We start from the raw sequence: 54,989 nt of genomic DNA on the forward strand, positions 1-54,989 counted from the left end.
TCGGATAGTCCTCCCGGTGCTCGCGCACCAGACGGACCGCCTTCGCTCGGGTCTCCGGGTCGTACTTGCTCGGCATGACATGCACCTTCCCAAGGAAGGAGGTGCGCATCAAACGCGGGATGGTTCAGTGGGGGTTCACCGGTGTGCGGTCGATGGAGGGGTTGATCGCGTGGAAGTTGGGTACTTCGTTTCGTAACGCCGAGACGATCGTGGCGGTGGCGCGCCGGCTTGGGGAGTTTCCGCGCTGTAGCCGGGATTTGCGGGAGGGCCGGCTGTCGTTGGATCAGGTCGGGGTGATCGCCGAGGGCGCGGGGGCGGGTTCTGACGATCATTACGCCGAGTTGGCCGCCCATTCGACGGTGGCCCAGTTGCGTATCGCGGTCAAGCAGGAACCCCGCCCCGAACCCGAACCCGGCTGTGACCCCGAATCCGGCTGTGACCCTGAGTCGGACCCTGAATCCGACTCTGAGGCCGAGGCCGAGTCCCGGTCTGAACCCGCGGTCAGGCCGGATCCCGCGCCGCGGGCGTCGATCACCAAGACCAGTGATGAGCAGTACACCTATTGGCGGATCGCGTTGCCCCATGATGAGGCGGCGACGTTCGACACGGCGCTGCGGTCTCATCACGAGGCGTTGGTGGCGCAGTGGAAACGCGACCACAACATCACCGACCACGCCGACGGCCACGACACCGACCACGACATCACCGACCGCGGCTACGACACCGGCGATCGCGGTGAGGGTGTGGGGCGGGCGCCGTTGCCGGACACGGTGGCGGCGTTCTGGGCGCTGGTGAAGGCGGGCTGGGATGTTGAGGTGGCGCGGCGCCCGCATGGGCAGCACACCACGGTGGTGATGCATGTCGATGTCAAAGACCGCATCGCCTCCCTGCATTTGGGGCCGGCGCTCTCGGCTGCCGATCGTCGGTATCTGTCTTGTGATGCCACGTGTGAGGTGTGGTTCGAACGCCATGGGCAGGTCATCGGTTCCGGGCGCACGACCCGCACGATCAGCCGGCGGTTGCGGCGGGCGTTGGAGCATCGTGATCGCACGTGTGTGGTGCCTGGGTGTGGGGCCACGCGGGGGTTGCACGCCCATCACATCCGGCATTGGGAAGACGGCGGGCTGACCGAGTTGGACAACCTGGTGCTGGTCTGTCCCCACCACCACCGGTTGCATCACCGCGGCGTCCTCACCATCACCGGACCCGCCGAGCGGCTCACAGTCACCGACAGCACCGGCCGACACCTCGAACCCGGGTCACTGGCCCGTCCCCCGACCCAACCCCCACCCGAAGTCGCGCCCTATCGTGGGCCGTCCGGCGAACGGGCTCAGTGGAAGTGGTACACACCCTTCCAACCCCCACCACCCACCACCAACTGATCCTTGGGAGCGCCCCAGGTCAGCGCCGACGCCTGCAGATCGACCGCGGGGACCCGGCAAAGTCAGCGGCGGCGAGCGAAATTCCTGAGGCCTGAGCTGGGACGCTAGGGTGAGCCCATGCGAGTGGGAGTGCTGGGCGCCAAGGGCAAGGTGGGCGCGACGATGGTGGCGGGCGTCGAGGCCGCCGACGACCTGACCTTCACCACGGGTGTCGATGCCGGCGACTCGCTGTCCGCGCTCGTGGACAGCGACACCGAGGTCGTCATCGACTTCACCCATCCCAGTGTCGTCATGGACAATCTGAAGTTCTTGATCGACAACGGGATTCATGCGGTCGTCGGCACCACCGGCTTCACCGACGAGCGCCTCGATCAGGTCAGGGAATGGCTTGCGGCCACACCGGGCGCCTCGGTGCTCATCGCGCCGAACTTCGCGATCGGCGCCGTGCTGTCGATGCACTTCGCGCAGCAGGCCGCCAAGTACTTCGAGTCGGTCGAGGTCATCGAACTGCACCATCCGCACAAGGCTGACGCGCCGTCGGGAACCGCCATGCGGACCGCCCGCCTCATCGCCGAGGCACGAAAAGGCATGCCGCCCAACCCGGATGCCACCAGTACCGGTCTCGACGGCGCCAGGGGAGCGGACGTCGACGGCGTCCCCGTGCACTCCGTGCGGCTCGCCGGCCTGGTCGCACACCAGGAAGTTCTGTTCGGCACGCTCGGAGAGACGCTGACCATCCGTCACGACAGCATCGACCGCACCTCCTTCGTACCCGGTGTGCTGTTGGCCGTGCGCAAGATCCGGGAACATCCGGGTCTGACGATCGGCATCGAATCCCTGCTCGACCTGACATGAGTGACGGGGCGCGCGCCCTGCGCACACAGCTGATGATCGGCTTCATGTGCGTCGCGCTCGTCGTGTATTTCGTCCTGCTCGGGCGGGCGGCGTGGATCTTGATCTCCTCGGGGGAGCCGGCGCCGATCGGGCTCGGGGCGGCCATCCTGATCCTGCCCGTCATCGGAATCTGGGCGATGGTGGCGACACTGAAAGCCGGTCTGGCACATCAGAGACTGGCGCGGCTTGCCCGCGAACAGGGAATGGAGCTCGACATCAGCGACCTGCCGCGAAGGCCGTCTGGCCGTATCGAACGCGATGCGGCCGACGCGTTGTTCGGCGCGGTGCGCGACGAACTGGAGGCCGACCCCGAGAACTGGCTCCGCTGGTACCGGCTGGCACGCGCGTACGACTACGCCGGTGACCGCGGCCGCGCTCGGGAGACGATGAAGAAGGCGGTACTGCTCGAGGAGTCGGCCCGATGAGCAAGACGCTGCTGATCGTGCACCACACCCCGTCGCCCCACTGCCACGAGATGTTCGAGGCGGTGCTCGCCGGCGCGACGGATCCCGAGATCGAGGGTGTCGAGGTGCTGCGCCGTGCAGCGCTGACGGTCTCACCGGCCGAGATGCTGGCCGCCGACGGCTACTTGCTGGGCACTCCGGCCAACCTCGGTTACATGAGCGGCGCGCTCAAGCACGCGTTCGACCAGTCGTATTACCCCCTGCTGGATTCGGCGCAGGGCCGGCCGTTCGGGATGTATCTGCACGGCAACGAAGGCACCGAGGGCGCTGAGCGGGCACTCGCAGCGATCACCGGTGCGCTCAAGTGGGAGAAAGCCGCCGAAACTGTGATCGTCTCCGGCAAGCCGACCAGAAGCGACTTGGAAGCGTGCTGGAATCTGGGTGCGACAGTGGCCGCGACACTGATGGTCTGACGAAGGAGTCTCATGCCCGGCATCGCCGAAATCGCCCTGGCCGGCGCACCGATCGCAGGTGGTGCGCTGCTCGGTCTGGCCGCGGGGAACCTGCGTCCGCCTGACGTGCGCGCGGCGATCGCCAAGGACCTGGATCTTTTGGACCGACTCCCGGCTGACCAGGCGCAGCGTCGCGCCGAACTTCAGCGCATCATCGACATGCGCATCGACGGCCTGATCGCCGCCGCCGACAAGAGCCGCGAGCTCCGTGAACTGGCGGCCTCCTACCAGGGGAACTGGCGCGACATCGTAGTGTTCATCTGCGCAATTTTGTTCACCATCGTCTGGTGGAACGTCGAGCACTCCCGCACGAACTGGCTTGTCGTTCGTCGTGCTGATCATCCTGACGGTGCTTGCCGGGATCTACGCCGCGCGCGGCGCGTTGCGGGCCGTCACGACCTACTTGGCGCGCAGGCGGCGCCCCTAGCCTCCAGTGATGGACCCCAGCCTCAGTAGTGGTAGGTGTCCGACGGGGCCGGGATGTGAGTGGGCTCGTCGACGTCGTTGAACTCTGACGGTTCGATGTCGTATGCGCGCGCGAGCTCCAGGATCTTGTTGGCGCGGGCGATGCGCGGAAGATCGGAGCCATTGCGGATCTCGCCGCCGTCACGCTCGTACTCGATGAGAAACTCCTTCGCCCAGGTGATCTCCTCCGCCGACGGGGAGAGCCCCTCGTTGACGGTCAGGCACTGTTCGGGGGTCAGGCAGATCTTGCCGGTCATGCCGAACTCCGCTGACACGGCAGTGGCCTCGCTGAGCTTCAGTGCGCTGGAGCCGACGGTGGGACCGTCGATCGCGCTCGGCAGATGAGCGGCTTTCGCAGCGATCGTGAAGCGCGACCGCGCGTAGGCCAGCGTCATCGGGTTGTCACCGAAGCCGGTGTCGCGCCGGAAATCGCCGATACCGAACGCCAAGCGGAAGGTGCCCTTAGCAGAGGCGATCTCGTTGATTCGCTCCAGGCCGCGCGCGGTCTCGACGAGCGCGACGATCGGCACGCCGGGCAGGCGCTTGGCGGTCTCGGTGACATGGTCGACCGACTCCACCATCGCCAGCATGACCCCGCCCACCGGGCTGCCCGCCAGCATCTCCAGATCACCGGCCCACCACTCGGTGCCGAACCCGTTCACCCGAACCCAGTCGGTGTGGCCCTCACCGAGCCAGCGCATCACGTTGGCCCGGGCCGCGGCCTTGTCCTTCGGCGCGACGGCGTCCTCGATGTCGAGGACCACGATGTCGGCCCTCGAGTGGGCGGCCGCGTCGAAGCGCTCGTACTGCGCGCCGTTGACCAGCAACCAACTGCGGGCCAGCACGGGGTCTATCCGCCGGCCCTGCTCACCGAACGCCGATTCACCGAAACTCTGGTCGTACACGCAGCTCAGACTAGGTGACTGTTGAAGAAGGAACGCATCGCGTCCCAGTGCCGGCGCGCGGCGGGCTCGTCATAGGGCCCGTTGTCGGGCACCGCGAACCCGTGAAACGCCGAGTACCACTCGATGGTGTGCTCGACGCCGGCATCGGTCAGCGCCTTCTCCAGTCGTTCACCGTCGGCGGTGGTGAACGACCGGTCGCTGCGGGCCGCACCGATGTAGACCGCGGCGCGGATCTTGTCGGCGAGCAGATGCGGGCTGCTGGTGTCGTCGGTGGCCAGGCCGCCCCCGTGGAAGGACATCGCCGCCGCGACCCGATCGGGGACCCGCCCGGCCACCACCAGCGACGTGCGGCCGCCCATGCAGTACCCGGTCGTGCCGAACGACGCGCCCCGGACCTCGGGCCGGGCCGCCAGGTAGTCGAAGAACGCGATCGCGTCGGACGCCATGATCTCGGGGGTGATCTTGGAGATCATGCCGAACAGTCGACGACGCTCGGCCTCGTCCTCGAACACCGTCGCCATCGTGAACGGCGCCCAGTCACCGTCGCGGTAATACACGTCGGGCACGAGCACGGCGTAGCCGTAGCCGGCCAACCTGTCTGCCATCGCGCGGAAGGTCGGTCGGGCGCCTCCGGCGTCGGGATACATGACAATGCCGGGCCACGGCCCGTCGGAGTCGGGCGTGTGCAGGCTGACGGGGCAGGCGCCGTCTGCGGTGGTGATCGTATCGGTGATCCTCGGCATGGGTTCCGTTCTACCTCAGCCGGGTCGACGCACGCTGTGCGCGCCCCGACCACCATAGGGAAACACCCGATTTATCGCGGACTTACCCGATATAGCGTCCCGTCCCGGAGGGCAGACCACGCTGTCGGCACTTCAGCAACCGGCGAGATATTTGAGGCAGCGGAGCGTGAGCATGGTGGGGACACTGCGGACCGAGACCCTCACGATCGTGTGCGCAGTGGTTGTCGCATCCTCTGGCTGCGGCGGTCAATCGCAGAGCGGACCCGCCGTGAGTCCGGCCTTGCGGCCGGCGTCATACGACGGCCTGTTCAGCGGTCCGCAACCGTGGACCACCGACGTCTCCGGAGCATAAATATCCGACCGCAGCGACGCGATCGTGCAGGCGCTGAGCAGCATGGGCGGCTGGGGCGGCGACAACGCTCTCCAGATCGATTTCTCCATCCCTGTCTTTTTCGCCGACGGCGACACGCCGCGCCGCCAGGTGGTCGGCACCGACGACTACTGCTGGGGCGGAACGGCATGCGACAGCGTTCCCGCCGAGATGCCGGTTCCGCTGGACGCCAACATCGAAGGGTCACCGGATCTCACGTGTGACGCGTCAGGCGACAGCGCGGGGCAGGGTGACTGTCATCTGCTCGTCGCCGACCGCGACGGCCGGAGACTCTACGAGACCTATCAAGCCACTGCAAAAGGTGAAACCATCACGGCGCAAAGCTTTTTCGTATGGGATCTCGACAAGAAGTACCCGCCGACCCTACGCGGCGACCAGTGCACGAGCGCTGACGCCGCCGGCTTCCCGATCGCCGCTCTCACCCCGACCGCCGACGAAGTTGCCTCTGGCGCAGTCGATCATGCACTTCGATTCATACTCCCGAACAACAGAATCAAGGAATCCGTCTACGTCCGACCAGCCACCCATGCCGGTGGTCCGACAAGTGCCGATCCAGACGCACCTCCCTACGGCGTGCGGTTTCGGTTGAAGTCCGGCTTCGACGAATCGGACTACTCGGAAGGGGAGAAGGTGATCCTGCGGGCACTCAAGACGTACGGCATGCTGCTCTCCGACGGGGGAGAGATCCCGCTGACCTTCGCCGACGATCGAACCAGCGCCGCGAAGTGGGCCGACCTCGGGATCGACGCGCACTCGTTCGACGCGATCGGCGTCGACCAGTTCGACGTCGTCGGATTGGGCGACGAAATCCCGCTCACCTACGACTGCGTGCGCAATTCGTGACAACTGCTGATCAAGGGGGTTCGGATGAAAGATCTCACGACGACTTCTCGCCTCGTGTCGGCTGTCCTGTGTTTGACCATGGCGGGGTGCGGTTCGCAGAGCGGCCCCAGCGGCGGTGACGCCAATGCCGGCGACACGTCGAGAACCGTCGCCGCCGACGCTGGACACGCATCTGCGATCGACGCGTGTTCGCTGATTGCGGCAGAGGATATCTCGGCGTTGCTCGGCGTGACCGTGGAAGGTAGGTCGACCTCGAACAACCCCGAGGTACCTGCATGCGTGTGGGAGAACCCGGAGAATTACGAGTCGATTTCGCTGGAGATCGGCAACCCCGGTACGGCGATCAACGGCACATTACCCCCACCAGAGCCCGGAATGCCCGACGTCGGCCGGCCGGGTCCGGACGGGATGCGGTTCCTGGGCTACGGCCAGGTGGAGTTTCCTGCGGCCGGGCGGAACAACAGTGTGCAGGTCGCGGTGCTCAGCATGTCGGCTGACCAGGCCGACAACGCGGCCGTCGAACTCGCGCGCAAGGTCGGACCGCAGCTTCCTGAATAGCGCGTGACACCGCGCGGGCCGGGGTCACTGTGACAGATCCAGGTCGGTGGCGGTGGTGACGCGCTGGGCCGGTATGCCGGCCCGGTCGCATGTCTGTGCGACGGCGCTCGCCGATCCTGCCGTGAAGACACCGAACAGAACTTCGTCGCCGGGCACGGCAACCATGGACAGTAGATGCACGGGCGGTCCCAACGCGGATACCGACGCCGCGCACTCGTTGAGTCGGGCCGCTGTCTCCTCGAGCGACTCGGCGGTGGCTGACGATCGGTACCACTCGACGAGATATCACGGGACGGAGATGTTCATCAAATCGAAGCTATCGCGTTGGCGGACAGGGTAAATCGGGTGTTTCCCTACGACTCGGAAACGACTCATCAGAGCGGGCGTCCGCTTCGCGGCAGCGGGGGAGAGCCCCGAGGTCTACTGGGGGCGTGCGTCTTGGTTGCACGGCTCAGGCGCAACCCAGCTGATGAAACACTGCGGCTTGCGCTTGCCCGACGAGAGTGCCTTCCTGCCTGGAGGCTCGGGGGCTTGCGCAGGCCCCGGGTCGCCCAGGCAGGGCAGGCACTTCCGTTGTTGCAGTGAGCGGTCGAGACTATCCGCTCACGTTCTGGGTGGACTCGCCGATGGTGACCTGTTTCCCGTCATAGTCGGCCGTGCATCGCACAGTCGCGCGGTAACTGACAAGAGGTGGCGGCCACAACAGGTCGGTGATGTTTCCGGTGCTGTTCGCGCCGACGCTGACGTTCCTGTTCACTGTTTCCGGCCCGAGCAATCCGCTCGTTCTTGTTGCGGTGTAGGCGCATTCGGCGGGCAGTGCCGATTTGTTGGTGACCGCGACATTGGCGTTGAGCCCGGCCCGAGTCACGTTCATCGACACTGCATTCGTCGGAGCTGCGCACTGCTGGTCACCCGGAACGGTCGCCGACAACGATCCCGGCGGGCAGTTCTTCTGTGCCAAGGCACACGTCTGGCCCGCTGGAACGGTCGGGGACTTCGAGCCAGGCGGGCACTGCACGTCGGCCAACTGGCACTGTTGCCCGACTGGAACGGTGGCGCTCTTCGACCCAGGCGGGCACTGAACAACTTGAGGTGCGGGCGGCGCGGGAGGCGTGTACCTGTAGTCCGACCAGGCACCACAATCATCGCTGCCGAACGTACTCTTGCGACAGCCTTGGATCGCCAGATTAAAACCTGAGGACGTGTTGACGACCTGGGTTGTGACGTTGCCGCACGCCTTGTCCAGCTCGGCTTGTGGCCCGCCATTGATCTTGGTGTGCACGACGTCCCCGGCGAGATCCTCGTGTACTCGCGGGCAGCCCGCAATGGTGCACACCACCTGGCCGTCGTTGGATTTCGTACAGTTCACGTCATAGCCATTGGGCAGCACGTCGGCATTCGCCACGGGCGTCATGCTCGGGGCCAGAGTGGGCACCGCCGCCGGCGCCACCCACACAAGCCCGAAGACGACGGCCGCGGCGGCCAACATGGCCCATAGCTTGGGTATCTGTTTGCTCATGACTTCTCCATCAGTGGTCGACATCGCCGGCGTTTGTTGAACCGGCCAGGGATCAGTTCGGCGAGACACCCGAGCCGGCTACGCGGAGCGTAGGCCCGAACAGGGGGCGGATTAATCGGGTGTTTCCCTATGCTTTTCCGATGTGGAGGGCGATTGTCCCTATACGCCGGGTCGGCTCATGTGCCGCCCGAGTTCGGCCCGCGAGTGGATGCCGAGCTTGGCGTAGATGCGGGACAAGTTGGCTTCCACGGTTTTTGGGCTGATGAACATGGCGGCCGCAATGCCGCGGTTCGTCAACCCCGACGCGGCGAGTTCGGCCACCCGTCGTTCGGATGGCGTGAGCACGGCGTCGCGGTGTGGGCCGACATTCGCGCGGCCCAACTCAGCGCGTGCCCGGTTGGCCCACAACGGGGTACCGAGTTGCTCGAAAGTCTTCAGCGCGTCCTGCAGTGTTGCCGCCGCGTCCTCTTTGTGGCGCTGTCGACGTTGAAGCTGGCCGAGGAGGAGCTGCGTGCGTGCTCGCTCGAACGGCATCGGCAGATGCTCGTGTCGCGACATCGCGTGGTGGGCGGCCACCACCGCCGCGTCGACGTCGCCGCAGGCGGCCGACAGCATCGCCCGGCCCCGCGCCCCCACAGCAAGCATCCAGGCGCGGCCGAGACGGCGGCCGTTGAGTTCGAGCGCTTCCACGAGGGGAAGCGCCGAAGAACAACGATCCAGGGCGACCATCGCCTCGACGGCATCAGCGACGAACGACGCCGTGATGATCTCGGTCGCGTTCGGTGCAGCGCGAAGCTTCGGCAGCAGAGGATCGAGGGTGTCGAGGGCGGCTTGATGGTCGCCGAGTGACACCTCAAGGAACCCCAGCGCTGTCCTCGGCCACTCGCCGAGCAGTGCCGACCCACAGCGTTGGCTTGCTGCCAGCGCCGAAGTGACATCCTTGCGCGCGTCGTCGGCCCGGCCCGTGTAAGCCCCGAGTAGCGCCCGGGCGGTGAGTGTCACCGACATCGGCAGGTCCCCCCCGAGCTGCTGGGCGAGCAAAACGGTGTCTTCGACGATCAATGTGGCGTCGGCGAAGTTCCCTCGCCATATCTCGGTCATCGCGCTGTGGAACGCGACGAACATCAGCTCGCCGTCCTCACCGCGTTCGATGCACTGCCTTCGCAGTGAGCGCATATCGGCGTGAGCCTCATCGAGCTCGCCCACCCACGCGCGGATGACAGCCTGGTGCGCTCTGGGCCGGAACGCGCTCGGGATGTTGGCCTGAGGGTCCTCCATTTCCACCGCTCGTCGCAGACCCGCTTCATCGGCGCCGTCGCCCCGCAAGAAGGCCATCATGGCCCGCATGCTCAGTGCTTGACTCAGCAAGTCGGGGCGCCCCAGATTTTCGGCACTGGTCACCGACTCCTCGGCGCGCCGTATCGCATCGTCCAGGCGGCCCGTGTTGAACAGTGCGAAAGACAGGGCGACCAGCACCGGCACCACGACCGGGGGATGGCCGGCGGCGTCGGGTATCGCCCCCTCAAGGAGTTCGACGGCCTCCGGGAAACTGTCGTCGAGCAATCGGATGTAGCCGAGCAGACTTGTCGCCTCGGCGCGCAGCACTCCAGGCGGCAGCTGAGCGATCGTCGCTTCCAGCTCGGCACGCGCACGCGCGGGCTCGCCGGCATGGAAATGGTGTTGAGCCGACAGGATTCGTCGCTGCGGTGTGTCTCCGCCCAGTCCGATGGCCAGATCGGTGAGTTCGGCTGCCGCCACCGGTGCTCCGCGGCTTCGTGCTGACTCGGCTGCCGCGTCCAGCGACCGAAGGGTGCGGGGGTCACCATGGGTGGAGCCGAGAGCCAGGTGCCGGGCCCGCAACTCTGGTTCCTCGATGGCGTCGGCGAGTCGCCGGTGGGTCTCCCGGCGCTTCGCCGGGGCGGCCGAGGTGTAGATCCCCCAGGCCAGCAGGGGGTGGGTGAAACGCACACCGTTGCCCTCGATCCCGATGACTCCTTTGTTCTCGGCCACTTCCAGTAGTTCCACGGTCCTGTCGATGCCTCTGCGGGACGTACGAGCGACGAGTTCGACGGTCGGGCTTGCGGCGCAGGCGGCGGCCAGCAGCACGTCCTGCAGCTCGGCGTCCAAGGCGCCGAGGCGGGTTCGCACCACGTCCGCCAGGGTGGGAGGCAGCGGCTGATCGGCGAGCGTGGCCGCATCCCCGATCGAGCGGGCCAACTCGAGGGCATAGAGCGGGTTACCGGCGGAGACCTCGTGTATCCGCACCATTGTCCGTCGCGAGTACGTCCGCCCCAGCCGTTCGTGCAGAACCGCATGGAGCGCACCGACCGACAAGGGCTGCACTCGTATTCGCCGGGTGCGGTCCGGCCGTGGCATCTGGGGCAGCGGCGGGGCGCGGTCGCCGTCTGTGGGGGTGCGTACCGTGCCGAGCAATCCCACCTGACCGGTGAGGCGGGCGCAGGCGAATGCGAGGGCGCTTGCGCTCGAGGTGTCCAGCCACTGGAGATCATCGATCGCGATGAGCACGGGCGACTCCGCTGTCAGGATGTCGATGACCGACAAGAAACCTGCCGCCACGGCGAGTGGGTCGGTGGCGACGTCCTCGACGCCCGCCCGCAGCATCACCCGGTCCAGCGCTCGTCGCTGGGGCTCCGGCAGATTCGCCAACACCGGGGGGTCGACGCCCCGGATCAGGTCGGCCAGCGCCGCATAGGCCAGTACCGATTCAGCGGCGGCCGAACGTGCACGGAGTACGCGCATTCCGCACGAGTGGGCCCGCTCGAGCGCGGACAGCCAGACGGTGCTCTTGCCGATGCCGGCTTCACCCTCGATCAGAAGTGCGGCGGGTTGCTCGGCCACAGCCTGGAAGAAGTCGGCGACGGCGGCCAATTCGGTTGGTCGTGGGATATCCCCGGTATCCCGCGGAAACGTCACGATTCGATGATTACAGCAATCCGCACTACTCGCCCCGGAAACAGTGGATCGGATGAGGAACGCGCTGGGCCGCGTCGAACTGCTCGACTCTGTTCGGGCGACGTAAGCTTGGCGCGTGCCGATCCCCACGCCCTACGAGGACTTGTTGCGTCTGGTGCTCGATACCGGCATCACCAAATCCGACCGCACCGGAACCGGCACCCGCAGCCTGTTCGGTCATCAGATGCGGTACGACCTGAACGCCGGGTTCCCGCTGATCACCACCAAGAAGGTGCACACCAAGTCCATCGTCTATGAACTGCTGTGGTTTCTGCGCGGCGACTCGAACGTCCGGTGGCTGCAGGACCACGGTGTCACAATCTGGGATGAATGGGCTTCTCCGACAGGCGATTTGGGTCCGGTCTACGGGGTGCAGTGGCGGTCCTGGCCGACTCCGTCCGGTGAGCACATCGACCAGATCAGCGCGGCGCTGGACCTGCTCAAGCGCGATCCCGACTCGCGCCGCAACATCGTCTCGGCCTGGAACGTCGGCGAGATCCCACAGATGGCACTGCCGCCGTGTCATGCGTTCTTCCAGTTCTACGTCGCCGACGGCAAGCTGAGTTGCCAGTTGTACCAGCGCAGCGCCGACCTGTTCCTCGGCGTGCCGTTCAATATCGCCAGCTATGCGCTGCTGACCCACATGATGGCCGCGCAGGCGGGCCTGGGCGTGGGGGAGTTCATCTGGACCGGCGGTGACTGCCACATCTACGACAACCACGTCGACCAGGTCATCGAGCAACTCTCCCGTGATCCGCGGCCTTACCCGGAACTCGTTCTCGCGCCGCGGGATTCGATCTTCGACTACACCTATGAGGACGTCGTCATCAGAAACTATGACCCGCACCCGGCGATCAAGGCCCCGGTGGCTGTGTGAGGCTGAACCTGATCTGGGCGCAGTCCAGTTCCGGAGTCATCGGACGCGGCAACGGGATCCCGTGGCATGTGCCGGAGGACATGGCCCGGTTCAAGGAGCTCACCATGGGCCGCACCGTGATCATGGGCCGGTTGACGTGGGAGTCGCTGCCGCAGAGGTTTCGGCCGCTGCCCGGCCGCCGGAATGTCGTGGTCACCCGGCAGGCTGACTACCCGGCCGACGGAGCAGAGGTGGTGACCTCCCTGGAGGACGCCCCGCTTGACGACGCATGGGTGATCGGTGGCTCGCAGATCTACGGGCTGGCGTTGCCGTCGGCGACGCGGTGCGAGGTCACCGAGGTGGACATCGATCTGCGCAGAGAGGACGACGACGCGCTGGCGCCGGTGCTCGACGAGGCGTGGGTCGGTACCGAGCAGGACTGGCGCGAGAGCTCGTCAGGGCTGCGCTACCGGTTCTACACCTACGTACGGCGCTGAACGCTCGCGCGGCGCGAGGTCTGCCGTCGGCCCTCACTACGGGCCGCAACTGCGCCAGACGCCGCGGACTGAGTTGTCGGTGCGGTAGGCCACGATAACCCGATGGCGTCCTCTCTTCGTAGCGCGACGTTGACAGCCCTACAGGCCCGCCGGATCGCCGTCGCGGCCCAGGGGTTTCACGAGCCGAAGCCGACGGGGCCGGTCACACGCGCGCATCTGAAGCGGCTGATCTCCCGGCTGCAGGTGCTGCAGCTGGACTCGGTGTCGGTAGCGGTGCGGGCGCACTACGCGCCGGTGTTCAGCCGTCTCGGTCCTTACGACCGCGATCTGCTGGACCGTGCCGCATGGAGCCATTCGGCGCGCTCACCGCGGTTGCTGGTCGAATACTGGGCGCACGAAGCCGCGTTGATGGCCGTCGATGACTGGCCGTTGATGCGGTGGCGGATGCGGGAGTACCGGCACGGCCGGTGGGGCGTCGAGATCGTGAAGAAGAACGCCGCACTCGCCGACGACATCGTTGAAGCGGTCGCCACGCTCGGTCCGTCGACCGCAGGTCAGATCGAGGCTTACCTGGAATCTGAGCCCCGTGGCCGCAAAGGGCCCTGGTGGGATCGCAGCGATACGAAGTGGGTCGCCGAGGCGCTGTGGTCGGCCGGCGTGCTGACCACGGCCACCCGGCTCGGGTTCGCGCGGCACTACGACCTGACCGAGCGCGTGCTGCCCGCCGAGGTGGTCGGGCGTGAGGTCGACGAGGCCGAGGCGGTGCGCGAGTTGGTCCTGCGCGCGGCCACCTCGCTCGGCGTCGCGAGCGAAGCCGATCTGCGCGACTACTTCCGGCTCAATGCCCGGCAGGTCAAGCCCGCCATAGCCGAACTGGTCGCCGCCGGCGAGATCGAGAAGGTCGACGTCGAGGGATGGTCGGCCCCGGCCTATCTGCGCACCGGGCAGAGCGTCCCGCGCCGGGACCGCGGCACTGCGCTGTTGTGCCCGTTCGACCCGCTGATCTTCTTCCGGCCGCGGGTGGAGCGTCTCTTCGATTTCCATTACCGCATCGAGATCTACACCCCGGCCCATAAGCGGCAGTTCGGCTACTACGTGTGGCCTTTTCTGCTCGACGGTGATCTCGCGGGACGCGTCGACCTCAAGGCCGACCGGGGGAACGGCGCGCTCGCCGTACTCGGCGCGTTCACCGAGGACGGTCGGGACGGCGCGCACGTCGCGCGCGGGTTGGCCGCCGAATTGCAGACCATGGCAGAGTGGCTCGGCCTGGGCGACGTGGTCGTAGGGGAGCGCGGCGATTTGGCGACCGAATTGCGCGCGGCCTTGGCAAGCTGAGCCAATGGATGTTCTCCGCACCCCCGATGAGCGCTTCGCCGACCTGCCCGACTTCCCGTTCGCCCCGCACTACGTCGACGTCGGCGGGCTACGGGTGCACTACCTCGACGAAGGTCCGGCCGACGGCCCGGTGGTGCTGCTGCTGCACGGGGAGCCGTCGTGGAGCTATCTGTACCGGCGGATGATCCCCGTCCTGGTCGAAGCCGGGCTGCGGGCGGTCGCGATCGACCTGGTCGGGTTCGGTCGCAGCGACAAGCCGGCCCGCCGCGAGGATTACACCTACCAGGCGCACGTGGACTGGACGTGGGGCGCGATCGACGCGATCGGCCTGGCCGGGATCACGCTCGTATGCCAGGACTGGGGCGGGCTGATCGGGCTGCGCCTGGTCGGTGAGCATCCGGACCGGTTCGCCCGGGTGGTCGCGGCCAACACCACGCTGCCCACCGGTGATCAGCACCCCGGTGAGGCCTTCCTGGCGTGGCAGCGGTTCAGTCAGGAGACCCCCCATTTCCCGGTCGGCAAGATCGTCGACGGCGGGTGCGTCTCGACGCTTTCCCCAGAGGTCATCGCCGCCTACGACGCACCGTTCCCGGACGATTCGTACAAGGCCGGCGCGCGGCAGTTCCCGACGCTGGTGCCCACCAGCCCCGACGACCCCGCCGCGCCGGCCAACCGAGCGGCATGGGAGGTGCTCCGCACGTTCGACAAGCCGTTCCTGTGTGCGTTCTCGGATTCTGATCCGATCACTCGCGGGGCCGATGAACCGCTGCGCACATTGATCCCGGGCGCCCAGGGGCAGCCGGAGGTGACCATTGCCGGCGGTGGGCATTTCCTGCAGGAGGACAAGGGCCGCGAACTGGCGACCGTCGTCGTCGACTTCATCGCCGCCAATCCGCTGTAGCCGCGGTCCCAGCCCCCCGCCGCGCCCGGTGAGGTGGGCACACGTCAATCCGAGTGACGCGGTGTGCGTGGCCGCCGGTCTCGTCAGCGGCGGGTCGGCGAATCGGTGCACGTTAGGCTCACCCGATGGCCGAGATCGCGCCGCTGCGCGTGCAACTGATCGCCAAGACGGAGTTCACCGCGCCCGCCGACGTGCCGTGGAGCACCGACGCCGACGGCGGTGCCGCACTGGTCGAATTCGCCGGCCGCGCGTGCTACCAGAGCTGGAACAAGCCCAACCCGCGCACCGCGACCAACGCCGCCTACGTTCGCCACATCATCGACGTCGGCCACTTCTCGGTACTCGAGCACGCATCGGTGTCGTTCTACATCACCGGCCTCTCCCGGTCGTGCACGCACGAATTGATCCGGCACCGGCACTTCTCCTACTCGCAGCTGTCGCAGCGGTATGTGCCCGAGCACGACTCGCAGGTGGTTGCGCCGCCGGACATCGAGGATGATCCCGAGCTGCTGCAGATCTTCACCGAGGCCGCGGACGCGAGCCGTGCCGCCTATACCGAACTGCTCGCTCGACTGCAGGCCAGTTTCACCGAGCAGGGCGCGTCGACGCTGCGCGCCAAGCAGGCCCGCCAAGCTGCCCGTTCGGTGCTGCCCAACGCGACCGAGACCCGGATCGTCGTGACGGGCAACTACCGGGCGTGGCGGCATTTCGTCGCCATGCGGGCCAGCGAACATGCTGACCGGGAGATTCGGCGGCTGGCCGTCGAATGCCTGCGTCAACTCACCGACGCCGCACCGCAGGTGTTCTCGGACTTCGAGATCAGCGTGCTCGCCGACGGCACGGAGGTGGCCACCAGCCCGTTGGCAACCGAAATCTGACTGCAAAGGCATTCGTGGCAAGCGAGGGTGACCGGGTAATCTTGGTGCCCGTGAGTACCAGCGGATTCGACGCCCCGGCCCGGTTGGGCACCCTGTTGACCGCGATGGTTACTCCGTTCAAGCCCGACGGGTCGCTGGACACCGACGCCGCGGCCCGGTTGGCGAACCGGCTGGTCGACGCCGGGTGCGACGGTCTGGTGGTGTCCGGTACCACCGGTGAGTCCCCGACCACGACCGACGACGAGAAGCTCGTGCTGCTGCGCACGGTGCTCGAAGCCGTCGGCGATCGCGCGCGAATCATCGCCGGTGCGGGCTCTTACGACACCGCGCACAGCGTGCACCTGGCGAAGGCCAGCGCCGCCGAGGGTGCGCACGGACTGCTGATCGTCACCCCGTACTACTCACGTCCGCCGCAGGCCGGACTGGTGGCGCACTTCACCGCTGTCGCCGACGCGACCGAGCTGCCGGTGATCCTGTACGACATCCCGCCGCGCTCGGTGGTGCCGATCGAGTGGGACACCATCCGAGCGCTGGCCGGCCACCCGAACATCGTCGCGATCAAGGACGCCAAGGGGGACCTGCACGGCGGCGGGCAGATCATCGCCGAGACCGGCCTGAGTTACTACTCCGGCGACGACGCCCTGAACCTGCCGTGGCTGGCGATGGGTGCGGTCGGCTTCATCAGCGTGTGGGGTCATCTGGCCGCCGCGCAGCTGCGGCACATGATGGGGGCCTTCGCATCCGGAGACGTCGCGACGGCGCGCAAGATCAGCGTCTCGCTCGGCCCGCTTGCACGCGCCCAGGCGCGCCTCGGCGGGGTCACCCTGTCCAAGGCGGGGCTGCGGCTGCAAGGGTTCGAGGCGGGTGAGCCGCGGCTGCCGCAGATCCCGGCCACCGACGAACAGCTTGAGGCCCTGGCCGGCGACATGCGCGCCGCAGGCGTGCTGAGGTAGCGGGCCGGTAGTGAACTCCGAGCTCAAGGCACCGGGACCACTGGCCCCCGGCGGACTGCGGGTCACCGCACTCGGCGGGATCAACGAAATCGGCCGCAACATGACCGTTTTCGAGCATCTGGGACGTCTGCTCATCGTGGATTGCGGGGTGCTGTTCCCCACGCACGACGAACCCGGCGTCGACCTGATCCTGCCCGACCTGCGGCACCTCGCCGACCGTCTCGACGACATCGAGGCGCTCGTCGTCACCCATGCCCATGAGGACCACATCGGCGCGATCCCGTTCCTGCTCAAGCAGCGTGCCGACATCCCGATCGTGGGTTCGAAGTTCACGCTGGCGCTGGTGGCCGAGAAGTGCCGGGAACATCGTCTTTCGCCGAAGTTCGTCGAGGTCGCCGAGGGGCAGAAGAGCACCCACGGTGTCTTCGAGTGCCAGTACTTCGCGGTCAACCACTCGATTCCCGGCTGCCTGGCCATCGGCATCCACACCGGGGCCGGGACCGTGCTGCACACCGGTGACATCAAGCTCGACCAGTTGCCGCCCGACGGCAGGCCCACCGACCTGCCGGGGATGTCCCGGCTCGGCGATGCGGGGGTCGACCTGTTCCTGTGCGACTCCACCAACTCCGAGATCCCCGGTGTCGGACCCTCCGAGAGTGAGGTGGGCCCGGCCCTTCACCGGCTCATGCGTGGCGCCGAGGGCCGGGTGATCGTCGCCTGTTTCGCATCCAACGTCGACCGTGTGCAGTCGATCATCGACGCTGCGGTCGCTCTGAACCGCAAGGTCTCCTTCGTCGGTCGCTCGATGGTGCGCAACATGACCATCGCGCGCGAACTCGGCTACCTCAAGGTCGCCGATGAGGACGTGGTCGACATCGCCGCGGCCGAGATGATGCCCGCCGACCGGGTGGTGCTGATCACCACCGGCACCCAGGGCGAGCCGATGGCCGCGCTGTCTCGGATGTCGCGCGGTGAGCACCGCAGCATCACGCTGACTGCCGGAGACCTGATCATCCTGTCGTCGTCGCTGATCCCGGGCAACGAGGAGGCGGTCTACGGGGTGATGGACGCGCTGGCCAAGATCGGCGCCCGGGTCGTCACCAATCAGCAAGCGCGCGTTCATGTCTCGGGCCACGCGTACGCGGGCGAACTGTTGTTCCTCTACAACGGGGTGCGGCCGCGCAACGTGATGCCGGTGCACGGGACGTGGCGGATGCTCCGTGCCAATGCGGAGCTGGCCGCCCGGACCGGGGTGCCCGAGGAGAACATCCTGCTCGCCGAGAACGGCGTCAGTGTCGACCTGGTGGCCGGGCGGGCGAGCATCGCCGGCGCCGTGCCGGTCGGGAAGATGTTCGTCGACGGGCTGATCACCGGCGATGTCGGCGACGCCACCCTCGGGGAACGGCTCATCCTGTCGTCGGGCTTCGTGGCCGTCACGGTCGTCGTGCGCCGCGGCACCGGCCGGGCGGCTGCTCCGGCGCACCTGCACTCGCGGGGATTCTCCGAGGATCCCAAGGCGCTGGAACCGGTGGCCAGGAAGATCGAAGCGGAGTTGGAGCAACTCGCCTCGCAGAACATCACCGATCCCTCGCGCATCGCGCAGGCGGTACGGCGGACGGTGGGCAAGTGGGTCGGGGAGACCTACCGGAGGCAGCCGATGATCGTCCCGACGGTCATCGAGATCTGAGAGCGGAAACGCCGCCGACGTGTCACGGCTACCCCTCACAAGCCGTGGCCCGCGCGGCTGGTCGATTCGCTGCGGTATCGCTGACCATTAGAGTATGCACGGCGACACGGGCGTGCGATGCGGCATCGACAAAATCGGGCCCCTCCACCGAATATCGGGTTTCGTCAATTCCTCAGTGACAATTTCAGCTAATGCGTCATGCGCGACCTCGGTGCGGCTTTGGCTGTTCAGGAGGCTGGGTGGTGCCGACGGGCACAACATCCCCGGGGTGGACTCGGCTCCGCCTTCCGGCTCGGGGCATGGCATCCCGCAATGCAGCCGAAGTCGCCGGCGGACCGGGCGAGGCCGGCCAAGAGGCGTTTGCTGACGAAGGATCAGATCGGTTCGAGCCGGTAGCCGCGCCCCCGCAGCGTGACGAACCGGCTCGCGCCGAGCTTGCGCCGCAGGTACCGGACATAGACGTCGACGACGTTGGACCCCGGCTCGTAGTCCTGGCCCCACACCTGTTGCAGCAGCTGCTCGCGGGTGAGCACCTGACCCGGATGGCGCAGGAAGGTCTCGGCCAGCTTGCACTCGCGCGCCGACAGGTCCACGGAGTAGTCGCCGACGTGGGCGCGGCGGGTCCGCAGGTCCAGCGACAGGGTGCCGTATTTGAGCGTCGTGGGCCCGGCGACGCGTCCGGCAGCGAGCCGAAGACGCACCCGGGCAAGGAGTTCCTCGAACCGGAACGGCTTGGCGATGGAGTCCTCGGCGCCCGCCTCGAGCATCCGGGCCGACTCCGCGGCTCTGGCCCGCGAGGTCAGCATCAGCACAGGCAGCGAACTTCCCTCGGCGCGAAGCCGCCGCAGCACCGTGAAGCCGTCCATTCCCGGGAGTCCGGTGTCGAGAAGCATGAGGTCGAAACTGCCGCTACGCGCCTGCATGAGCGCGGAGATCCCGTCGGCAACCACACTCACTGAAAATCCGTTGGCCGACAATCCTTTTCGGACGAAGGCGGAGATCCGGGGCTCGTCCTCGGCGATCAGGATGGCGGCCACGGCCCCGTTGTCTCCGAGTCGAGCATCACGTCCCCCTCGTGCCCCGCGACCGATGGCCGACGGGCCCTGCAAGGATCTGGCAACGGCCTGGCTCGATGAGCCCCCCGACGAATCCGATGCTACGCCGACCTGGCGTGACGGAGTCGCGAACTCAGCGTTCGGCCAGAATGGTCCATTCGATGGGGGAGGCCGCCAGCGTCCGGCCGGTGGGCCGGATATAGGTGTCGCGAAAGTAGCTCGGGCCGGCTTGCTCGACGAGGCGCCAGCCGTGTTCGGCGAGCTGTTCGCCGACGAGTTCGGGCACCATGCCCGACTGCCACACCTGGCGGCGGCCGCGGAACCGGCGATAGACCGCATCGGCTCCGTGCCGGTCGGTGCCGTCGATGAAGTCCTGCCGGATGTAGGTGAAGATGAGCCTGCTGCCGGGCGCGGCGGACGCCAGCTGGGACAGGGTCGCGTGCACCGCGCCCTGGCTGAGGTACTGCGTGACACCCTCCCAGATGAAGAAGGTGCGGTGTTCCGGGCGGTATCCGTGCGATTCCAGCGCGGGGATCAGCGCGTCGTTCTCGAAATCGACCGGAACCAGATGCACGGACGCCGGCGTCCCGCCCAGCACGCGCTGCAGCACCCCGGCTTTGCGGTCGACGTTGACCTGCTGGTCGACCTCGAAGACGGGCAGGTCGCCGTGGCGGGCGATTCGGCAGGCGCGGGTGTCCAGCCCCGAGCCGAGCACCACGACCGCGTCGGCGACGTTGAGCGGATCGGACAGCCGCTCATCGATGTAGCGCTTACGGCAGGCGATGCTCGCCCACAGCCCCGGCCCCGACCGCTCGGTGGCGGCGTGCACCGCGCGGCGCAGTGCGGCCGCGCGGGTCGACCCGACCAGCAGCCTGAGGTGCCTGGGCAGGAACGACTCGGCCAGATCGTCGTCGACCAGGCGCCGGTGCGGCGGTTCGTTGTGTTCGATCGCCGCCAGCACCATCGGCCCGAAGGCGGTCTGCGCGGCGGCGTTCGGGGCACTCATCGTTTATTGATATACCCCGCGTCGACCGGGAGCGTGACGCCGGTGACATAGCGGGCGGCGTCGGACACCAGCCAGAACACCGCGTTGGCGATGTCCTCCGGTTCCAGCGCCGACACCGGCAGCGCGTTGCCCATGTCGGGACCGCCGTCGTTCTCCTGGGCCATGCCCTCAAGCCAGGAGCGGGTGAACTCGTTGTCGATCATCGGGGTGTTCACCGCCGACGGGTGCACCGAGTTGACCCGGATGCTGTACTGCGCAAGGAAATTCGCGTACACCCGCATGATGCCGACGATGCCGTGCTTGGCGGCGGCGTAGCCGACCGAACCCGCCATCGGTGCACCGAGGCCGATCAGGCCGGCCACCGAACTGGTCAGCACGATCGACCCGCCGTTGCCGAACTTGATCATCGGCTTCATCGCGACGTCGATGGTGTTGTAGACGCCGGTGAGGTTGACGTCGATCACGTCCTGCCACGCATCGGCCGCGGCCATCGGCGCGATGCCGGCGTTGGCCACCACAATGTCGAGACGGTCGCCGAGTTGCTCGGTGCCGCCCCGCACCGCGGCCTTGACCGCGTCGCGATCCCGCACGTCGGCCTCGTAGCTGACGATCCGCGCGCCGGTGTCCTCCACGAGCTTGACCGTCGCGGCCAGATCCTCCGGAGTGGCCATGGGGTAGGGCACCGAGTCGATCTGCGCGCACACGTCCAGCGCGATGATGTCGGCTCCCTCGGAGGCGAGTTTCACCGCATGGGCGCGGCCCTGGCCCCGGGCGGCGCCGCTGATGAAGGCGACTTTGCCGTTGAGTTCACCCATGTCGACCCGCTACGGACGCAGCCGGCCCTTGGTCGGATCGCCGGCCACCACGGGCTGCAGCACCTTGATATCGGGGGCGCCGTCGAGTAGTTCGCCGATCGTGCCGAACAGCGTCCCTACCGCGGGTGCCGCGCTGTGCTTCTGCAGCGCGTCGCCGTCGGCCCACTGCTCGACGAAGACGAACGTGCCGTCCGCTTCGTGCAATGCGTAGAGATCGCATCCGGGCTCACCGTGTACCGCCTCGATGGCCGTCTGGCATGCGGAACGGACCGCGTCGACGGACTCGGGCTTGGCCTTCATGGTGGCGACGACGACGACGGGCATGGCAACTCCTCGCTGCGGTGTTTTGGACAGTTGTCCACCCTACTCAGCGCACGTGCCGCGCCTCACACCGCATCCGATGCAGGTCAGGGGCCGTCACCAATCTGTGACCACTGTGGCAGATGGTGCATATGAGACCTTTGGGACTAGGCTTACCGGCATGGCGAGTAAGACCGCGTCCCGATCTGCAGCCCGTCCGAGCAGGTCAAAGGCGCCTGCGCGGGGCGGGTCCCGGCCGGCGCGGCCGACGGCCTCGCGCCGTAAGCCCGCCCGGCGGCACCCGTCGCCGGTGGCCGCGGCGGGAACCGCGGTCGGTCGCGGGGTGCGGGCCGGTTGGCTGATGCTGGCCAAGGGGGCGGGCAGCACGGCGCGGTCGGTGGGCCGGGCCCGCGATCTGGAGCCCGGACATCGGCGCGACGGCATCGCGCTGGCGCTGCTCGGCCTGGCAGTCGTGGTGGCCGCGAGCTCATGGTTCGAGGCGGCCCGCCCGGTCGGCGCCTGGATCGACACGGTGGTGCGGGTGATGATCGGTGCGGCGGTGGTGCTGGTGCCGATCGTGCTGGCGGCCATCGGCGTCATCTTGATGCGGTCGGAACCCGACCCCGAGTCCCGGCCGAGGCTGATCCTGGGTTTCACGATGATCGCGCTGCCCGCACTGGGCCTCTGGCACCTGTGGTCGGGTGCGCCGCAGGGTCCGATCGAACGTCAGCACGCGGGCGGGTTCCTGGGCTTCGCGATCGGCGGCCCGCTGTCGGACGGGCTGACCGCCTGGATCGCCGCGCCGCTGCTGTTCATCGGTGTGCTGTTCGGGCTGCTGCTTGTCACCGGCACGACCATCCGCGAGGTGCCCTCGGTCGTCCGGGACATGTTCACCACCCGCTGGCAGCGTGACTACGCCGACTACGACGACAACTACGACGACGACCAGTACGACGACTACGACGACGACGAGCCCGGCGCTGCGGGTGCCGAAGACTTCTCCGACGGCTACTACGACGAGGCCGACTTCGGGAAGGACGAGGCTCGGTCGTGGCCGACGGCCAATCAGCCCACCGAGCCGCTCGCAAAGCCGGCGGGCCCGGTCGGCACGCCGATGGACAACTATCCGCTCGACGATGAGGAGCCGCCTGCCCCGGCGCCCATCCGCGAGAAGAAGAAGCCCCGCAGGGAGCCCAAGCTCACGCTGGACCGGGTGGTGGAGGGCCCCTACACGCTGCCGTCGCTGGACCTGCTCATCGCCGGGGATCCGCCGAAGCGGCTGACGTCGGCGAATCAGGCGATGACCGACGCCATCACCTCGGTACTGCAACAGTTCAAGGTCGACGCCGCGGTGACCGGCTGCACCCGCGGGCCGACCGTCACGCGCTACGAGGTCGAACTCGGCCCGGGCGTCAAGGTCGAGAAGATCACTGCGCTGCACCGCAACATCGCCTACGCGGTGGCCACCGAGAGTGTGCGCATGCTCGCGCCGATCCCGGGCAAATCGGCCGTCGGCATCGAGGTGCCCAACACCGACCGCGAGATGGTGCGCCTGGCCGACGTGCTCACCGATCCGGTGACCCGTTCAGACCACCATCCGCTGGTCATCGGGCTGGGCAAGGACATCGAGGGTGAGATGATCTCGGCCAACCTGGCCAAGATGCCGCACCTGCTGGTGGCCGGCTCCACCGGCTCCGGCAAGTCCAGCTTCGTGAACTCGATGCTGGTCTCGCTGCTGGCGCGCGCCACTCCTGACGAGGTCAGGATGATCCTGATCGACCCCAAGATGGTGGAACTGACCCCGTATGAGGGCATTCCGCATCTGATCACGCCGATCATCACCGAACCGAAGAAGGCGGCCGCCGCGCTGGCTTGGCTGGTCGAGGAGATGGAGCAGCGCTACCAGGACATGCAGGCCTCGCGGGTGCGGCACATCGACGTGTTCAACGAGAAGGTGCGCTCTGGCGAGATCACTGCGCCGCTGGGCAGTAAGCGCGAGTACAAGCCCTACCCCTACATCCTGGCGATCGTCGACGAGCTGGCCGACCTGATGATGACCGCGCCCCGCGACGTCGAAGAGGCGATCGTGCGGATCACCCAGAAAGCACGCGCGGCGGGGATCCACCTGGTGCTGGCGACGCAGCGGCCGTCCGTCGACGTCGTCACCGGTCTGATCAAGACCAACGTGCCGTCACGACTGGCATTCGCGACGTCGTCGCTGACCGACAGCCGCGTCATCCTCGACCAGCCCGGCGCCGAGAAGCTGATCGGCATGGGCGACGGGCTGTTCCTGCCGATGGGCGCGAACAAACCGCTGCGCCTGCAGGGAGCGTTCATCACCGACGAGGAGATCCACGCAGTCGTCTCGGCCACCAAGGAACAGGCCGAGCCCGAGTTCGTCGAAGGCGTCACCGCGGTCAAGGCCGGCGAGCGCAAGGACGTGGACGCCGACATCGGCGACGACATGGACGTGTTCCTGCAGGCCGTCGAGTTGGTGGTGTCCTCGCAGTTCGGCTCCACCTCGATGCTGCAGCGCAAGCTGCGGGTCGGGTTCGCCAAGGCCGGCCGGCTGATGGACCTCATGGAGACGAGGGGGATCGTCGGACCCTCGGAGGGGTCGAAAGCGCGCGAGGTGCTGGTCAAACCCGACGAGCTGGCGGGCACGCTGGCGCTGATCCGCGGCGGATCGGACGCCAACGGCGCCGCCGATGATGCCGACGCGGACGACCCCGGCTTCTAAACCGCCGAAATCGCATTCCACGCGCGTCAAGTCGCGTTTCGACCGCGTGGAATGCGGTTTCGGCGACAGAGGGCTCAGAGAGTGAGCAGCATCCGGGTGTTGCCCAGGATGTTGGGCTTGACGTAGGAGAGGTCCAGAAACTCGGCGACGCCGGTGTCGTAGGACCGGCACATCTCCTCGTACACCTCGGCGGTGACGGGGGTGCCGTCGATCTCCTGGAACCCGTGCCGTCCGAAGAACTCGGTCTCGAAGGTGAGCACGAAGATCCGCCGCAGGTGCAGTTCGGCGGCCACCGCCAGCAGACGATCGACGATCGCGTGCCCGACGCCGCGGCCGCGCACCCTGGGATGCACCGCCACGGTGCGCACCTCGCCGAGATCGGACCAGAGCACGTGCAGTGCCCCGCACCCGATGAGCTCGCCGTCGATCTCGCCGACCCAGAACTCCTGCACGGACTCGTACAGGGTCACCAGATTCTTCTCTAGCAGGATCTTGCCGGCATAGATGTCGACGAGTGCCTTGATCCCCGGCACGTCGGAGGTGGTGGCGCGGCGCACCAGCAGTTCACCGGCGGATGCGTCCGGATCTGCGCTCATGCACCGAAGAGTATCGGCAAGGGCAACCAGTATTCTGTGTCGGTGCCGGGCCAACCACATACCGATCCTGTGGTTCCCCGTGCCCGGGTCGCAAACCTCGCCAACATGCTCACCGGCGTGCGGATGGTTCTGGTGCCCGTGTTCCTGGTCGCGCTGTTCGTCGGCGATGGCCACGAAACCACCTGGCGGGTAACCGCATTCACCATCTTCGCGGTGGCGGTGATCACCGACCACTTCGACGGCGCCCTGGCCCGCAGCTATGGCATGGTCACCGAGTTCGGCACCCTGGCCGACCCGATCGCCGACAAGGCGCTGATCGGTTCGGCGCTGATCGGGCTGTCGGTGCTCGGGGACCTGCCCTGGTGGGTGACCGTGCTGATCCTGGTCCGCGAACTGAGCGTGACGGTGCTGCGACTGGTGGTGCTGCGCCGCGGCGTGATCCCGGCCAGCCGCGGCGGCAAGCTCAAGACCCTGGTGCAGGCCGTGGCGATCGGGCTGTTCATCCTGCCGCTGTCCGACGGCTGGCTGACCGCCGCGTGGGTGATCATGCTCACCGCGGTGGTGCTGACCGTGACCACGGGAGTGGACTACTTCGTCTCGGCCGTCAGGGACTGGCGTGGACGACCCGCTGGTCGATGACGACGCGCGGGCGCTGGTCGCCGATCTGACCGTGCGCGGGCAGACCGTGGCCACCGCGGAGTCACTGACGGCGGGTCTGCTCGCCGCCACCCTGGGCGGGGTGCCGGGTGCGAGCGCGGTGCTCCGGGGCGGGCTGATCACCTACACCGTCGACACCAAGGCCGGCCTGGCCGGGGTGGCACCCGAACTGCTCGCCGACGTCGGTCCGGTCGCCGCACCGACGGCCCGCGCGCTGGCGGTCGGCGCGATGCAGCGCTGCGGGGCGACCTGGGGCGTCGGCCTCACCGGTGTCGCCGGTCCGGAGCCGCACGCCGGTCATCCGGTGGGAACGGTGTTCCTCGGTCTGGCCGGTCCGCTCGACACCGACGTGGTGCCGCTGCAGCTCACCGGAGGTCGCTGGGACATCCGGATGGCCGCGGTCAGGGCCGCGGTGCGCCATCTGCGCCGGCTGGTCGAACAGCAGTGAACATCGCCGTCGTCGTCCGGGAACCATCCGGGCGGTATCGGGCGTTGCACTACTGAGCAAACCGACATCAATCGGAAGGGACGCGCGATGACGACATTGCTGCGCGAGGTCATCGGCGACGTGCTGCGTCGCGCCCGGGTCGAGCAGGGGCGCACCCTGCGGCAGGTCTCGGACTCGGCGCGAGTGAGCCTCGGCTATCTGTCCGAGGTCGAGCGCGGTCGCAAGGAGGCCTCCAGCGAGCTGCTCAGCGCCATCTGCGGCGCGTTGGACGTGCCGTTGTCGCGCGTGCTGTCCGAGGCCGGTGACGACCTGGCCGTCGAGGAGTTCCGGGCGGCCCAAGCCCGCGAGGCGGGCAAGGTTGCCAGCGCCGCCGGAATCGACGTCAGCACCAAGGTGGTCATTCCCCAGGTCGTGTCGATGGCGGTGGCCTGACCCGGTCCCCCTGCAGGGGTGTGGCGATCTGCGCCGAACCGATAAGTTGGGTTTAGGTACTTGCCGGTACAGCCGACACCGTTCGACAGACACGAAGGCGGAATGAACTCATGGCCAATCCGTTCACCAAGGCGTGGAAATACCTCATGGCGCTGTTCAGCTCCAAGGTCGACGAATACGCCGACCCGAAGGTGCAGATCCAGCAGGCCATCGAGGAGGCCCAGCGCCAGCACCAGGCGCTGACGCAGCAGGCGGCGCAGGTGATCGGCAACCAGCGCCAGCTGGAGATGCGGCTCAACCGCCAGCTCGCCGACATCGAGAAGCTCCAGGTCAACGTACGCCAAGCGCTGACGCTGGCCGATCAGGCCGTGGCAGCCGGTGATACGGCCAAGGCCACCGAGTACAACAACGCCGCCGAGGCGTTCGCCGCGCAGCTGGTGACCGCCGAGCAGAGCGTCGAGGACCTCAAAGGGCTGCACGACCAGGCGCTGCAGGCCGCCGGTCAGGCCAAGAAGGCCGTCGAGCAGAACGCGATGGTGCTGCAGCAGAAGATCGCCGAACGCACCAAGCTGCTGTCCCAGCTGGAGCAGGCCAAGATGCAGGAACAGGTCAGCGCCTCGCTGCGTTCGATGAGCGAGATCGCCGCCCCGGGCAGCACTCCCAGCCTCGATGAGGTGCGCGACAAAATCGAGCGTCGCTACGCCAACGCGATGGGCTCGGCCGAACTGGCCCAGAACTCGGTGCAGGGCCGGATGCTGGAGGTCCAGCAGGCCAGCGTCCAGATGGCCGGGCATTCACGGCTGGAGCAGATCCGGGCGTCGATGCGCGGCGAGCAGCTGCCCGCCGGCGGTGCCACTCCGGCGGCCCCCACCCAGACCCCTGCCACACCGGCCGCCAACCCGACACCGGAAAACCCGCTGTCGCAATAACATCCACGGGAGCATGACGTGAGCACTCGGACCGGCCGACCCGAAGCCTGGCGTTCTCTGGCCCAGCGCGGCATCGACACCGCCGCAGAATGGTCGGACCTGGTGGCCGAGAAACTCAATGCCGCCGCCGATCCGCGTGCCAAATTGCTGCGTAAGCGGCGCTGGGCGCTGCGGCTCGGGGTGTTCTTCACCGTGTCGACGCTGTTCTGGCTGGCGGTCACCGCGCTGCTGGCGTCGTGGAGCACCCCGGTGTGGGCGCTGTTCATCCCAGCGCCGATCGCGGTCGGCGCCGCGTTCCTGGCCACCCTGTCATTCCTGCGCTACCGCTGGCTGCGCGGCGAACCGCTTCCGCCACAGCGGGCCCGCACCGGTCGCCGGCTGCCGCCCTGGGGATCGGCGGCCCGCCAGCCGATGGCCTCGCTCGCGGCCTCCGAACGCGGGCTGTTTTCGCTACTCGGCGTGATGGAGCGCGGGCAGATGCTGCCCGTCGGCGAACTCTCCGAATTGCGGGTGGCCGCTGAGCAGACCGCGGCGACCATGGTCGCCACCGCCGCAGAGGTGGTGTCGATGGAGAAGGCCGTGAAGTCGGCGCCGCATTCGCGCGCATACCTGGCGCCGACGATCGCCGCGTTCACCACCCAGCTCGACCGCGGAGCCCGCCAGTACCACGAAATGGTCTCCGCGGCAGCGCAGTTGGTGGCGGCGGCGAACAGCGGTGCGATGTCGAGTTCACCGATGACGCAGCGGCGCTACCGCGACGAGCTGGGGATGGCCACCGACCGATTGACCGCGTGGGCGCAGGCGTTCGACGAGTTGGGCCGCCTGAAACAAGCGTGAGGCTCGCTGCGAGCCGCCCGGAGGGCCTGGAGCGGGGTGCCGGCGTTCGGGAGTCCGGTTGCGCTCAGAACGTCGGGCGCAGGGACGGCACCACCAGGCCCGCGAGGGCCCGCAGCGGCGCCTTGACCATCACGTCGAGGAAGTCGAAGTAATCCCGCCACAACGTGATCTGCCCGTCGGCGTTCAGCTCGAATGTGCCGCACACCCAGAACTGCAGGCGCAGCGGCCCGAAGATCAGCGCGTCGGTGCGTTCGGTCAGCACCGTGCCGCCGATGCCGGTCTGCTCCGAGCGCTCATCGGAAGCGGCGATGCGGTGGAACTTCACCAGGAAACCGAACTTGCCTTCACCGCCGCGCAGCAACTTGAGGATCCTGCTCCGTCCCCGGATCGACGGCAGACCGACGTTCTGCCAGAGCAGATCCGGAGCGGCCAGCGCTTCGATCGTGTCGAAATCCTGATCCGCCATCGCGAACAGGAACCTCTGCACCGTTTCCGCGGCGTCGATGGTGGGGAGAGCGGGAGTGGAGTCGGAGGTCGGCAGCAGCGGTTGCGGGGCATCGTCGGTCATACCGTCGGAGCCTAACGGGCCGACGGTGTGGCAGGGTAGCCCGCATGCGCGTAGCCGTGGTCGCGGGACCCGACCCCGGGCATGCATTTCCGGCTATCGCGCTGTGCCTGAAGTTGCGCGCCGCCGGAGACGCGCCGACGCTACTCACCGGAACGAGATGGCTCGAGGCGGCGCGCCATGACGGCATCGACGCGGTCGAACTGCGCGGTCTGGACCCCACGGCGGAGGACGACGACGCCGACGCCGGCGCGAAGATCCACCAGCGTGCCGCCCGGATGGCCGTCCTGAACCGGGACCTCATCGCAGCGCTGGATCCGGATCTGGTGGTCTCGGATTCGATCACCGCCTGTGGTGGGCTGGCCGCCGACCTGCTCGGTCTGCCGTGGGTGGAATTGAACACCCACCCGCTCTATCGGCCGTCCAAGGGGCTGCCGCCCATCGGCAGCGGCCTGGCGCCGGGAACCGGCCTGCGCGGTCGGCTGCGCGACACGGTGTTGCGCGCGTTGAGCGCGAAATCATGGCGGGACGGGCTGCGGCAGCGCTCCGAGGCGCGGCGGGGGATCGGGCTGCCGGGCGAGGACCCCGGGCCGGTGCGCCGCCTGATCGCCACGCTGCCCGCGCTGGAGGTGGCGCGCCCGGACTGGCCGGCCGAGGCCGTCATCGTGGGACCGCTGCATTACGAACCGACAACCGACGTGCTGCGGTTGCCCGACGGCGACGGTCCCGTCGTCGTGGTGGCCCCGTCGACCGCCACGACCGGTGCGGTCGGCCTGGCCGAGCTGGCGCTGACCAGCCTGGTGCCCGGCGAGGTGCTGCCCGCGGGAGCCCGGGTGGCCGTGTCCTGCCTGCACGGACCCGACGCCGAGGTGCCGCCGTGGGCGGTGGTGGGTCTGGGCCGCCAGGACGAGCTGCTGTCCCGGGCCGATGTGCTGATCTGTGGCGGCGGCCATGGGACGGTCGCGAAGTCGCTGCTGGCCGGGGTTCCGATGGTGGTGGTCCCGGGTGGAGGAGACCAGTGGGAGATCGCCAATCGCCTTGTCCGACAGGGCAGTGCGCGCCTCGTGCGGCCGTTGACCGCAGGGGCGCTGGGCGCGGCCGTGCAGGAGGTGCTCGCGACGCCGAGTTACCGCGCGGCGGCCCGCCGGGCCGGGGCCGGAGCCGCCGAAGTCGCCGATCCGGTACGGGTGTGCCATGACGCGATCGGGGACCCGGCGTAGTTTGGGCCTGTGCGGTTGACGGAATTCCACGAACTCGTCGAGGGGCAGTTCGGTGCGGTGCGGGCCTCGTCGATGCTGATGGACCATGTTCTGACCAGCATCGGCGGCCGTACCGCGGCGCAGGCGATCGAGGACGGCGTCGAGCCCCGCGAGGTATGGCGGGCGCTGTGCGCCGACTTCGATGTGCCCCGCGACCAGTGGTGACCGGTCAGTGATTCTGCTCGCCGCCTGCGCTTCCGGAATCAGCCGATTTCTTCCGCCCGGCGTACGGCGGCACTTCGGGCTCGACATCCCGCGGAGGTTCCGTCGTGAATCCTGTCTCGAAGTCGCTCTGCCCCGGTTCGCCGTGACTGGGCACCGATTCGGCGCCCTCGATGGCGCCGGACGGCCGATCTACCGGTCCGCCCGACGGCTCATCTGACCCAGTGTCGCGGGATCCGCTTTCTCTACCATTGTCCATGGGTCGCCCTCCTCACAGGCCTCCGCTCGTCGCGGCCATGCCCGCTCGAGCGGATACCCCCGGGGTGGTCACCGAAACCGCGTGCTCGGGGCGTTCTCCCTGGTCAAGATTGGTTTCTGGCGGTGGCGACGAGTCCGAGGGTGGCCTGCGTCGCCGCGTTCAGAGCGGCGGTGTCCGCCTCGCTCAGACGCTCGCACACCCAGTCCCAGTGGGCGGCCACGACATCGCCGACGTCCGGTCTGGTGGTCAGCGACGTGCCGTCGCGGTGCCAGCGCACCCGCTCGGTTTCGAGCTCGCCGAGCGACAGACGGCCGGCGTCGAAGGTGAGCGGCGCCGAGTCGATGAGCACATGGTCGTCGTCAACGGAAGTCACGGTGCCCCAACGGATCCGGCAACTCTGCAGGATGCGCAGCGCTGTGCCCGGGTCTCGGTCCAGGAACCTCACCCACGGATACACTACGAGCACGTGAAAACTGTGGTGCGCCAACGCAGTTGCCTGATCGCCCACCTCATCGAGCAGCCCCGTCACCTGACCGGCGAACGCTGACCGGAGCCGGGCGAGCAGGTCCTTGCGGCCCACCGCGTCGAGGAGCGGACCGCCCACCCAGTAGGTGCGCACCACGTCCCGGTCGAGCGGGTCGGCCACACCCGCCGCGTCCGCGATCGCCTGAAGGTACGGCCACGCGCCGTCGAACTCCCGCGCCACCGCGGTCGTCTGCTCCGCGGTCCCGAGCAACGCGCCGGTGTCCTCCGGCCCGCAGTACCCGAGTTCGTTCGGCGGATAGGCGAAACGCGCGAACAGCGTGTGGCCGGTGCGGTGCTGTCCGGCGGGGGCCGGCATGTCAGCAGATCCGGGGCAGTTGCTCGCCGATCGGCAGGTCCACCACCCTGGTGCCGCCCAGCGCCGTCCTGGCCACCACCATGCCCGGATGTTCGGCAACACAGGTGCCGATGACCGCCGCGCGCGCGCCCAGTGGATGCGCGCGCATCGCGGCGAGCACCCGGTCGGCGTCCGCGGCGGCGACGAACGCGACCAGCTTGCCCTCATTGGCGACATAGAGCGGGTCGAGGCCGAGCATGCTGCACGCGTCGCGCACCGCCGCCGGAACAGGCAGCGCGCGTTCGTCGATCGACACACCGGCCCCGGCGGCCCGGGCGATCTCGTTGAGCGTCGCGGCCAGCCCACCGCGCGTCGGGTCACGCAGTGCGTGCAGGTCCGCGCCCGTGGCGACCATCGCGGCCACCAGTCCGTGTAGCGGAGCGGTGTCGCTGGAGACCGCGGTGGCGAACTCCAGGCCTTCGCGGCAACTGAGCACGGCAACCCCGTGGACGCCGATGTCGCCGCTGACGATCACCGCGTCGCCCGGCGCCGCCCGCTGCGGACGGATGTCGGTGCGCTCGTCGATCAGCCCGATACCCGCGGTGTTCAGATAGACCCCGTCACCGTGGCCGGAGTCGACGACCTTCGTATCACCGGTGACCAGCCTGACCCCGGCCGCCAGCGCCGCGGTGCCCACCGCCTGGGCAATCCGTGCCAGCTCCTCCAGCGGCGTGCCCTCCTCGAGGATGAAGGCGGTCGAGAGCACTTTCGGAACCGCTCCGGCCATCGCCAGGTCGTTGACCGTGCCGTTGACCGCCAGGTCGCCGATCGAACCGCCCGGAAAGAACATCGGCTTGACGACGAACGAGTCGGTGGAGAACGCCAGGCGGGCGCCGCCGAGATCGACGATCGCCGAATCTCCCATCGCCGCGTCGGCGGCCGGCCCGTACGCGGGCAGGAACAGTTGCTCGATGAGCTCGCCGGACATGGCGCCACCGCCGCCATGTCCCATCACGATGTTGGGGGCGTCGCGCAACGGGGCCGGGCACACCCACGACTCCATATCGATGCTCGCCTCCGGCTCGGTATCAGGCATTGGTCACCTCGAGGCGCCGGTACAGGTAGTACGCCGCACAGGCGCCCTCGGACGAGACCATGGTGGCCCCCAGCGGGTTTCGCGGTGTGCACAGGGTTCCGAACGCCGCACACTCGTGCGGTTTGATGAGCCCCTGCAGTACCTCGCCGGAGCGGCACACCGCGGACTCCTCGGTGTGGATGTCGCTGACGGCGAAGCGCTGTTCGGCGTCGAAATCCCGGTAGGCGTCGGACAGCCGCCAACCACTGGCGGGAATCACGCCGATCCCGCGCCAGGCCCGGTCGGTCACCTCGAACACGTCGAGCAGCATCGCCTTGGCGGCCGGGTTGCCGACGTCCTGAACGGCGCGGGGGTAGGCGTTCTCCAGTTCGTGGCGGCCGGATTCGAGTTGCATCACCGTGCGCCGGATGCCCTCCAGGATGTCCAGGGGCTCGAAACCGGTGACCACGATCGGGATTCCGAACTTGTCGCACAGCGGCGGATACTCACCGGTGCCCATCACGGTGCACACATGGCCGGCCGCCAGGAACGCCTGGACGCGGCACGTCGGGGACTCCATGATCGCCGAGATCGCCGGCGGTACGAGCACGTGGGACACCAGCAGCGAGAAGTTGCCGATGCCAAGCCTTTTGGCTTGGTAGACCGTCATCGCGTTGGCGGGCGCGGTGGTCTCGAAGCCGATACCGAAGAACACCACCTGCCGGTCCGGGTTGTCCCGCGCGATCGTCAGCGCGTCCAGTGGGGAGTACACGACCCGGATGTCGCCCCCTTGGCTCTTGACGCGGAACAGGTCCTTCTCGCTGCCGGGCACCCGCAGCATGTCGCCGAACGAGCAGAAGATCACGTCCGGCCGGGATGCGATCTCCAGGGCCTTGTCGATGATCTCCAACGGCGTGACGCACACGGGGCACCCCGGCCCGTGGATCATTTCGACGGTGTCCGGCAGCAGTTGGTCGATACCGTGCCGGATGATGGAATGGGTCTGCCCGCCACAGACTTCCATGATCGACCAGCGTCGGGTGGTGGCCGACCTGATCTGGTCGAGGAGCCGTGCGGCCAGCTCCGGGTTGCTGAATTCGTCGAGATACTTCACGACCTCACCTCCGAAGGTCCGTCGGTTGCGGGATTGGCGGTGCCCGCCTGCCGCGCTGCCAGCTCGAAACCGTCAGCGAATTCCTCCTTGAGGACGCCGAGGTGCTCGAACTCGGCCAGCGTGCGCCGTGCCGACTCCTCGTCGAGCCGCTGGATGGCGAAGCCGACGTGGACGACGACGTAGTGGCCGATCTCGGCGTCGGGGAGGTACTGCAGGCACACATCCTTCTTGACGCCGCCGAAGTCGACGACCGACATCAGCGTGCCGTCACGTTCTTCGATGCTGATGATCTTTCCCGGTACTGCCAGACACATCGGCGTCCTCCCTTTCAGACGGCGTTTCCTACGATCAGCTGACCCAGCGCGACACCGCCGTCGTTGGGTGGCACACGGTGATGTGTGATGACGTCGAACCCGTTCGCGGCCAACAGCATGCGCGACCGGCGCAGCAACAGGGCATTCTGGAACGTTCCGCCCGAGAGGGCCACGGTGTAGCCGCGGTTGGCGAGCGCGAGCTCGAGGATCAGCGCGGCCACCGCGTCGTGAAAACGCGCCCCGATCACACCGGCGGCGACACCGGCGCGGGCGTCGTCGACCACCGCCGACAGCACGGGGGCGGGGTCGATCTCCGCCGTGGATGGCGCGTGGTCGACGGCGAACCGGTAACCGGCTGTGCCGCAGTTACAGTCGCGGGAGCGACCTTCGAGTTCGATCGCCGCCTGCGCCTCGTAATCGACGATCTGACGAACGCCGGCCAGCGCCGACACCGCGTCGAACAGCCTGCCCATGCTGGAGGTCGGTGCGCACCCCAGGCCGGTCTCGAGCTGGTGGCGCAGCACCCGCTGTTCCCGGGGCGGGCATGTTCGTACCGGTGCCAGGTCCGGCGTCCACGGCAGGCCGGCGGCCCACAGATGGGCCAGCGCCATCCGGTACGGACGCAGCACGCTGACGTCGCCGCCCGGCAGCGGCACATAGCGCAGCCGGGCCAGCCGCCGGTAACCCTTGTAGTCGGCGAGCAGAACCTCACCGCCCCACACCGCCCCGTCGGGGCCGTACCCCGTTCCGTCGAAGGCGAATCCGAGGACGGGCGCGGCGCCGTCCATGCCGTGCTCGGCCATCACCGCGGCCAGGTGCGCGTGGTGGTGTTGCACGCTGCGTACCGGACGGCCGGCGGCGTTGCGCAGCGCCCACGCCGTCGAGCGGTACCGCGGATGCGCATCGGTGACCAGTACCTCCGGTTCCACCGCGGTCAGGACCCGGAGATGCTGCTGTGCGGAGTCGAACGCCGACAGGGTGGCCAGGTCGTCCATGTCGCCGATGTGCTGGCTGAGCCAGGCATACCTGCCGTCCGCGACGGCCATGGTGTTCTTCAGATCTGCGCCCACGGCGAGTGTGGGGGGTACCGCGACCGGCAGGGCGATCGGCAGAGGTGCGTAACCGCGTGAGCGCCGGATCGGGGTGTCGGCGCGCATCACCGAGTCGTCGCAGGGGACGAGGATGGGCCGGTCGTGCATCAGCCATCCGTCGGCCAGGCCGCGGAGCCGGTGGAGCGCGTCTGTGTCGGTGAAGCAGATGGGTTCGCCGCCCAGATTGCCCGACGTCATCACCAGAGCCTGCGGCCCGGGTTCGTCGCCGTCGAGGCCGAACAGCAGGGTGTGTAACGGGGTGTAGGCCAGCAGCACCCCGAGGTCGGGGTTGTGCGGCGCCACCGCCTGGTCGATCGGCGCGCCGCAGCGCCGCGGGATCAACACGATCGGGCGGGCCACGCTGCCCAGGAGCGCCGCGGACGCCGGGTCCGGTTCGGCGATGGTCCGTGCCGCGGCGAGATCGGGCACCATCACCGCGAACGGTTTGTCGCCGCGGCGTTTCCGCGTGCGCAGCCCGTTGACGGCGTGGTGATCGGCGGCATCACAGGCCAGGTGGTAGCCGCCGACGCCCTTGACCGCCAGCACGCCGCCGCCGCACAGCAGCTCCCTGGCGGCACGCAACGCGAGCTCGCCGTGGGTTTCGCCTCCGGTACCGTCCCGGTATCGCAGCGTCGGCCCGCACTGCGGGCAGCAGATGGGCTGCGCGTGGAACCGGCGGTCGGCGGGGTCGGTGTATTCGCGTGCGCAGGCGGCACACATCGGAAAGCCCGCCATCGTGGTCGACGCGCGGTCATACGGCAGTGCCGCGGTGATCGTGAACCGCGGGCCGCAGTTGGTGCAGTTGATGAACGGGTGCCGGTAGCGGCGGTTGCCCGGGTCGCGCAACTCGCAGGCGCAGTCGGCGCACATGGCGACATCGGGGGAGACGAGCGTGCGGCCGCCGCCGGTGCGCGAGGTGTCGGCGATCGTGAATCCGGTGCCGCCCACCAGCAGAATATCCTGCACCTCAACAGATTCCACGAAAGCCAGGGGCGGTGGATCGGTGCGCAGCCGGGACAGGAAGCGATCGATGTCCGCTTCGGCGCCCTCGATCTCGATGAGGGCGCCGGTGCTGTCGTTGCGTACCGAACCCGACAGTCCGAGCGCAGTGGCCTGGGTGTACACGAAAGGCCGGAAGCCGACGCCCTGCACCACACCGCGCACGCAGACACGGATCCGCCTGCGGCCCCTCACGGTGACTCCTCGGCGGCGCGCCCTCTGCCCATCAGCTCCAGGCCGGCCAGCGCGGCGTCCGCGCCGGCTTTGTCGGTCTTCTCGACGACGAAACCCATGTGGATGATCACCCAGTCGCCGGGCGCGAAGCGTTCCTCGGGCAGCATGCCGACGTTGACCTTGCGGTGTTCGCCGGCGACGTCGACGAGCGCCAGCTGGTCACCGTAGCCGTCCACCATGCCGACCACCTGTCCTGGGATACCGAGGCACATGATCAGCCCCTCCCCGCCGCGGAGTGCGCCGCCAGGCCGGCCACCACGTCCTCGACGGCACGCACGGCGGCCGGTACCGCGGCGGCGACGACGGGCGAGAGCCCGATACCCTCCGCCACCGTCGCGACCTGGCAGCCGATGACCACGGTGCGCGGCGGTGTCCCACCGAGCGCGTCCAGGCTGGCGAACACCGCGACCGGGTCCATCGCGTGGGCGTCCAGACCTGTTGCGCCGGTGCGGGTTCGGAGATCAGCGTCGAAGACGTCCAGCGTGCCTGGCGCGCCGCGGTCGGGAACGGCGTCGACGAGGACCAGTGCCGACCAGTCGTCGAGCAGGTCGTAGGCCAGGTGCATGCCCCTGATCCCATAGTCCGTCACCCGGACGTCCGGCCCGGTGAGCCGGGGCGGGACGCGCCGGATCACCTCGGGTCCGAAGCCGTCGTCTCCGAGGAAGATGTTGCCGATCCCGGCCACCAGTATTCGGGGCGTGATGACGAGTCCTTCCTCAGCTCACATCCGGCGCATTCTCAGGTAGCGCTGGATGTCGGGGATCGACCGCACCCCGACCACCGCCACCGCGAGGACCGTCGCGGCCACCAGTGCCACCGTGATCCGACCGACTACTTCCATGGTGCTCTCCCTTCCACGAGCGGCTCCACCTCGTCGGGCGCGAAGTAGAGATGACGGCCGTACCAGTCGTGCAGGTCGGCGGCGGGGTCGTCGTCGAGGACGACACCGATGTGCTCGCCGCCGTCGACGTCGGCGTGCACCGACGTCACTCGCGCGGTCTTGTCGGCGTAGAACAGGTCCTGGGCGTCGGCGCGCCGCGACGGGTGCAGCCGCACCCTGCTACCCCGCGCGACCCTGGTGCCGTTCACCAGGACGGCGTCGAGTTCCGGACGGACAGCGGTGTCGGCCCGCGGATCCCACCAGTCGGTGTCTGAGGGGATCTCGGGAATCAACGGTGGCGTGCACGCGTGCGGGTCGCGCAGCACGCCGTGCAGACCGAGCATGGCCTCCGGGGACATCGAGTCGCAGCGGTCGATGATGTCGGCGGCCCGCGGGTCGGTCGCCCGCGCCGCCGACTTCTCCTCGTCGGTCATGGTCATCACGCGCAGCGTCAGGATCTCGTCGATCTCGCAGGCGTCATACAGGTCGCCCTGGCTCTGTTCGGCGATCTCGGGGTGGTCGTAGAGGATGATCGGCGACACCAGCGCCAGGTCGCGCTCACCGGGCCGGCCGGCGAGCACCGGGAAGCAGCGGTGCTGGCGACATCGTGCCGCGGCTTGGGCGGCCCGGTCGGGAGGCTCGAGCAGCGAGACGAATTGGGCCCCGTCGATCTCCAGCAGCAGGTGGGCGCCGATCAGCGAGGTCGCGATCGCCTCGCGTTTGTCCGCCGCGGGGACCGCGGTGTTGCGGACCTCCAGCGTCAACCGCACCAGGCCGTCGCATGGTTCGGCGCCGATCGCCAGTTGACCGTGCAGGCTGCGCCGCTCGCGCACCAGTCTGCCGCCATCGACGGTCTCGACGTCGCGGCCTGCGGGTATCGAGATGTCCACCGTGCGAGGCGAACCGGTCACCGGTGCGGGGTCGATCGCGACCTCGCACTCCACCGCTTCGTCCCAGCTGAGCCACCGGCGGGGGCCGGCCTGCAGTTCGTGCACCCGCTGATAGCCGGCCGGGGTGCCGCGCTCGGCGCTGCGCTGCTGCAGCTGCAGGAAGCGCACCGCGCCGGACAGCGTCGGCACGCCGTCGGGTTCGACGAGCAGCTGCGCCGACAGCGAGTCGTTCTCGCCGATGCCGGCCTGTTCGGCGCCCGGCGGGCCCAGTACCCCGAACTGCCAGCGTGACTGGTTCTTCCCGGAAGTCGCGCGGTACGGGTAGAGCAGGTAGCCCTCGTAGAGCACCGCGTCGGCGACGGCGCGGGCCCGGTCCCATCCGGTGCTCATCGCAACTCCCTGGCCGCGGCGAGCAGTTCGGTGACCGCGTCGTCGAAGCCGAGCAACCCGCGCGCCGACCGGTAGGCCGCCAGCGCGTCGATGGTGTCGCGGGTCAGGCGCAACCAGCCGGTGCCGGGGTAGTGCTGCCGGATGAGGTCGTGCCACACCGCCACCGGCATGTCGAAGCGTTCCTCGCGGTCCCACGGCACCTGACGAACGCTGAAACCCCGCTCGCCCTGCGTGAAAACCGTTCCGCTGAACAGGAATCGCAGCGGAACGGTGCCGGTGCCGAGTGCGAGCAGATATTTGGCGGCCTTGACCTCGAAATCATAGGTGCACTCCAGCGGCAGCTCGGCGATCGTGTCGCCGGTGAACCCGGCGACGACCGCGGCGGTGTGCTGCCACAGGAAGGTCTGCTGGGTGGTCGACCACCGCTCCCGGGGTCCGAACAGGTCCACCAGTCCGTCAGCCTCAGCGTCGGAATAGCTGCGCCGCAACGGTTCGATGCGCACCTGGCATCGCAGCGCGAGCGCGTGGACCGGAGTGTCACCGTCGGCCGCGACGCCGACCCGGGCGGTCAGGACCGGGGTGACGGCGTAGGGCTCGGGCGCGATGTCGACGACGGTGAAGTGGATCTCGGTCATGGGCGTGGCACCGCCGGCGCGCGCTGGTCGAGGAGGGTGAAGAACCCATCGACGAAGTCATGGGCCTCGGAGCCTCCATCGAATCCGTGCCACAGCATGCGCAGTCGCCCGACGAACTCGTAGCAGGCGTCGATCGGGACCAAGTATCCCCGTGGCGTGGCGTCAGGGATGTCGGGGATGCGGACCAGCAGGGCCTCGGTGTCTGCGGCCAGCCGGTCAACCCGCGGGTCGTCGCCGCGAATGTCGTTCCACGCCTGCAGATCAAGTTCCGATTCGGTGGCCCCCGCCGGGCCGGGATAGAACGCCACGGTGCGCCCGAGCGAGGAGTTGTGGAAGAAGAACGCAAGGCCGACCGGGATCTGCAGGCGCTCCCACACCCGGCGGTCCAACGCGAGGTCCGGGAAGGCCAGGTACCGGTCCGGCACCGCCCGATAGCGCAATGTCGCAGCGGTATCGGTGAACAGCAGATAGCAGCCGCGACAGACACACATCAGTTGTCTGCCTTCGACGTCGACCACGTGCTGGTGTTCGTCGCCGACGGGTTCGGCGCACATCTCGCAGCGCTCCCCGGCCGGCCGGGGGGCCGCCCGATCGGCCCGGACCCGGGCCAGCACGTCGAAGGCTCCCGGCATCACGCCACCTCCGCGGACGCCGGTACGGCCAGCGACAACACGCCGTCGCGTTCGAGCACCGGGATCGGTTCCAGGTGGCCGTCGCCGCCGACCCCGCGCCCGGCGCGGAGCACGTCGAACCGCGCGCCGCACCCCGGGCAGTGCACCACGGTGCCGGCCAGCCGGGTTCCGGCCAATGAGCCTGCGCACGCGGCGCACCGATCGCGGTAGGCGACCACGACGCCGTCCACGCGGCACGCCAGGGCGCTCACGCCTGCGGTGCGGAAGCCGCCGACCTCGCCGTCGCGCAAGCCGGCCAGTTCGGGCACCGGAAGCCACGTGGAGTGCCCGGCGTGCACACGGCTCATCAACGAATGGGCCGGGATGACGCCGGGTCGGCCATCTGCTTCGGTCGCGACCACCTCGATGGCGGCGATCTCGGGGGCGGCGGTGCGGACCGCGTCCTGGACGGCGAGTTCCAGCGTCACCGACGAGGACGGGCAATTCGTGCAGCTGCCTAGCAACTGCAGGCGGACGACGCCGTCGGCCACTCCGAGCAGTGTGACGTCGCCGCCGTGTGAACCCAGATAGGGCCGTACCGAGGCGAGCGCGTCGGCCACCCGCCGTTCGGTGTCGTGCGGATGCAGACCGTGTACCAACAGCAGGCTGGCTACCAGATCGTCGGCCGTGAAGGCCTGCGCCAGTTCGGGTTCGGCGGCCAGCGCGGTGTCCAGCATCCGCTCGAGCGCGGCGCCGTAGAGGTCGGTCACCTCGCGGACCAGTTGTTCGGCGCGCTCACGGGCGACGGTGCCGCCGGTCGCGAGCGCGTCGAGCAGCGTCTGGATCCGATCACCCGCCGTGCGCCACTGTGCGTCGTCGGGGCGCGGCGGGGCCGGCGGGCCCATGCCCTATTCCCCGGTGACGGACTGGGTGGGGGAGTGCAGCAGGTCCAACTGTTTGCCTCCGCCCAGATACATGTGCACACCGCACGGCAGGCACGGGTCGAAGCTGCGCACCGTGCGCATCACGTCGATGCCCTTGAAGTGCTCCCGGTCGTTCTCCTCGAAGATCGGCTGGCCCTGCACCGCGTCCTCGTACGGTCCGGGTGTCCCGTAGCTGTCGCGCGGATTGGCGTTCCACGGGGTCGGCGGATACGGGTGATAGTTCGCGATCTTGCCGTCGCGGATGACCATGTGGTGGGACAGCACCCCGCGCACCGCCTCGGTGAAGCCGCAGCCGATGCCCTCGTCGGGCACCTCGAACTTCTCCCAGGTCTTGGTGCGCCCGGCGCGGATCTCGGTCAGCGCCTTCTCGGCGAAGTGGAGCGCGCACGCGGCGGCGTACGCCTGGAAGTACGTCCGGGCCCGGTTGCGTTCCAACGTGTTCGAGCCGTACCCGGGGATCTTCCACTCCAACTCGACGGGACCTTTCAGGGCCGTCTTGGGCAGGTTGATCCGCACGCTGGTGCCGGTGGCCTTGACGTAGCCGATGTCGACCAGACCGGCCAGCGCGGTCGACCACAGCCGCGCCAGCGGGCCGCCGCCGGTGTCCAGCGCGAGGTGATCGGTGCCGTCGAACCAGCGCGGCGACATCACCCAGCTGTACTTTTCGTCGAAGTCCCGCTTCTGCGGCTTGGGGTTGGTGTGCTGGTTCCAGGGGTGGCGCCGGTCGATCGGGTTGCCGAGCGGGTCTGTCTTGACGAACATCTCCTGATCGGACCAGTCCTCGTAATAACTGTGGCCCAACAGGATTCGAATTCCCAGATTGATGTCGACCAGGGAGTGGGTGTGCAGCTTGCCGTCGATGATCACGCCGGGCGTGACGAACATCGCGTCACCCCAGCGCTCCATGTCCTTATAGGCGAAGTTGCACACCTCGGGATCCTGGAAGGAGCCCCAACATCCGAGCAGGGTGCGCCGCAGCCCCACCTGGTCGTACCCGGGCAGCGCCTCGTAGAAGAAGTCGAACAGGTCGTCGTGCATCGGCACGACCTTCTTCATGAACTCGACATAGCGCATCAGCCGGGTCATGTAGTCGGTCATCAGCTGGACGGTGGCCGTGGTGCCGATGCCGCCCGGGTACAGCGTCGACGGGTGGACATGGCGTCCCTCCATGAGGCAGAACATCTCCCGGGTCCACCTGCTGACCTGTAACGCTTCCCGGTAGAAGTCGCCGGTGAACGGATTGAGCGCTCTCATGATGTCGGCGACGGTGCGGTAGCCGTGCGCGTCGGCGTGCGGGGACGGGGTGTTCTCGGCTTTGGCGAGCACGCTGGGGTTGGTCTCGGCGACCATCTTCTCGCAGTAGTCGACCCCTACCAGATTCTCCTGAAAGATGTTGTGGTCGAACATGTATTCTGCGGCTTCGCCGAGATTGATCAGCCACTCGCCGAGGTGCGGCGGTTTGACGCCGTAGGCCATGTTCTGGCAGTAGCACGAACAGGTGGCGTGGTTGTCGCCGCAGATACCGCAGATGCGGCTGGTGATGAAATGGGCGTCCCGGGGATCCTTGCCCTTCATGAAGATCGAGTAGCCGCGGAAGATCGACGAGGTGCTGTGGCACTCCACCACCTCCCGGTTCTCGAAATCGATCTTGGTGTAGATGCCGAGGCTGCCGACTATGCGGGTGATCGGGTCCCACGCCATTTCCACGAGTTGACCGGGGTCACGCTTGACGTGGGACGGCTCGGGAATGGTCGTTGTCATCGAACTTCTTCTCTCTCTGTGACGCTGCGCAGTTCACGCGTGCGGCGGGCGTCGGGTGGTTCGCCGGAATGTGCCCGGGCCTCCGCTCCTACCAGGTGCGGGCCGCTCCTGATTCGAGTTTCTCGCCGGGGTGCCGCCACCGGGGTTCGTGGTCGACGGTGCGGCCGGTGATGTGGCGCAGGCTGCGGATCATCGATCCGTACAGCCCGGACGCGGTCGAGGACAGCTTGCCGCCGGTTGGTTCGTCCATGAACGGCATGAACTTGTCCGGGAATCCTGGCATCGTGCACCCGATACAGATGCCGCCGACGTTCGGACATCCGCCGACCCCGTTGATCCAGCCCCGTTTGGGAACGTTGCATTTCACGACCGGACCCCAGCACCCGAGTTTCACAATGCACTTGGGAGATCCGTACTCCGTCGCGAAGTCACCCTGCTCGTAGTAACCGCCGCGGTCACAGCCTTCGTGCACGGTCGCCCCGAACAGCCATTTTGGCCGCAGCGCGTCGTCCAGTGGGATCATCGGCGCCTGGTCGGTGGCCATGTACAGCAGGTACGTCAGCGTCTCGGAGAGGTTGTCCGGCTGGATCGGGCAGCCTGGCACGCACACGATCGGGATCCCTGCCTTGGACTTCCAGTCCCATCCGAGGTAGTCGGGCACACCCATCGCGCCGGTCGGGTTGCCCGCCATCGCATGGATACCGCCGTAGGTGGCGCACGTCCCGACCGCGACGACGGCGGTCGCCTTCGGGGTGAGCCGGTCCAACCATTCGCTGGTGGTGATGGGCTGACCGGTCGCCGGATCGTTGCCGAACCCGCACCAGTAGCCTTCGTCCTTGATCTTCTCGTTGGGGATGGACCCCTCGACGACCAACACGAATGGTTCCAGTTCGCCTCTGTCTGCTCTGAAGAACCATTCGAGGAAGTCGTCCGCACCTCCGCTGGGCCCGCATTCGAAGTCGATCAGGGGCCAGTGGACGGCGACCTTGGGCAGACCGGGGAGGGCGCCGAGCGCGATCTCCTCGATGCTCGGTTGGGTGGCGGCAGTCAACGCCACCGAATCGCCGTCACAACTCAGTCCGGCGTTGATCCACAGCACGTGGATCAATGCCTCTTCCGCTTTGACTGCTGCCTCGCTCGGCATGTGTCACAGCTTTCCGGGGCCGGGCTGGGACCCCTGCGGCATCGGAGTCGACCGTCGGCCCACTTGCACGCCGCTGGTTTTGGTTTACTCGCGCCGAACGGCCGTTGTCAACGGATCGATGGATCTAGGTCCCCGCACCGGTTCCGGTTTGCCGCGATCGGACCCAGCGGTACCAATCCGCGGTGCCCGCGCCGGTCTTGGCCGACACCGTCAGCACGTCGACGCCGGGGTTGACCGACCGTGCGTGGTCGGCGCAGCGGTCGACGTCGAAGTCGACGTAGGGCAGCAGATCGGATTTGTTGATCAGCACCAGCCCGGCGGCGGCGAACATGTGCGGGTACTTCAGAGGTTTGTCGGTGCCCTCGGTCACCGAGATGATCACCACCTTGGCGTGCTCCCCGAGATCGAACATGGCCGGGCAGACCAGGTTTCCCACGTTTTCGATGAACAGCAGCGAGTGTTCGGGCGGGTTGAGAACCCCTAGCGCATCACCGATCATCTGGGCGTCCAGGTGGCAGCCGGCCCCGGTGTTGATCTGCACCGCGGGTGCGCCGGTGGCCCGGATCCGTTCGGCGTCGAGCAGGGTTTCCTGATCGCCCTCGATGACCGTCACCGGGCCGGCGGCGTCCATCTCGCGGATGGTCCGCTCCAGCAGTGTGGTCTTCCCAGCGCCGGGCGAACTGGTCAGGTTCAGCGCGAGGATGCGGCGTTGCGCGAGCCACCGGCGGTTCTGTTCGGCCAGGGCGTCGTTCTTTGCGAGTACCCGGTGCTCGAGATCGACGGTGTGGGTGCGCCGACTGTCATGGTCATGGGGGTGGTCATGGGGGTGGGCGTGGTCGTGGGGGTGTCCGGTGATCGTCGATGTGTTCTCGCCGCAGCCGCAGGTTGCGCACATGGTCAGCTCACTTCCATCGATCGGATCCTGATGTCCTGGCCGGCGGTCACCTCGACGTCGGCACTGCCGCAGGGGCAGAGCAGGAAGAAGTCCGCCAGCGCGAAGTCGGCGCCGCAGGCGCGGCAGTGTGCGGTGCCGGGGCGCACGTCGATGTCCAGCTGTGCGCCTTCGGCGACGGTGCCCTCGGTGGCCAGTTCGAAGCAGAACTGCATCGAGTCGGGGACCAGTGCGCACAGCGCGCCGATTTCCAGTGTCACGCCGTGCACGCGGCGTCCGGCGGCGTGTTCACACACGGCATCGACGACACTCTGGGTGATCGCCATCTCGTGCATGAGAGTCCGTTCCGTGGCGGATGATCCACGATAGGACCGGCGCGCGCGGCGCGTCCAGCCGAGCGACGAACTCGTTGCGCCCCAAGGAGTTCGGGCCGAGAATCGCCTCGAAGCCGGTCCTGGCGTCCGGCGAGGTCGTCGCGGCGGTCCGGGGATCCCCGGCGGAGGCGGCGAGGATGTGTCCGTCGCTGAACGACGAGGCCCGTATCACGACGATGCGGCCGGCGCCGCCGAACGCCTCGGCGTAGTCGGAGAGCCGTCGTCGCGGGTGCCGGTGAAGCCGTGCGCCTTCACGACACGTGCTCATGCGCTGTCACCGCCGCCGACCTGCGGCCGGTACCTGTACGCCGCCATCTCGGCGGTACCGGCCGGGATCCGGACGCGTCATGCCCGGAAAAGGTGAGCCGTCGGCGTGTCCACTTGAATCGAACACCTGTTCGTCTACTGTGGGGGGAGTTCGACCGCAGACATCGTACGAAGGACTTGTCGGTGGCTTCGCCTAGCGTCACGGCCAACCGACCGAGAACCGGTCAACAACGACTACCGGAGAGGTATCACCATGGCACCGCAAGCCCCTGATCGCGAGAAGGCCCTGGAACTGGCGCTCGCGCAGATCGACAAGAACTTCGGCAAGGGGTCGGTGATGCGACTCGGCGAGGACGTGCGCCCGCCGATCGCGGTCATTCCGACCGGGTCGATCGCCCTCGACGTCGCGCTCGGTATCGGCGGACTGCCCCGCGGCCGTGTCATCGAGATCTACGGTCCGGAGTCCTCCGGTAAGACCACCGTCGCGCTGCACGCCGTCGCCAACGCGCAGGCCGCCGGCGGTATCGCCGCCTTCATCGACGCCGAGCACGCCCTGGATCCGGAGTACGCCAAGAAGCTCGGTGTCGACACCGACGCGCTGCTGGTGTCCCAGCCCGACACCGGTGAGCAGGCACTCGAGATCGCCGACATGCTGGTGCGCTCCGGCGCGCTGGACATCCTGGTCATCGACTCGGTGGCGGCGCTGGTGCCGCGCGCGGAGATCGAAGGGGAGATGGGTGACAGCCACGTCGGCCTGCAGGCCCGCCTGATGAGCCAGGCGCTGCGCAAGATGACCGGGGCGCTGAACAATTCGGGCACCACCGCGATCTTCATCAACCAGCTGCGCGAGAAGATCGGCGTGATGTTCGGGTCCCCCGAGACCACCACGGGCGGTAAGGCGCTGAAGTTCTACGCCTCGGTCCGCCTGGATGTCCGGCGTATCGAGACGCTCAAGGACGGCACCGACGCGGTCGGCAACCGCACCCGGGTCAAGGTCGTCAAGAACAAGGTCTCGCCGCCGTTCAAACAGGCCGAGTTCGACATCCTGTACGGCCGCGGGATCAGCCGGGAGGGCTCGCTCATCGACATGGGTGTCGAGCAGGGCTTCATCCGCAAGTCCGGATCCTGGTTCACCTATGACGGGGAGCAGCTCGGCCAGGGTAAGGAGAACGCCCGGAACTTCCTGCTGCAGAACCCCGACGTGGCCAACGAGATCGAGAAGAAGATCAAAGAGAAGCTCGGTATCGGGGCTCAGTTGACCGATGATGCAGCCGATGACGCTCTTCCCGCTCCCGTCGACTTCTGACCCGGCCGGAGCTCAGGTCGACGAGTCCGACAAGCGTGCTGAGCAGGCGCGGGCCCTGTGCCTGCGTCTGCTCACCGCCCGGGCCAGGACGCGTGCCGAGCTCGAGGCGCAGCTCGCCAAGCGCGGATACCCCGACGACGTGAGCGTCGCGGTCCTGGACCGCTTGACGCAGGTCGGCCTGATCGACGACGAGGACTTCGCTGAGCAGTGGGTGCGTTCGCGACGCATCAACGCCGGAAAGGGCAAGCGTGCCCTGGCCGCCGAGTTGCGCAAGAAGGGCGTCGACGACGAGGTGATCGACGCGGCGTTGGCCGGGATCGATGCCGGCGCCGAACGCACCCGTGCCGAACAACTGGTCCGTGACAAGCTACGCCGCGAGAAGCTCGGCGACCCCGACGACAGGGATGCCGAGAACAAGGTGGCGCGACGGCTGGTGGGAATGCTGGCCCGCCGTGGCTACAACCAGTCGATGGCGCTGGACGTGGTGACCGCCGAGTTGGCGAACGAAAGGGAGCGTCGGAAAGTGTGAGCTCAGCAGGTGCTCGACCAGCGGGGTGTCGCCGACATCGGGAATTTCCGACTCGGCATCCGTACGGACTGGCGTTGTGGCAGAAGCGCATTGAACGTCTGCTGACCGACCGGGTCGACGAACTCGGAGTCCGCGGGACTGACTGACGCACTGTCTACGTGGTTCGGGGCGTCCGCCGCGGTGACGGGGTGAGGTCGGCGATCAGGGTACGAGTGATGACACGGCGTAGCACGATCAGCCCGGCGGTCACCGTGATCGCTGTCCACGACGAATCCACGCTCAACCGCAGCAGCCCGGCCGCGGTGAGCAGCTCGAGCGTCACCCGCAAGGCGGGCAGGGGTCGGCGGAAGACGATCAGCGCCGCCGACCCCAGCACGATGCCGGCGAGCGCGAAGCACCATGACGCGTCGAGGACGACGTTCACGACACCGGTGGGGGATCGGCTGTGGGCCGCGGGTGGCGCAACAGCTCGATCTCGCGTTGCTCCTGGGCGATCTCGCGGTTGAGGAAATAGTTGAGCGCCGTGCGGATCGCCGCGATCGCGGCGAGCTTGCCGATCTCCTCAAAGGACGGCGAGATCGCGGTGCGCAACACGTCGGCCGCGAGCTGGAATTCAAGCCCCAGCACCAAGAACCGGGCCAAGGTGAGCCGGACGGCGGAGAACTGGTTGATGTTGCGCCGGCCCAGGGCGGCGACGAACTTCACGATCGCGACGACGGCGCCGATCATGATGACCACCGCTCCGCACGCCTCGATCAGGCGGACCATCAGATCGACCATGTCCCGCAGCGTCGACTCGGGCAGCACCTCGAAGGCCAGCAGGGTGGAACTCATCGGCGGTCCGCGTCAGACCGCGCGGCTGCGGTCGCCCTGCATGTCCAACGGTTCGGCCTCCATCGGCGCCGGACCCTTCCGGGATCTGCGCATCCGGCGTTCCAACCAGGTGGCAAACCACGACAGCGAGAAGTTCAGCGCGATCATCAGCAGCGCGATCACGATCAACGCGGGAATGTAGTTGCCGTACGCCGAGCCGATCACCGTGCCCTGCCGCACCATCTCGACGAACGTGATCTGGTAGCCCAGCGCGGTGTCCTTCAACACCACGACCAGCTGTGAGATCAGCACCGGCAGCATCGAGGTGATCGCCTGCGGCAGAAGGATGGACCGCATGGTCTGCCCCCACGTCAGGCCGAGCGCCGATGCCGCCTCGGACTGACCGCGCGGCAGCGCGTGGACACCGGCGCGCACGATCTCGGCGATCACCGCGCCGTTGTACAGCGTCAGCCCGGTGATCACGCCGGCCAACGCCAGATGCTTGGACGGGAACACGTCGTAGAACGCGTACAGGAAGTACGCGAAAATCATCATGATCAGTACCGGCACCGCTCGGAAGAACTCGACGAACACCGAGCAGGCCCACCGGATCCCGGTGTGCGAGGACAGTCGCCCCACGCCGAGCGCGAGACCGAGCACCAACGCCAGCACGATCGACACCGCCGCCGCGGTCAGCGTGCCCTCCGCGCCCGGCAACACATAGGTGCGCCACAGGTCCGGCGTCAGGAACGGTTCCCACTTCTCGGCGGTGAGCTGGCCCCGCGAGTCGAGCCGCGAATACACCACCCACGCCACCAGTGCGAGGACCACCAGGGTCACCGCCGAGATGACCCGGTTGCGGATCCGCGCGCGCGGCCCGGGTGCGTCGAATAGAACGGAGGACCCGGTCACAACCAGCCCACCTGCCTCGGCGAGCAGACAGTAAATCGCATCGCTGGCCGCCAGAATGCGCGATTTTGTGTCTGCTCGCCGGTCGAAGTCGCGCTCATCACCGCGCCACCGCCATCCGCTTGCCCAGCCAGCCGAACAACAACCCCAGCGGCAGCGTCAGGATCACGAACCCGAGCGCGAAGATGCCGCCGACCACCAGCACCGCCGCGGTGTTCTCGATCATCTCCTTCATCAGCAGCGCGGCCTCGGCCACCCCGATCGCCGAGGCGATCGTGGTGTTCTTCGTCAGCGCGATCAGCACCGAACCCAACGGGATGATGACCGCACGAAATGCCTGTGGTAGCAGCACAATCCGCAGATTCTGGCTGAATGTCAGCCCGAGGGACCTGGCCGCTTCGGCCTGACCCAGCGGGATGGTGTTCACCCCAGAGCGCACCGTCTCGCATACGAACGACGCGGTGTAGACGGTCAGGCCCAGTACGGCCAGCCGGAAGCCGCTGTCGGCGATGAACGTCGGCGACTGCCGGTCGGCCAGCGTCAATCCCAGCGTCTGGGCCAGGCCGAACGAGCAGAACAGGATGATCAGCGTCAGCGGGGTGTTGCGCACGATGTTGACGTACGCCGTGCCGACCCAGTTGAGCGTCGGCACCGGCGAGAGTCTCATCGCGGCCAGCACCGTGCCGAGGACGAGAGCGCCGATGCCTGACAGGACCGTCAGCTGGATCGTGGTCCAGAACGCGGCGAAGATCTCGCTTCGGTACTCGGTGAAAACCTCCACGGGCGGCTCCGGTGGCTACCTGGGCGCCCTAGTTGTCCAGCGGCGGCGGTGCCGGCGCGGTGATCCCGGCCGGACCGAGGTTCTTGTCGAACGCTGCCTTCCAGGCGCCGCTGTCCTCCATCTTCTTCAGTGCGTCGTTGATCTTCGTGCGCAGCTCGGAGTCGTCCTTCTTCAGGCCGATGCCGTACCGCTCCTCGGAGAACGGCTCGCCGACGATCTTGAACGCGCCCGGGGACTGCGCGGCGTAGCCGGCCAGGATCACTTCATCGGTGGTGACCGCGTCGACGGCGCCGTTCTTGAGCGCGTCGATGCATGCCGAGTACGTGTCGTACTGTTGCAGCTGCACGCCCTGGTACTCGTCCTTGATCTTCTGGGCGGGCGTCGAACCGGACACCGAGCACAGGATCTTGTTGTTCTCCAGGGACGCGGCGCCGGTGATGTCGGTGTTGTCCGAACGGACCAACAGGCTCTGCCCGGTGATCAGGTAGGGCCCGGCGAAAGAGACCTTCTCCTTACGTGCGTCGGTGATCGAATACGTCGCCGCGATGAAGCTCACCTGGCCGTTCTGGATCAGGTTCTCGCGCTGCGCCGACGGCGCCTCCTTCCACTCGATCTTGTCCGGGGCGTACCCGAGCTCACCCGCGACATACGTGGCGACGTCGACGTCGAAGCCGCTCATGGTGCCGTCGGGGTTCTTCTGCCCCAGACCGGGCTGGTCGAACTTGGTGCCGATGACGATCGTGTCGCCGCCACCCGCGCCGCCGCCACCGTCACCGCCGCCGCACGCGGTCGCTGCGAACGGGAGTGCGACGGCCAGTGCCAATGCGCCCGCGACACGCGCGGACAGGGATTTGGGGGACATGGTGGGGTTCCTTTCGCCGGGGCCCTGATCAGTGGTGGAGGATCTTGCCGAGGAAATCCTTGGCGCGGTCGGTCTGCGGGTTCTCGAAGAACTGGGCGGGTTCGGCGTCCTCGACGATCGCGCCGTCGGACATGAACACCACTCGGTTGGCGGCCCTGCGCGCGAAGCCCATCTCGTGGGTCACCACGAGCATCGTCATGCCGTCGGCGGCCAGTCCCGCCATCACGGCCAGCACCTCGTTGATCATCTCGGGATCCAGGGCGCTGGTCGGTTCGTCGAACAGCATCACCTTCGGGTCCATTGCCAGCGAGCGTGCGATCGCCACGCGCTGCTGCTGGCCACCCGAGAGCTGGGCGGGGTACTTGTCGGCCTGGTTGGCCACTCCGACGCGCTCGAGCAGGCGCATCGCCTTCTCCCGCGCCTGTTCCTTGGACGCCTTGCGCACCTTCATCGGTGCCAGCGTCACGTTCTCCAGAATTGTCTTGTGCGCGAACAGGTTGAACGACTGGAACACCATGCCGACATCGGAGCGCAACTGGGCCAGCTTGCGTCCCTCCGCCGGCAACACCACGCCGTCGATGGAGATGGTGCCCGAATCGATGGTCTCCAGCCGGTTGATGGTGCGGCATAACGTCGACTTGCCCGAACCGGACGGCCCGAGCACGACGACGACCTGGCCCTGGCCGACGTCGAGATTGATGTCCTTGAGGACGTGGAGGGCGCCGAAGTGCTTGTTCACCGCCTTCACAGAGACCATCGGCACGTCAGGGGACTCCCTGGGGCTCTCCATGCGTGAAGACCTTACCCAGGGAACGTCCCGTGTGCTGGAAGACCGCGATCGGTGTTTTCCCCGTCGCTTCGCTCGCCCCCGGTTGTTTTCCCCGTCGCTTCGCTCGCCCCCGGTGATTTCGGGACGACCGCCTGTGCTCCGTAGGATAGGGCCCGTGACTTCCACGGTGACGCAGCAGGCGAGCGGGTTTTCGCCCGATCGTCGGGTGCGAACCTTCGAGGTCCGCACGTACGGCTGCCAGATGAACGTGCACGACTCCGAACGCCTGTCCGGTCTGCTCGAAGAAGCCGGATACCAGCGCGCCGGTGACGGCGCCGACGCCGACATCGTCGTGTTCAACACCTGTGCGGTCCGCGAGAACGCCGACAACAAGCTGTACGGCAACCTCAGCCATCTGGCCCCGCGCAAACAGGCCGACCCGGACATGCAGATCGCCGTCGGCGGCTGCCTGGCCCAGAAGGACCGGGACTCGGTGCTGCGCAAGGCGCCGTGGGTCGATGTGGTGTTCGGCACCCACAACATCGGGTCGCTGCCGGCGCTGCTGGACCGCGCCCGTCACAACCGCGTCGCTCAGGTCGAGATCGCCGAGGCGCTGCGCGAGTTCCCGTCGTCGCTGCCGGCGAGTCGCGAATCCGCCTACGCTGCTTGGGTTTCGATTTCGGTCGGATGCAACAACACGTGCACGTTCTGCATCGTGCCGTCTCTGCGTGGCAAGGAGGTCGACCGGCGGCCGGGTGATGTGCTCGCCGAGGTGCAGTCGCTGGTGGACCAGGGAGTGCTCGAGATCACCCTGCTGGGGCAGAACGTCAACGCCTACGGCGTCTCGTTCGCGGACGAGCGCTTGCGCGAGGACCTGACGGCACCGGACGAGCGCTTGCGCGAGGACCTGACGGCAGCGGACAACCAACCGCGCGACCGGGGGGCGTTCGCCAAGCTGCTCCGGGCTTGCGGCCGCATCGACGGGCTGGAACGCGTGCGGTTCACCTCGCCGCATCCGGCCGAGTTCACCGATGACGTCATCGACGCGATGGCCGAGACGCCCAACGTCTGCCCGACCTTGCACATGCCGCTGCAGTCCGGCTCCGACCGCATCCTGCGCGCGATGCGCCGCTCCTACCGGGCCGAACGCTATCTCGGCATCATCGACCGGGTGCGTGCGGCGATCCCCGATGCCGCGATCACCACCGATCTGATCGTCGGCTTCCCGGGCGAAACCGAGGAGGACTTTCAAGCCACCCTCGACGTCGTCGCCGCCGCGCGGTTCGCCAGCGCGTTCACCTTCCAGTACTCAAAGCGGCCGGGGACCCCGGCCGCGGAGCTGGACAACCAGGTGCCCAAAGCTGTTGTGTCCGAACGCTACCAACGGCTGATCGAGCTTCAGGAGCGGATCTCGTTGGAGGAGAACACCGCCCAGGTCGGCCGCCGGGTCGAACTGCTGGTCGCCACCGGCGAGGGACGCAAGGACGCCGCCACCGCCCGGATGTCGGGCCGTGCCCGCGACGGGAGGCTGGTGCACTTCGCGCCCGGGCGGCCGGACGGCGAGATCAGGCCGGGCGACATCGTCGTCACCACCGTCACCGCAGCCGCGCCGCACCATCTGATCGCCGATGGGCAGCTGATCTCGCACCGGCGCACCCGCGCCGGCGACGCCCACGCGGCCGGGCAGAAGCCACGCACCGGGGTCGGACTGGGCATGCCCTCGATCGGCGCGCCCGCCGCTACGCCCGCGGCGAGTGGATGTGCCCGATGACCGGGGCAGCCGGCGCCGAGGGGGCCAACGGTTTCGACGCCTACCGCAACGACCTCGAAGCGGCCGAACGGCGCGTGGCGCGCGAGATCGATCCCGGCCCGCGGGCGCTGGTGCTGGCAATCCTGGTGTTCGTGCTGCTGGCCACCCTCGCGCTGCCCCACACGGGCGGCGTCAAAGGATTTGACGTGCTCACCGGCTCCGATGCCGCCTCCGACGTCGGGATTGCGCTGCCCTCGCGGGTGTTCACCTGGCTGTCGCTGGTGTTCGGGGTCGGGTTCTCGATGCTCGCGTTGCTGACGCGGCGCTGGACGCTGGCCTGGATCGCGCTGGCGGGGTCGACCGTGTCGGCGTTCCTCGGGCTGCTGGCGGTGTGGTCGCGCCAGACCGCGCTGGAGTCCCAGCCCGGCCCCGGCATCGGGCTGATCGTCGCGTGGCTGGCGGTGATCCTGCTCAGCTATCACTGGGCGCGCGTCGTGGCCACCCGGACCGCCCTGCACCTGGCGGCCGAGGAGGAGCGGCGCCGCCGCGCCGCGGAAGGCCAGCAGAAGGGTCTGCTGGAATCGTTCCCCGACGAGGGCGACGACACCACCCCGCCCAAGAGCTAGCTACCGCTTGCGGCTCAGCGCATCCGCGGCCGCATCGGCCCACTGCCGCCACTGCTCGGCGCTGGCGCGGGCCTGCTCGGCGTCCCTGGTGCGGCCCGCCGCGGCAGCCTTCTCCGCCTGGCGTTCGAACTGCTCGGCGCGGGCGCGGAATTGATCGGCGCGGGCCTGGGCCTCCGGGTCGACGCCGCCGGTCTGGGCGTCGCGGATCTTCTTCTCCACCGCCCGCAACCGGCGCTCCAGATCGGCGGCGCGTTCCCGCGGAACCTTGCCGATGGCGTCCCACTTGTCGCCGATCGCCCGCAGCGCCGCGCGTGCCGCGTCCAGGTCGGAGGTGTCGATCCGCTCCGCCTCGGCCAGGAGCGCCTCCTTGGCCTGGGCGTTGGCGCGGAACTCCGCGTCGCGTTCGGCGGTCGCGGCGTTGCGCGCCGAGAAGAACTTGTCCTGCGCGGCCTTGAACCGCTGCCACAGCGAGTCATCGACGTCCTTGGACGCGCGCCCGGCGCCTTTCCACTCGGTCAGCAGGTCGCGGAACGTCGCCGAGGTCGGACCCCAGTCGGTCGAGTCGCACAGCGCCTCGGCGCGCTCACACAGCGCCTCCTTGGCCTGCCGGGCCCCGGCGCGCTCCCGGTCCAGCTCGGCGAAGTGCGAGCCGCGGCGCCGGTTGAACGTCTCGCGCGCCGCCGAGTAGCGCTTCCACAGCGCGTCGTCGACCTTGCGGTCCAGCCCGGTGATCGTCTTCCACTCGTCGAGGATGGCCCGCAGCCGGTCGCCGGCGGCCTTCCACTGCGTCGAGTTGGCGGCGATGTCCTCGGCCTCGGCGGCCAGCGCTTCCTTGCGGGCGGTCTGGGTGGCGCGCAGCTCCTCGCGCCGGGCCTTCTCCTCCTGGGTGGCGCTGTCGGCCTGATCCACGATGGCGGCCAGCCGCGCGGCAAGCGAGTCGACATCGCCGAGCACGTGCGCGTCGGCCAGGCCCTCGGCCAGCGACGTCGCCGCCGAGCGGATCTTGCGGGCGTCGCCGGTCCCGGACGCCAGCCGGGTTTCCAGCAGCACCACCTCGGTGTGCAGATCGTCGAAGCGGCGACCGAAGTGCACGAAGGCGGCCTCCGCGTCACCGGCCTGCCACGAGCCGATGGTGCGCTCACCGGCGGCGGTGATCAGCCAGACGGTGCCGTCGGGGTCGACGCGGCCGAAGCGGTGCGGGTCGCTGGTCGGGGCGGTGCCCACCACGGGGGCCGTCACCGGCACGGCGGGGCGGGGTCCGGGGCGCGCCGGACCCGGCTTGGGTTTCGCGGCAGCGGACGGCTTCGGGGCCGGGACCGGCGCGGAGGGGGCCTCCTGCGCAGGATCGGTGTCCTGATGTCCGGCGTCCTGGGATCCGCCGGGTTCGGTGATCGTCATGTCCGTACCTCGTGTCTCCGCGCGGTTTCCCACGCACCTGCCGCGCGGCGCGGCG

59 protein-coding genes and 2 pseudogenes are annotated in these 54,989 nt (G+C 68.2%); 26 read left to right on the plus strand and 35 right to left on the minus strand.

All coding sequences use genetic code 11. From position 1 onward, the window contains the following. Nucleotides 1-119 precede the first annotated feature (119 nt). The 5 genes and pseudogenes from ACTWP6_RS17255 to ACTWP6_RS17275 all read left to right on the plus strand — a co-directional run bounded on the left by ACTWP6_RS17255 (nt 120) and on the right by ACTWP6_RS17275 (nt 3,619). Nucleotides 120-1,382: a DUF222 domain-containing protein gene (locus tag ACTWP6_RS17255; protein ID WP_443188395.1), complete on the plus strand. Its 1,263-nt coding sequence runs from the start codon at nt 120-122 to the stop codon at nt 1,380-1,382. A gap of 117 nt (nt 1,383-1,499) precedes the next feature. After that, nucleotides 1,500-2,237 (plus strand): 4-hydroxy-tetrahydrodipicolinate reductase, encoded by a 738-nt coding sequence (dapB, locus tag ACTWP6_RS17260; protein ID WP_260751625.1) that lies wholly within the window; start codon nt 1,500-1,502, stop codon nt 2,235-2,237. Continuing rightward, a complete protein-coding gene (locus ACTWP6_RS17265; protein ID WP_260751626.1) occupies nt 2,234-2,701 on the plus strand; it encodes a hypothetical protein in 468 nt (155 codons plus the stop codon). The genes dapB and ACTWP6_RS17265 overlap by 4 nt, the downstream gene beginning before the upstream one ends. Further along, nucleotides 2,698-3,153 carry a flavodoxin family protein gene (locus ACTWP6_RS17270; protein WP_260751627.1) on the plus strand — a complete coding sequence of 152 codons (456 nt, stop codon included), beginning with the start codon at nt 2,698-2,700 and terminating at the stop codon, nt 3,151-3,153. The genes ACTWP6_RS17265 and ACTWP6_RS17270 overlap by 4 nt, the downstream gene beginning before the upstream one ends. Before the next feature lie 12 nt (nt 3,154-3,165). Further along, nucleotides 3,166-3,619, plus strand: a pseudogene (locus ACTWP6_RS17275) (hypothetical protein). Between the two features lie 22 nt (nt 3,620-3,641). Here ACTWP6_RS17275 and ACTWP6_RS17280 read toward each other — a convergent pair. Both ACTWP6_RS17280 and ACTWP6_RS17285 read right to left on the minus strand, forming a co-directional pair. Then, nucleotides 3,642-4,562 carry an HpcH/HpaI aldolase/citrate lyase family protein gene (locus tag ACTWP6_RS17280; RefSeq protein WP_443188341.1) on the minus strand — a complete coding sequence of 307 codons (921 nt, stop codon included), beginning with the start codon at nt 4,560-4,562 and terminating at the stop codon, nt 3,642-3,644. A 5-nt stretch (nt 4,563-4,567) separates the two neighbouring features. Continuing rightward, nucleotides 4,568-5,305: a dienelactone hydrolase family protein gene (locus ACTWP6_RS17285; RefSeq protein ID WP_443188342.1), complete on the minus strand. Its 738-nt coding sequence runs from the start codon at nt 5,303-5,305 to the stop codon at nt 4,568-4,570. Nucleotides 5,306-5,681: 376 nt separating this feature from the next. On the opposite strand from ACTWP6_RS17285, the gene ACTWP6_RS17290 reads away from it, so the two are divergent. Both ACTWP6_RS17290 and ACTWP6_RS17295 read left to right on the plus strand, forming a co-directional pair. Beyond that, on the plus strand, nt 5,682-6,539 hold the full coding sequence (locus tag ACTWP6_RS17290; protein ID WP_443188343.1) for a hypothetical protein: 858 nt from the start codon (nt 5,682-5,684) through the stop codon (nt 6,537-6,539). A gap of 24 nt (nt 6,540-6,563) precedes the next feature. Further along, entirely contained in the window at nt 6,564-7,097 is a 534-nt protein-coding gene (locus ACTWP6_RS17295) for a DUF3558 domain-containing protein (protein ID WP_260751634.1), read from the plus strand. Between the two features lie 24 nt (nt 7,098-7,121). Here the strand turns inward: ACTWP6_RS17295 and ACTWP6_RS17300 are convergent, their stop codons facing one another. The 3 genes from ACTWP6_RS17300 to ACTWP6_RS17310 all read right to left on the minus strand — a co-directional run bounded on the left by ACTWP6_RS17300 (nt 7,122) and on the right by ACTWP6_RS17310 (nt 11,550). Next, entirely contained in the window at nt 7,122-7,262 is a 141-nt protein-coding gene (locus ACTWP6_RS17300; RefSeq protein WP_443188344.1) for a hypothetical protein, read from the minus strand. Nucleotides 7,263-7,692: 430 nt separating this feature from the next. Then, entirely contained in the window at nt 7,693-8,616 is a 924-nt protein-coding gene (locus ACTWP6_RS17305; RefSeq protein WP_260751639.1) for a hypothetical protein, read from the minus strand. A gap of 159 nt (nt 8,617-8,775) precedes the next feature. After that, entirely contained in the window at nt 8,776-11,550 is a 2,775-nt protein-coding gene (locus tag ACTWP6_RS17310; RefSeq protein WP_443188345.1) for a helix-turn-helix transcriptional regulator, read from the minus strand. A gap of 115 nt (nt 11,551-11,665) precedes the next feature. On the opposite strand from ACTWP6_RS17310, the gene ACTWP6_RS17315 reads away from it, so the two are divergent. From ACTWP6_RS17315 to ACTWP6_RS17345, 7 genes are all read left to right on the plus strand, one after another. After that, the gene (locus tag ACTWP6_RS17315) at nt 11,666-12,466 is read left to right on the plus strand and encodes a thymidylate synthase (RefSeq protein ID WP_260751642.1); all 801 of its coding nucleotides are present in this window, start codon (nt 11,666-11,668) and stop codon (nt 12,464-12,466) included. Further along, nucleotides 12,463-12,942, plus strand: coding sequence for a dihydrofolate reductase (locus ACTWP6_RS17320; protein WP_443188346.1), 480 nt, complete (start codon nt 12,463-12,465; stop codon nt 12,940-12,942). The genes ACTWP6_RS17315 and ACTWP6_RS17320 overlap by 4 nt, the downstream gene beginning before the upstream one ends. Nucleotides 12,943-13,044: 102 nt before the next feature. Then, nucleotides 13,045-14,277: a winged helix-turn-helix domain-containing protein gene (locus ACTWP6_RS17325; protein ID WP_443188347.1), complete on the plus strand. Its 1,233-nt coding sequence runs from the start codon at nt 13,045-13,047 to the stop codon at nt 14,275-14,277. 4 nt (nt 14,278-14,281) lie between these two features. After that, on the plus strand, nt 14,282-15,178 hold the full coding sequence (locus ACTWP6_RS17330) for a haloalkane dehalogenase (protein ID WP_443188348.1): 897 nt from the start codon (nt 14,282-14,284) through the stop codon (nt 15,176-15,178). Nucleotides 15,179-15,303: 125 nt separating this feature from the next. Next, nucleotides 15,304-16,056, plus strand: coding sequence for an FAD-dependent thymidylate synthase (gene thyX / locus ACTWP6_RS17335; protein ID WP_443188349.1), 753 nt, complete (start codon nt 15,304-15,306; stop codon nt 16,054-16,056). A 50-nt stretch (nt 16,057-16,106) separates the two neighbouring features. Continuing rightward, nucleotides 16,107-17,009 carry a 4-hydroxy-tetrahydrodipicolinate synthase gene (dapA, locus tag ACTWP6_RS17340; RefSeq protein WP_443188350.1) on the plus strand — a complete coding sequence of 301 codons (903 nt, stop codon included), beginning with the start codon at nt 16,107-16,109 and terminating at the stop codon, nt 17,007-17,009. Nucleotides 17,010-17,019: 10 nt separating this feature from the next. Further along, on the plus strand, nt 17,020-18,696 hold the full coding sequence (locus ACTWP6_RS17345; protein WP_443188351.1) for a ribonuclease J: 1,677 nt from the start codon (nt 17,020-17,022) through the stop codon (nt 18,694-18,696). 374 nt (nt 18,697-19,070) lie between these two features. On the opposite strand, the gene ACTWP6_RS17350 is transcribed toward ACTWP6_RS17345, so the two are convergent. The 4 genes from ACTWP6_RS17350 to ACTWP6_RS17365 form a co-directional block, all read right to left on the minus strand. After that, nucleotides 19,071-19,733, minus strand: coding sequence for a response regulator transcription factor (locus tag ACTWP6_RS17350; RefSeq protein ID WP_443188352.1), 663 nt, complete (start codon nt 19,731-19,733; stop codon nt 19,071-19,073). Nucleotides 19,734-19,884: 151 nt separating this feature from the next. Further along, nucleotides 19,885-20,757, minus strand: coding sequence for an SAM-dependent methyltransferase (locus tag ACTWP6_RS17355; RefSeq protein WP_443188353.1), 873 nt, complete (start codon nt 20,755-20,757; stop codon nt 19,885-19,887). Beyond that, the gene (locus tag ACTWP6_RS17360) at nt 20,754-21,572 is read right to left on the minus strand and encodes a mycofactocin-coupled SDR family oxidoreductase (RefSeq protein ID WP_443188354.1); all 819 of its coding nucleotides are present in this window, start codon (nt 21,570-21,572) and stop codon (nt 20,754-20,756) included. The genes ACTWP6_RS17355 and ACTWP6_RS17360 overlap by 4 nt, the downstream gene beginning before the upstream one ends. A 9-nt stretch (nt 21,573-21,581) precedes the next feature. Continuing rightward, nucleotides 21,582-21,896 (minus strand): putative quinol monooxygenase, encoded by a 315-nt coding sequence (locus ACTWP6_RS17365; RefSeq protein ID WP_260751677.1) that lies wholly within the window; start codon nt 21,894-21,896, stop codon nt 21,582-21,584. Here ACTWP6_RS17365 and ACTWP6_RS17370 point away from each other — a divergent pair. After that, nucleotides 21,895-24,612 carry a DNA translocase FtsK 4TM domain-containing protein gene (locus ACTWP6_RS17370; RefSeq protein ID WP_443188355.1) on the plus strand — a complete coding sequence of 906 codons (2,718 nt, stop codon included), beginning with the start codon at nt 21,895-21,897 and terminating at the stop codon, nt 24,610-24,612. The genes ACTWP6_RS17365 and ACTWP6_RS17370 overlap by 2 nt on opposite strands. Nucleotides 24,613-24,686: 74 nt before the next feature. Here ACTWP6_RS17370 and ACTWP6_RS17375 read toward each other — a convergent pair whose 3' ends face one another. Next, nucleotides 24,687-25,208: an amino-acid N-acetyltransferase gene (locus tag ACTWP6_RS17375; protein WP_443188356.1), complete on the minus strand. Its 522-nt coding sequence runs from the start codon at nt 25,206-25,208 to the stop codon at nt 24,687-24,689. Between the two features lie 42 nt (nt 25,209-25,250). Between ACTWP6_RS17375 and pgsA the strand changes: the two genes are divergently transcribed. The 5 genes from pgsA to pspM all read left to right on the plus strand — a co-directional run bounded on the left by pgsA (nt 25,251) and on the right by pspM (nt 28,511). After that, nucleotides 25,251-25,847 (plus strand): CDP-diacylglycerol--glycerol-3-phosphate 3-phosphatidyltransferase, encoded by a 597-nt coding sequence (gene pgsA / locus ACTWP6_RS17380; RefSeq protein WP_260751680.1) that lies wholly within the window; start codon nt 25,251-25,253, stop codon nt 25,845-25,847. Further along, nucleotides 25,825-26,313 carry a CinA family protein gene (locus ACTWP6_RS17385; RefSeq protein ID WP_443188357.1) on the plus strand — a complete coding sequence of 163 codons (489 nt, stop codon included), beginning with the start codon at nt 25,825-25,827 and terminating at the stop codon, nt 26,311-26,313. The genes pgsA and ACTWP6_RS17385 overlap by 23 nt, the downstream gene beginning before the upstream one ends. Before the next feature lie 87 nt (nt 26,314-26,400). Continuing rightward, nucleotides 26,401-26,745, plus strand: a complete 345-nt coding sequence (gene clgR / locus ACTWP6_RS17390) for a transcriptional regulator ClgR (protein WP_443188358.1) — start codon at nt 26,401-26,403, stop codon at nt 26,743-26,745. 110 nt (nt 26,746-26,855) lie between these two features. After that, nucleotides 26,856-27,674: a phage shock protein PspA gene (pspA, locus tag ACTWP6_RS17395; protein ID WP_443188359.1), complete on the plus strand. Its 819-nt coding sequence runs from the start codon at nt 26,856-26,858 to the stop codon at nt 27,672-27,674. An 18-nt stretch (nt 27,675-27,692) separates the two neighbouring features. After that, nucleotides 27,693-28,511: a phage shock envelope stress response protein PspM gene (gene pspM, locus ACTWP6_RS17400; protein WP_443188360.1), complete on the plus strand. Its 819-nt coding sequence runs from the start codon at nt 27,693-27,695 to the stop codon at nt 28,509-28,511. Between the two features lie 64 nt (nt 28,512-28,575). Here the strand turns inward: pspM and ACTWP6_RS17405 are convergent, their stop codons facing one another. Next, on the minus strand, nt 28,576-29,079 hold the full coding sequence (locus tag ACTWP6_RS17405) for a limonene-1,2-epoxide hydrolase family protein (protein ID WP_443188361.1): 504 nt from the start codon (nt 29,077-29,079) through the stop codon (nt 28,576-28,578). Between the two features lie 44 nt (nt 29,080-29,123). Between ACTWP6_RS17405 and ACTWP6_RS17410 the strand changes: the two genes are divergently transcribed. Continuing rightward, a complete protein-coding gene (locus ACTWP6_RS17410; RefSeq protein WP_260751685.1) occupies nt 29,124-30,296 on the plus strand; it encodes a glycosyltransferase in 1,173 nt (390 codons plus the stop codon). A gap of 9 nt (nt 30,297-30,305) precedes the next feature. Further along, a complete protein-coding gene (locus ACTWP6_RS17415; protein ID WP_260751686.1) occupies nt 30,306-30,500 on the plus strand; it encodes a DUF3046 domain-containing protein in 195 nt (64 codons plus the stop codon). Between the two features lie 359 nt (nt 30,501-30,859). On the opposite strand, the gene ACTWP6_RS17420 is transcribed toward ACTWP6_RS17415, so the two are convergent. The 17 genes and pseudogenes from ACTWP6_RS17420 to ACTWP6_RS17500 form a co-directional block, all read right to left on the minus strand. Further along, the gene (locus ACTWP6_RS17420; protein WP_443188362.1) at nt 30,860-31,597 is read right to left on the minus strand and encodes a DUF6390 family protein; all 738 of its coding nucleotides are present in this window, start codon (nt 31,595-31,597) and stop codon (nt 30,860-30,862) included. Between the two features lies 1 nt (nt 31,598). Continuing rightward, complete coding sequence (gene hypE, locus ACTWP6_RS17425; RefSeq protein WP_313901311.1) at nt 31,599-32,672, minus strand: hydrogenase expression/formation protein HypE; 1,074 nt, start codon at nt 32,670-32,672, stop codon at nt 31,599-31,601. Continuing rightward, nucleotides 32,665-33,765: a hydrogenase formation protein HypD gene (gene hypD, locus ACTWP6_RS17430; RefSeq protein WP_260751690.1), complete on the minus strand. Its 1,101-nt coding sequence runs from the start codon at nt 33,763-33,765 to the stop codon at nt 32,665-32,667. Before hypD ends, hypE begins: the two co-directional genes overlap by 8 nt. Beyond that, nucleotides 33,762-34,079, minus strand: coding sequence for a HypC/HybG/HupF family hydrogenase formation chaperone (locus ACTWP6_RS17435; protein ID WP_260751692.1), 318 nt, complete (start codon nt 34,077-34,079; stop codon nt 33,762-33,764). Before ACTWP6_RS17435 ends, hypD begins: the two co-directional genes overlap by 4 nt. Nucleotides 34,080-34,093: 14 nt before the next feature. Continuing rightward, nucleotides 34,094-36,364, minus strand: coding sequence for a carbamoyltransferase HypF (hypF, locus tag ACTWP6_RS17440; RefSeq protein WP_443188363.1), 2,271 nt, complete (start codon nt 36,362-36,364; stop codon nt 34,094-34,096). Next, nucleotides 36,361-36,615 (minus strand): HypC/HybG/HupF family hydrogenase formation chaperone, encoded by a 255-nt coding sequence (locus ACTWP6_RS17445; RefSeq protein WP_443188364.1) that lies wholly within the window; start codon nt 36,613-36,615, stop codon nt 36,361-36,363. Before ACTWP6_RS17445 ends, hypF begins: the two co-directional genes overlap by 4 nt. Nucleotides 36,616-36,617: 2 nt before the next feature. Continuing rightward, nucleotides 36,618-37,094, minus strand: coding sequence for a hydrogenase maturation protease (locus ACTWP6_RS17450; protein WP_443188396.1), 477 nt, complete (start codon nt 37,092-37,094; stop codon nt 36,618-36,620). 30 nt (nt 37,095-37,124) lie between these two features. Further along, nucleotides 37,125-37,244, minus strand: a complete 120-nt coding sequence (locus ACTWP6_RS17455) for a DUF6893 family small protein (RefSeq protein WP_443188365.1) — start codon at nt 37,242-37,244, stop codon at nt 37,125-37,127. After that, nucleotides 37,235-38,563: a hypothetical protein gene (locus tag ACTWP6_RS17460; protein WP_443188366.1), complete on the minus strand. Its 1,329-nt coding sequence runs from the start codon at nt 38,561-38,563 to the stop codon at nt 37,235-37,237. Before ACTWP6_RS17460 ends, ACTWP6_RS17455 begins: the two co-directional genes overlap by 10 nt. Then, complete coding sequence (locus ACTWP6_RS17465) at nt 38,560-39,198, minus strand: DUF6084 family protein (RefSeq protein ID WP_443188367.1); 639 nt, start codon at nt 39,196-39,198, stop codon at nt 38,560-38,562. The genes ACTWP6_RS17460 and ACTWP6_RS17465 overlap by 4 nt, the downstream gene beginning before the upstream one ends. Further along, a complete protein-coding gene (locus ACTWP6_RS17470; RefSeq protein WP_443188368.1) occupies nt 39,195-39,830 on the minus strand; it encodes a DUF5947 family protein in 636 nt (211 codons plus the stop codon). The genes ACTWP6_RS17465 and ACTWP6_RS17470 overlap by 4 nt, the downstream gene beginning before the upstream one ends. Beyond that, complete coding sequence (locus ACTWP6_RS17475) at nt 39,830-40,714, minus strand: NifU family protein (protein ID WP_443188369.1); 885 nt, start codon at nt 40,712-40,714, stop codon at nt 39,830-39,832. Before ACTWP6_RS17475 ends, ACTWP6_RS17470 begins: the two co-directional genes overlap by 1 nt. Before the next feature lie 3 nt (nt 40,715-40,717). Next, complete coding sequence (locus ACTWP6_RS17480; protein WP_443188370.1) at nt 40,718-42,514, minus strand: nickel-dependent hydrogenase large subunit; 1,797 nt, start codon at nt 42,512-42,514, stop codon at nt 40,718-40,720. 88 nt (nt 42,515-42,602) lie between these two features. Beyond that, the gene (locus ACTWP6_RS17485) at nt 42,603-43,658 is read right to left on the minus strand and encodes a hydrogenase expression protein HypE (RefSeq protein WP_443188371.1); all 1,056 of its coding nucleotides are present in this window, start codon (nt 43,656-43,658) and stop codon (nt 42,603-42,605) included. A 124-nt stretch (nt 43,659-43,782) separates the two neighbouring features. Continuing rightward, nucleotides 43,783-44,553, minus strand: a complete 771-nt coding sequence (gene hypB / locus ACTWP6_RS17490; protein ID WP_443188372.1) for a hydrogenase nickel incorporation protein HypB — start codon at nt 44,551-44,553, stop codon at nt 43,783-43,785. A 2-nt stretch (nt 44,554-44,555) separates the two neighbouring features. Then, complete coding sequence (locus ACTWP6_RS17495; protein WP_443188373.1) at nt 44,556-44,885, minus strand: hydrogenase maturation nickel metallochaperone HypA/HybF; 330 nt, start codon at nt 44,883-44,885, stop codon at nt 44,556-44,558. 55 nt (nt 44,886-44,940) lie between these two features. Then, a pseudogene (locus tag ACTWP6_RS17500) lies at nt 44,941-45,239 on the minus strand (hypothetical protein); the annotation flags it as partial. Nucleotides 45,240-45,444: 205 nt separating this feature from the next. Between ACTWP6_RS17500 and recA the strand changes: the two are divergent. Then, the gene (gene recA, locus ACTWP6_RS17505; RefSeq protein WP_260751712.1) at nt 45,445-46,497 is read left to right on the plus strand and encodes a recombinase RecA; all 1,053 of its coding nucleotides are present in this window, start codon (nt 45,445-45,447) and stop codon (nt 46,495-46,497) included. After that, nucleotides 46,466-47,026: a recombination regulator RecX gene (gene recX / locus ACTWP6_RS17510; RefSeq protein WP_443188374.1), complete on the plus strand. Its 561-nt coding sequence runs from the start codon at nt 46,466-46,468 to the stop codon at nt 47,024-47,026. Before recA ends, recX begins: the two co-directional genes overlap by 32 nt. A 154-nt stretch (nt 47,027-47,180) precedes the next feature. Here recX and ACTWP6_RS17515 read toward each other — a convergent pair whose 3' ends face one another. From ACTWP6_RS17515 to ACTWP6_RS17540, 6 genes are all read right to left on the minus strand, one after another. Then, on the minus strand, nt 47,181-47,450 hold the full coding sequence (locus ACTWP6_RS17515) for a hypothetical protein (protein ID WP_443188375.1): 270 nt from the start codon (nt 47,448-47,450) through the stop codon (nt 47,181-47,183). Further along, nucleotides 47,447-47,860, minus strand: coding sequence for a DUF1622 domain-containing protein (locus ACTWP6_RS17520; RefSeq protein WP_260751716.1), 414 nt, complete (start codon nt 47,858-47,860; stop codon nt 47,447-47,449). Before ACTWP6_RS17520 ends, ACTWP6_RS17515 begins: the two co-directional genes overlap by 4 nt. Nucleotides 47,861-47,872: 12 nt before the next feature. Continuing rightward, on the minus strand, nt 47,873-48,751 hold the full coding sequence (locus tag ACTWP6_RS17525) for an amino acid ABC transporter permease (RefSeq protein ID WP_260751718.1): 879 nt from the start codon (nt 48,749-48,751) through the stop codon (nt 47,873-47,875). 97 nt (nt 48,752-48,848) lie between these two features. Beyond that, nucleotides 48,849-49,529: an amino acid ABC transporter permease gene (locus ACTWP6_RS17530; protein ID WP_443188376.1), complete on the minus strand. Its 681-nt coding sequence runs from the start codon at nt 49,527-49,529 to the stop codon at nt 48,849-48,851. A gap of 28 nt (nt 49,530-49,557) precedes the next feature. Next, the gene (locus ACTWP6_RS17535; protein ID WP_260751720.1) at nt 49,558-50,391 is read right to left on the minus strand and encodes a glutamate ABC transporter substrate-binding protein; all 834 of its coding nucleotides are present in this window, start codon (nt 50,389-50,391) and stop codon (nt 49,558-49,560) included. A gap of 28 nt (nt 50,392-50,419) precedes the next feature. Then, nucleotides 50,420-51,148: an amino acid ABC transporter ATP-binding protein gene (locus tag ACTWP6_RS17540; RefSeq protein ID WP_260758068.1), complete on the minus strand. Its 729-nt coding sequence runs from the start codon at nt 51,146-51,148 to the stop codon at nt 50,420-50,422. A gap of 274 nt (nt 51,149-51,422) precedes the next feature. Here ACTWP6_RS17540 and miaB point away from each other — a divergent pair, with 274 nt between their 5' ends. Next, nucleotides 51,423-52,931, plus strand: coding sequence for a tRNA (N6-isopentenyl adenosine(37)-C2)-methylthiotransferase MiaB (gene miaB, locus ACTWP6_RS17545; protein ID WP_396885475.1), 1,509 nt, complete (start codon nt 51,423-51,425; stop codon nt 52,929-52,931). Beyond that, entirely contained in the window at nt 52,928-53,536 is a 609-nt protein-coding gene (locus tag ACTWP6_RS17550) for an Rv2732c family membrane protein (RefSeq protein ID WP_396884432.1), read from the plus strand. The genes miaB and ACTWP6_RS17550 overlap by 4 nt, the downstream gene beginning before the upstream one ends. Here the strand turns inward: ACTWP6_RS17550 and ACTWP6_RS17555 are convergent, their stop codons facing one another. Beyond that, complete coding sequence (locus ACTWP6_RS17555; RefSeq protein WP_443188377.1) at nt 53,537-54,934, minus strand: DUF349 domain-containing protein; 1,398 nt, start codon at nt 54,932-54,934, stop codon at nt 53,537-53,539. It lies immediately after the preceding gene. Nucleotides 54,935-54,989: the final 55 nt, after the last annotated feature.

The sequence above is a fragment of the Mycobacterium sp. 4D054 genome, assembly GCF_052245755.1.
Classification (GTDB): domain Bacteria; phylum Actinomycetota; class Actinomycetes; order Mycobacteriales; family Mycobacteriaceae; genus Mycobacterium.

Coding starts and splice junctions, on each gene's coding strand:
- ACTWP6_RS17405 (WP_443188361.1), bottom strand. CDS start 29,079: ATGACCGACGATGCCCCGCAACCGCTGCTGCCGACCTCCGACTCCACT.
- ACTWP6_RS17445 (WP_443188364.1), bottom strand. CDS start 36,615: ATGTGCCTCGGTATCCCAGGACAGGTGGTCGGCATGGTGGACGGCTAC.
- thyX (WP_443188349.1), top strand. CDS start 15,304: ATGGCCGAGATCGCGCCGCTGCGCGTGCAACTGATCGCCAAGACGGAG.
- ACTWP6_RS17325 (WP_443188347.1), top strand. CDS start 13,045: ATGGCGTCCTCTCTTCGTAGCGCGACGTTGACAGCCCTACAGGCCCGC.
- hypE (WP_313901311.1), bottom strand. CDS start 32,672: ATGCCTGATACCGAGCCGGAGGCGAGCATCGATATGGAGTCGTGGGTG.
- pspA (WP_443188359.1), top strand. CDS start 26,856: ATGGCCAATCCGTTCACCAAGGCGTGGAAATACCTCATGGCGCTGTTC.
- ACTWP6_RS17535 (WP_260751720.1), bottom strand. CDS start 50,391: ATGTCCCCCAAATCCCTGTCCGCGCGTGTCGCGGGCGCATTGGCACTG.
- recA (WP_260751712.1), top strand. CDS start 45,445: ATGGCACCGCAAGCCCCTGATCGCGAGAAGGCCCTGGAACTGGCGCTC.
- ACTWP6_RS17255 (WP_443188395.1), top strand. CDS start 120: ATGGTTCAGTGGGGGTTCACCGGTGTGCGGTCGATGGAGGGGTTGATC.
- ACTWP6_RS17435 (WP_260751692.1), bottom strand. CDS start 34,079: ATGTGTCTGGCAGTACCGGGAAAGATCATCAGCATCGAAGAACGTGAC.
- ACTWP6_RS17370 (WP_443188355.1), top strand. CDS start 21,895: ATGGCAACTCCTCGCTGCGGTGTTTTGGACAGTTGTCCACCCTACTCA.
- ACTWP6_RS17285 (WP_443188342.1), bottom strand. CDS start 5,305: ATGCCGAGGATCACCGATACGATCACCACCGCAGACGGCGCCTGCCCC.
- ACTWP6_RS17410 (WP_260751685.1), top strand. CDS start 29,124: ATGCGCGTAGCCGTGGTCGCGGGACCCGACCCCGGGCATGCATTTCCG.
- ACTWP6_RS17455 (WP_443188365.1), bottom strand. CDS start 37,244: ATGGAAGTAGTCGGTCGGATCACGGTGGCACTGGTGGCCGCGACGGTC.
- ACTWP6_RS17265 (WP_260751626.1), top strand. CDS start 2,234: ATGAGTGACGGGGCGCGCGCCCTGCGCACACAGCTGATGATCGGCTTC.
- ACTWP6_RS17295 (WP_260751634.1), top strand. CDS start 6,564: ATGAAAGATCTCACGACGACTTCTCGCCTCGTGTCGGCTGTCCTGTGT.
- ACTWP6_RS17480 (WP_443188370.1), bottom strand. CDS start 42,514: ATGACAACGACCATTCCCGAGCCGTCCCACGTCAAGCGTGACCCCGGT.
- ACTWP6_RS17420 (WP_443188362.1), bottom strand. CDS start 31,597: ATGCCGGCCCCCGCCGGACAGCACCGCACCGGCCACACGCTGTTCGCG.
- ACTWP6_RS17300 (WP_443188344.1), bottom strand. CDS start 7,262: ATGGTTGCCGTGCCCGGCGACGAAGTTCTGTTCGGTGTCTTCACGGCA.
- ACTWP6_RS17270 (WP_260751627.1), top strand. CDS start 2,698: ATGAGCAAGACGCTGCTGATCGTGCACCACACCCCGTCGCCCCACTGC.
- ACTWP6_RS17470 (WP_443188368.1), bottom strand. CDS start 39,830: ATGCCGGGAGCCTTCGACGTGCTGGCCCGGGTCCGGGCCGATCGGGCG.
- ACTWP6_RS17360 (WP_443188354.1), bottom strand. CDS start 21,572: ATGGGTGAACTCAACGGCAAAGTCGCCTTCATCAGCGGCGCCGCCCGG.
- ACTWP6_RS17520 (WP_260751716.1), bottom strand. CDS start 47,860: ATGAGTTCCACCCTGCTGGCCTTCGAGGTGCTGCCCGAGTCGACGCTG.
- ACTWP6_RS17495 (WP_443188373.1), bottom strand. CDS start 44,885: ATGCACGAGATGGCGATCACCCAGAGTGTCGTCGATGCCGTGTGTGAA.
- ACTWP6_RS17555 (WP_443188377.1), bottom strand. CDS start 54,934: ATGACGATCACCGAACCCGGCGGATCCCAGGACGCCGGACATCAGGAC.
- ACTWP6_RS17475 (WP_443188369.1), bottom strand. CDS start 40,714: ATGGGCCCGCCGGCCCCGCCGCGCCCCGACGACGCACAGTGGCGCACG.
- ACTWP6_RS17355 (WP_443188353.1), bottom strand. CDS start 20,757: ATGAGTGCCCCGAACGCCGCCGCGCAGACCGCCTTCGGGCCGATGGTG.
- ACTWP6_RS17550 (WP_396884432.1), top strand. CDS start 52,928: ATGACCGGGGCAGCCGGCGCCGAGGGGGCCAACGGTTTCGACGCCTAC.
- dapB (WP_260751625.1), top strand. CDS start 1,500: ATGCGAGTGGGAGTGCTGGGCGCCAAGGGCAAGGTGGGCGCGACGATG.
- ACTWP6_RS17540 (WP_260758068.1), bottom strand. CDS start 51,148: ATGGTCTCTGTGAAGGCGGTGAACAAGCACTTCGGCGCCCTCCACGTC.
- miaB (WP_396885475.1), top strand. CDS start 51,423: ATGAACGTGCACGACTCCGAACGCCTGTCCGGTCTGCTCGAAGAAGCC.
- ACTWP6_RS17460 (WP_443188366.1), bottom strand. CDS start 38,563: ATGAGCACCGGATGGGACCGGGCCCGCGCCGTCGCCGACGCGGTGCTC.
- ACTWP6_RS17465 (WP_443188367.1), bottom strand. CDS start 39,198: ATGACCGAGATCCACTTCACCGTCGTCGACATCGCGCCCGAGCCCTAC.
- ACTWP6_RS17305 (WP_260751639.1), bottom strand. CDS start 8,616: ATGAGCAAACAGATACCCAAGCTATGGGCCATGTTGGCCGCCGCGGCC.
- ACTWP6_RS17365 (WP_260751677.1), bottom strand. CDS start 21,896: ATGCCCGTCGTCGTCGTCGCCACCATGAAGGCCAAGCCCGAGTCCGTC.
- recX (WP_443188374.1), top strand. CDS start 46,466: ATGACGCTCTTCCCGCTCCCGTCGACTTCTGACCCGGCCGGAGCTCAG.
- ACTWP6_RS17330 (WP_443188348.1), top strand. CDS start 14,282: ATGGATGTTCTCCGCACCCCCGATGAGCGCTTCGCCGACCTGCCCGAC.
- hypB (WP_443188372.1), bottom strand. CDS start 44,553: ATGTGCGCAACCTGCGGCTGCGGCGAGAACACATCGACGATCACCGGA.
- ACTWP6_RS17485 (WP_443188371.1), bottom strand. CDS start 43,658: ATGCCGAGCGAGGCAGCAGTCAAAGCGGAAGAGGCATTGATCCACGTG.
- clgR (WP_443188358.1), top strand. CDS start 26,401: ATGACGACATTGCTGCGCGAGGTCATCGGCGACGTGCTGCGTCGCGCC.
- ACTWP6_RS17375 (WP_443188356.1), bottom strand. CDS start 25,208: ATGAGCGCAGATCCGGACGCATCCGCCGGTGAACTGCTGGTGCGCCGC.